This is a genomic window from Streptomyces sp. NPDC051172 (assembly GCF_040682555.1).
Taxonomy (GTDB): Bacteria; Actinomycetota; Actinomycetes; order Streptomycetales; family Streptomycetaceae; genus Streptomyces.
Map to the genome: position 1 here is coordinate 1 of NZ_JBFBBE010000036.1, position 57671 is coordinate 57671.

General features: G+C 71.6%; 48 protein-coding genes and 1 pseudogene (1 of these 49 running past the window's edge). 27 read left to right on the forward strand and 22 right to left on the reverse strand.

The window, feature by feature from the left end:
- The 8 genes from AB0N07_RS22285 to AB0N07_RS22320 form a co-directional block, all read left to right on the forward strand.
- Nucleotides 1-405 (forward strand): alpha-glucosidase C-terminal domain-containing protein (locus tag AB0N07_RS22285; protein ID WP_365837593.1); only part of this gene is annotated, 405 nt, incomplete at its 5' end.
- 25 nt (nucleotides 406-430) lie between these two features.
- A complete protein-coding gene (gene treS / locus AB0N07_RS22290; RefSeq protein WP_365837595.1) occupies nucleotides 431-2155 on the forward strand; it encodes a maltose alpha-D-glucosyltransferase in 1725 nt (574 codons plus the stop codon).
- Between the two features lie 22 nt (nucleotides 2156-2177).
- Nucleotides 2178-3539, forward strand: a complete 1362-nt coding sequence (locus AB0N07_RS22295) for a maltokinase (protein WP_365837597.1) — start codon at nucleotides 2178-2180, stop codon at nucleotides 3537-3539.
- 4 nt (nucleotides 3540-3543) lie between these two features.
- Nucleotides 3544-5754 (forward strand): 1,4-alpha-glucan branching enzyme, encoded by a 2211-nt coding sequence (gene glgB / locus AB0N07_RS22300; RefSeq protein ID WP_365837599.1) that lies wholly within the window; start codon nucleotides 3544-3546, stop codon nucleotides 5752-5754.
- Between the two features lie 64 nt (nucleotides 5755-5818).
- On the forward strand, nucleotides 5819-6907 hold the full coding sequence (locus tag AB0N07_RS22305; RefSeq protein WP_365837601.1) for a glutamate--cysteine ligase: 1089 nt from the start codon (nucleotides 5819-5821) through the stop codon (nucleotides 6905-6907).
- A gap of 124 nt (nucleotides 6908-7031) precedes the next feature.
- Complete coding sequence (locus tag AB0N07_RS22310) at nucleotides 7032-8939, forward strand: AMP-dependent synthetase/ligase (protein ID WP_365837603.1); 1908 nt, start codon at nucleotides 7032-7034, stop codon at nucleotides 8937-8939.
- A gap of 234 nt (nucleotides 8940-9173) precedes the next feature.
- Nucleotides 9174-10547 carry an NAD(P)/FAD-dependent oxidoreductase gene (locus AB0N07_RS22315; RefSeq protein ID WP_365837605.1) on the forward strand — a complete coding sequence of 458 codons (1374 nt, stop codon included), beginning with the start codon at nucleotides 9174-9176 and terminating at the stop codon, nucleotides 10545-10547.
- A gap of 79 nt (nucleotides 10548-10626) precedes the next feature.
- Nucleotides 10627-12870, forward strand: a complete 2244-nt coding sequence (locus AB0N07_RS22320; protein WP_365837607.1) for an FUSC family protein — start codon at nucleotides 10627-10629, stop codon at nucleotides 12868-12870.
- Between the two features lie 11 nt (nucleotides 12871-12881).
- Here the strand turns inward: AB0N07_RS22320 and AB0N07_RS22325 are convergent, their stop codons facing one another.
- From AB0N07_RS22325 to AB0N07_RS22345, 5 genes are all read right to left on the reverse strand, one after another.
- Entirely contained in the window at nucleotides 12882-13313 is a 432-nt protein-coding gene (locus tag AB0N07_RS22325) for a hypothetical protein (RefSeq protein WP_344398150.1), read from the reverse strand.
- A 28-nt stretch (nucleotides 13314-13341) separates the two neighbouring features.
- Nucleotides 13342-14181: a DUF1206 domain-containing protein gene (locus AB0N07_RS22330; RefSeq protein ID WP_365837610.1), complete on the reverse strand. Its 840-nt coding sequence runs from the start codon at nucleotides 14179-14181 to the stop codon at nucleotides 13342-13344.
- A gap of 100 nt (nucleotides 14182-14281) precedes the next feature.
- Nucleotides 14282-14515, reverse strand: a complete 234-nt coding sequence (locus AB0N07_RS22335) for a DUF5133 domain-containing protein (protein ID WP_365837612.1) — start codon at nucleotides 14513-14515, stop codon at nucleotides 14282-14284.
- Between the two features lie 26 nt (nucleotides 14516-14541).
- A complete protein-coding gene (locus AB0N07_RS22340; RefSeq protein ID WP_365837614.1) occupies nucleotides 14542-15390 on the reverse strand; it encodes a SigB/SigF/SigG family RNA polymerase sigma factor in 849 nt (282 codons plus the stop codon).
- Between the two features lie 177 nt (nucleotides 15391-15567).
- Nucleotides 15568-16011, reverse strand: coding sequence for an ATP-binding protein (locus tag AB0N07_RS22345; protein ID WP_365837616.1), 444 nt, complete (start codon nucleotides 16009-16011; stop codon nucleotides 15568-15570).
- Between the two features lie 259 nt (nucleotides 16012-16270).
- On the opposite strand from AB0N07_RS22345, the gene AB0N07_RS22350 reads away from it, so the two are divergent.
- From AB0N07_RS22350 to AB0N07_RS22360, 3 genes are all read left to right on the forward strand, one after another.
- Nucleotides 16271-16483, forward strand: coding sequence for a hypothetical protein (locus AB0N07_RS22350; RefSeq protein WP_365837618.1), 213 nt, complete (start codon nucleotides 16271-16273; stop codon nucleotides 16481-16483).
- Between the two features lie 87 nt (nucleotides 16484-16570).
- The gene (locus AB0N07_RS22355; protein WP_365837620.1) at nucleotides 16571-18058 is read left to right on the forward strand and encodes an ornithine decarboxylase; all 1488 of its coding nucleotides are present in this window, start codon (nucleotides 16571-16573) and stop codon (nucleotides 18056-18058) included.
- Between the two features lie 268 nt (nucleotides 18059-18326).
- Nucleotides 18327-18782 (forward strand): cyclic nucleotide-binding domain-containing protein, encoded by a 456-nt coding sequence (locus AB0N07_RS22360; protein WP_365837622.1) that lies wholly within the window; start codon nucleotides 18327-18329, stop codon nucleotides 18780-18782.
- Between the two features lie 181 nt (nucleotides 18783-18963).
- Here the strand turns inward: AB0N07_RS22360 and AB0N07_RS22365 are convergent, their stop codons facing one another.
- Together AB0N07_RS22365 and AB0N07_RS22370 are read right to left on the reverse strand one after the other, a co-directional pair.
- Complete coding sequence (locus AB0N07_RS22365; protein ID WP_365837624.1) at nucleotides 18964-20262, reverse strand: MFS transporter; 1299 nt, start codon at nucleotides 20260-20262, stop codon at nucleotides 18964-18966.
- A gap of 108 nt (nucleotides 20263-20370) precedes the next feature.
- Nucleotides 20371-20985: a LysE/ArgO family amino acid transporter gene (locus tag AB0N07_RS22370; RefSeq protein WP_365837626.1), complete on the reverse strand. Its 615-nt coding sequence runs from the start codon at nucleotides 20983-20985 to the stop codon at nucleotides 20371-20373.
- 66 nt (nucleotides 20986-21051) lie between these two features.
- Here AB0N07_RS22370 and AB0N07_RS22375 point away from each other — a divergent pair, with 66 nt between their 5' ends.
- Both AB0N07_RS22375 and AB0N07_RS22380 read left to right on the forward strand, forming a co-directional pair.
- Nucleotides 21052-21978: a LysR family transcriptional regulator ArgP gene (locus tag AB0N07_RS22375; protein WP_365837628.1), complete on the forward strand. Its 927-nt coding sequence runs from the start codon at nucleotides 21052-21054 to the stop codon at nucleotides 21976-21978.
- A gap of 32 nt (nucleotides 21979-22010) precedes the next feature.
- Nucleotides 22011-22496, forward strand: coding sequence for a helix-turn-helix domain-containing protein (locus tag AB0N07_RS22380; RefSeq protein ID WP_365837630.1), 486 nt, complete (start codon nucleotides 22011-22013; stop codon nucleotides 22494-22496).
- Here the strand turns inward: AB0N07_RS22380 and AB0N07_RS22385 are convergent.
- The 3 genes from AB0N07_RS22385 to AB0N07_RS22395 all read right to left on the reverse strand — a co-directional run bounded on the left by AB0N07_RS22385 (nucleotide 22454) and on the right by AB0N07_RS22395 (nucleotide 26375).
- On the reverse strand, nucleotides 22454-24133 hold the full coding sequence (locus tag AB0N07_RS22385) for an MBL fold metallo-hydrolase (protein ID WP_365837632.1): 1680 nt from the start codon (nucleotides 24131-24133) through the stop codon (nucleotides 22454-22456). The two genes, AB0N07_RS22380 and AB0N07_RS22385, sit on opposite strands and share 43 nt — an antisense overlap.
- A gap of 19 nt (nucleotides 24134-24152) precedes the next feature.
- Entirely contained in the window at nucleotides 24153-25568 is a 1416-nt protein-coding gene (locus AB0N07_RS22390) for a DHA2 family efflux MFS transporter permease subunit (protein WP_365837634.1), read from the reverse strand.
- A gap of 99 nt (nucleotides 25569-25667) precedes the next feature.
- The gene (locus AB0N07_RS22395) at nucleotides 25668-26375 is read right to left on the reverse strand and encodes a TetR/AcrR family transcriptional regulator (RefSeq protein WP_365837636.1); all 708 of its coding nucleotides are present in this window, start codon (nucleotides 26373-26375) and stop codon (nucleotides 25668-25670) included.
- Nucleotides 26376-26485: 110 nt separating this feature from the next.
- On the opposite strand from AB0N07_RS22395, the gene AB0N07_RS22400 reads away from it, so the two are divergent.
- The gene (locus AB0N07_RS22400) at nucleotides 26486-27700 is read left to right on the forward strand and encodes a saccharopine dehydrogenase C-terminal domain-containing protein (protein WP_365837638.1); all 1215 of its coding nucleotides are present in this window, start codon (nucleotides 26486-26488) and stop codon (nucleotides 27698-27700) included.
- Between the two features lie 110 nt (nucleotides 27701-27810).
- Nucleotides 27811-28068, forward strand: a complete 258-nt coding sequence (locus tag AB0N07_RS22405) for a WhiB family transcriptional regulator (protein ID WP_266964416.1) — start codon at nucleotides 27811-27813, stop codon at nucleotides 28066-28068.
- Nucleotides 28069-28084: 16 nt separating this feature from the next.
- On the opposite strand, the gene AB0N07_RS22410 is transcribed toward AB0N07_RS22405, so the two are convergent.
- From AB0N07_RS22410 to AB0N07_RS22425, 4 genes are read right to left on the reverse strand one after another with little or no spacing between them, the layout of a single operon-like run.
- A complete protein-coding gene (locus tag AB0N07_RS22410) occupies nucleotides 28085-29911 on the reverse strand; it encodes a HAMP domain-containing sensor histidine kinase (RefSeq protein ID WP_365837640.1) in 1827 nt (608 codons plus the stop codon).
- Complete coding sequence (locus AB0N07_RS22415; RefSeq protein ID WP_365837642.1) at nucleotides 29908-30606, reverse strand: response regulator transcription factor; 699 nt, start codon at nucleotides 30604-30606, stop codon at nucleotides 29908-29910. The genes AB0N07_RS22410 and AB0N07_RS22415 overlap by 4 nt, the downstream gene beginning before the upstream one ends.
- Nucleotides 30607-30625: 19 nt before the next feature.
- Complete coding sequence (locus tag AB0N07_RS22420) at nucleotides 30626-31390, reverse strand: L,D-transpeptidase family protein (protein WP_365837644.1); 765 nt, start codon at nucleotides 31388-31390, stop codon at nucleotides 30626-30628.
- 41 nt (nucleotides 31391-31431) lie between these two features.
- The gene (locus AB0N07_RS22425) at nucleotides 31432-32856 is read right to left on the reverse strand and encodes a M1 family metallopeptidase (protein ID WP_365837646.1); all 1425 of its coding nucleotides are present in this window, start codon (nucleotides 32854-32856) and stop codon (nucleotides 31432-31434) included.
- A 150-nt stretch (nucleotides 32857-33006) separates the two neighbouring features.
- Here AB0N07_RS22425 and AB0N07_RS22430 point away from each other — a divergent pair, with 150 nt between their 5' ends.
- A complete protein-coding gene (locus tag AB0N07_RS22430; RefSeq protein WP_365837648.1) occupies nucleotides 33007-33366 on the forward strand; it encodes a DUF488 family protein in 360 nt (119 codons plus the stop codon).
- Here the strand turns inward: AB0N07_RS22430 and AB0N07_RS22435 are convergent.
- The 5 genes from AB0N07_RS22435 to AB0N07_RS22455 form a co-directional block, all read right to left on the reverse strand.
- Nucleotides 33321-35174 carry a GMC family oxidoreductase gene (locus AB0N07_RS22435; RefSeq protein ID WP_365837650.1) on the reverse strand — a complete coding sequence of 618 codons (1854 nt, stop codon included), beginning with the start codon at nucleotides 35172-35174 and terminating at the stop codon, nucleotides 33321-33323. The genes AB0N07_RS22430 and AB0N07_RS22435 overlap by 46 nt on opposite strands.
- Entirely contained in the window at nucleotides 35171-36553 is a 1383-nt protein-coding gene (locus AB0N07_RS22440; protein WP_365837652.1) for a hypothetical protein, read from the reverse strand. The genes AB0N07_RS22435 and AB0N07_RS22440 overlap by 4 nt, the downstream gene beginning before the upstream one ends.
- Nucleotides 36550-37236, reverse strand: a complete 687-nt coding sequence (locus tag AB0N07_RS22445) for a GntR family transcriptional regulator (protein WP_365837654.1) — start codon at nucleotides 37234-37236, stop codon at nucleotides 36550-36552. The genes AB0N07_RS22440 and AB0N07_RS22445 overlap by 4 nt, the downstream gene beginning before the upstream one ends.
- Nucleotides 37237-37417: 181 nt before the next feature.
- On the reverse strand, nucleotides 37418-39088 hold the full coding sequence (locus tag AB0N07_RS22450) for an FAD-binding dehydrogenase (RefSeq protein ID WP_365837656.1): 1671 nt from the start codon (nucleotides 39086-39088) through the stop codon (nucleotides 37418-37420).
- Between the two features lie 56 nt (nucleotides 39089-39144).
- Nucleotides 39145-39771, reverse strand: a complete 627-nt coding sequence (locus tag AB0N07_RS22455) for a TetR/AcrR family transcriptional regulator (RefSeq protein WP_365837658.1) — start codon at nucleotides 39769-39771, stop codon at nucleotides 39145-39147.
- A gap of 127 nt (nucleotides 39772-39898) precedes the next feature.
- On the opposite strand from AB0N07_RS22455, the gene AB0N07_RS22460 reads away from it, so the two are divergent.
- The 3 genes from AB0N07_RS22460 to AB0N07_RS22470 all read left to right on the forward strand — a co-directional run bounded on the left by AB0N07_RS22460 (nucleotide 39899) and on the right by AB0N07_RS22470 (nucleotide 42729).
- Nucleotides 39899-40519: an alpha-ketoglutarate-dependent dioxygenase AlkB gene (locus AB0N07_RS22460; protein WP_365837738.1), complete on the forward strand. Its 621-nt coding sequence runs from the start codon at nucleotides 39899-39901 to the stop codon at nucleotides 40517-40519.
- Between the two features lie 186 nt (nucleotides 40520-40705).
- Nucleotides 40706-41452, forward strand: coding sequence for an MBL fold metallo-hydrolase (locus AB0N07_RS22465; RefSeq protein ID WP_365837660.1), 747 nt, complete (start codon nucleotides 40706-40708; stop codon nucleotides 41450-41452).
- A 41-nt stretch (nucleotides 41453-41493) separates the two neighbouring features.
- On the forward strand, nucleotides 41494-42729 hold the full coding sequence (locus AB0N07_RS22470; RefSeq protein WP_365837662.1) for a DUF4032 domain-containing protein: 1236 nt from the start codon (nucleotides 41494-41496) through the stop codon (nucleotides 42727-42729).
- 1 nt (nucleotide 42730) lies between these two features.
- Here the strand turns inward: AB0N07_RS22470 and AB0N07_RS22475 are convergent, their stop codons facing one another.
- Complete coding sequence (locus tag AB0N07_RS22475; RefSeq protein WP_365837664.1) at nucleotides 42731-43603, reverse strand: universal stress protein; 873 nt, start codon at nucleotides 43601-43603, stop codon at nucleotides 42731-42733.
- A gap of 67 nt (nucleotides 43604-43670) precedes the next feature.
- Between AB0N07_RS22475 and AB0N07_RS22480 the strand changes: the two genes are divergently transcribed.
- The 5 genes and pseudogenes from AB0N07_RS22480 (at nucleotide 43671) to AB0N07_RS22500 (ending at nucleotide 50718) form a co-directional block, all read left to right on the forward strand.
- On the forward strand, nucleotides 43671-44018 hold the full coding sequence (locus AB0N07_RS22480) for a VOC family protein (RefSeq protein WP_365837666.1): 348 nt from the start codon (nucleotides 43671-43673) through the stop codon (nucleotides 44016-44018).
- 103 nt (nucleotides 44019-44121) lie between these two features.
- A pseudogene (locus tag AB0N07_RS22485) lies at nucleotides 44122-45797 on the forward strand (FAD-dependent oxidoreductase).
- Entirely contained in the window at nucleotides 45794-47251 is a 1458-nt protein-coding gene (locus AB0N07_RS22490) for an ATP-binding protein (RefSeq protein WP_365837668.1), read from the forward strand. Before AB0N07_RS22485 ends, AB0N07_RS22490 begins: the two are co-directional and overlap by 4 nt.
- Nucleotides 47248-47598 (forward strand): UBP-type zinc finger domain-containing protein, encoded by a 351-nt coding sequence (locus AB0N07_RS22495; RefSeq protein WP_365837670.1) that lies wholly within the window; start codon nucleotides 47248-47250, stop codon nucleotides 47596-47598. Before AB0N07_RS22490 ends, AB0N07_RS22495 begins: the two co-directional genes overlap by 4 nt.
- Nucleotides 47599-47733: 135 nt before the next feature.
- Nucleotides 47734-50718 carry an AAA family ATPase gene (locus tag AB0N07_RS22500; protein ID WP_365837672.1) on the forward strand — a complete coding sequence of 995 codons (2985 nt, stop codon included), beginning with the start codon at nucleotides 47734-47736 and terminating at the stop codon, nucleotides 50716-50718.
- Between the two features lie 2 nt (nucleotides 50719-50720).
- On the opposite strand, the gene AB0N07_RS22505 is transcribed toward AB0N07_RS22500, so the two are convergent.
- Entirely contained in the window at nucleotides 50721-51968 is a 1248-nt protein-coding gene (locus tag AB0N07_RS22505) for an SGNH/GDSL hydrolase family protein (RefSeq protein WP_365837674.1), read from the reverse strand.
- 268 nt (nucleotides 51969-52236) lie between these two features.
- Entirely contained in the window at nucleotides 52237-54042 is a 1806-nt protein-coding gene (locus AB0N07_RS22510; RefSeq protein ID WP_365837676.1) for a M4 family metallopeptidase, read from the reverse strand.
- Nucleotides 54043-54289: 247 nt separating this feature from the next.
- On the opposite strand from AB0N07_RS22510, the gene AB0N07_RS22515 reads away from it, so the two are divergent.
- From AB0N07_RS22515 to AB0N07_RS22525, 3 genes are all read left to right on the forward strand, one after another.
- Entirely contained in the window at nucleotides 54290-55498 is a 1209-nt protein-coding gene (locus tag AB0N07_RS22515; protein WP_365837678.1) for a serine hydrolase domain-containing protein, read from the forward strand.
- An 82-nt stretch (nucleotides 55499-55580) separates the two neighbouring features.
- A complete protein-coding gene (locus AB0N07_RS22520; RefSeq protein ID WP_365837680.1) occupies nucleotides 55581-57017 on the forward strand; it encodes a CAP domain-containing protein in 1437 nt (478 codons plus the stop codon).
- Between the two features lie 64 nt (nucleotides 57018-57081).
- Nucleotides 57082-57671: the 5' portion of an AIM24 family protein gene (locus tag AB0N07_RS22525; protein ID WP_365837683.1), read on the forward strand. Its footprint extends 88 nt past the window's final position; only the first 590 of its 678 coding nucleotides appear in the window; the start codon lies at nucleotides 57082-57084; its stop codon lies off the right edge, out of view.

A 57671-nucleotide genomic window follows, 5' to 3' on the forward strand; every position in this document is an offset into this window, starting at 1 on the left:
GAGAAGTACCAGCTGCGCCCGCGCGACTGGCAGACCGCCGAACGCGAAGGCCGCACCATCACCCCCCTCATCACCCGCCTCAACGCCATCCGACGGCGTCATCCGGCCCTTCAGCGCCTCAGGAACCTACGCTTCCACCACACCGACAACGACATGGTCATCGCGTACAGCAAGACCACGGGCCGGGACACGGTCCTCGTCGTCGTCAACCTCGACCCGCACCACACCCAGGAGGCCACGGTCTCGTTGGACATGCCGCAACTCGGTCTGGAGTGGCACGCATTCATGTCCGCGCACGACGAACTGACGGGTGAGACCTATCACTGGGGCAGAACCAACTATGTGCGCCTGGATCCCGGGCGGGCCCCGGCACACGTGCTCCACGTCCAGCAGTCGTCCGCGTAGCCACCGATCGGAGATTCAGAGCGCCATGACTGTCAACCAGCCCGTCCCGGACACCTTCGAGGACACTCCCGCCAAGGACCGGGACCCGGAGTGGTTCAAGCGTGCCGTCTTCTACGAGGTCCTCGTCCGTTCCTTCCAGGACAGCAACGGCGACGGCATCGGCGACCTCAAGGGCATCACCGCCAAGCTCGACTACCTGCAGTGGCTGGGCGTCGACTGCCTGTGGCTGCCGCCCTTCTTCAAGTCACCACTGCGCGACGGCGGCTACGACGTCTCCGACTACACCTCGGTCCTGCCCGAATTCGGTGACCTCGCCGACTTCGTCGAGTTCGTCGACGCCGCCCACCAGCGCGGCATGCGCGTGATCATCGACTTCGTCATGAACCACACCAGCGACCAGCACCCGTGGTTCCAGGAGTCGAGAAAAGACCCGGACGGCCCCTACGGCGACTATTACATGTGGGCCGACGACGACAAGCAGTATGCCGACGCGCGGATCATCTTCGTCGACACCGAGGTCTCCAACTGGACCTTCGACCCGGTCCGCGGGCAGTACTTCTTCCACCGCTTCTTCTCCCACCAGCCGGACCTCAACTACGAGAACCCGGCGGTGCAGGAGGAGATCCTGGCCGCCCTGCGCTTCTGGCTGGATCTGGGCATCGACGGCTTCCGCCTCGACGCCGTGCCCTATCTGTACGCGGCTGAGGGCACCAACTGCGAGAACCTGCCCGCCACCCACGCGTTCCTGAGGCGCGTCCGCCGCGAGATCGACGCGATGTATCCGGACACCGTGCTGCTGGCGGAGGCCAACCAGTGGCCGGAGGACGTCGTCGACTACTTCGGCGATTTCCAGAGCGGCGGCGACGAATGCCACATGGCATTCCACTTCCCCGTCATGCCCCGCATCTTCATGGCGGTACGACGGGAATCCCGCTACCCCGTCTCGGAAATCCTCGCCAAGACCCCCGCCATCCCCGCGGGCTGCCAGTGGGGCATCTTCCTGCGCAACCACGACGAGCTGACCCTGGAAATGGTCACCGACGAGGAACGCGACTACATGTGGGCGGAGTACGCGAAAGACCCGCGTATGCGCGCCAACATCGGCATCCGCCGCAGGCTCGCCCCGCTCCTCGACAACGACGAGAACCAGATCGAGCTGTTCACCGCCCTGCTCCTGTCGCTTCCCGGCTCGCCGATCCTCTACTACGGCGACGAGATCGGCATGGGCGACAACATCTGGCTCGGCGACCGGGACGCCGTACGCACCCCGATGCAGTGGACACCCGACCGGAATTCGGGCTTCTCGTCCTGCGATCCGGGTCGGCTGTTCCTGCCGACGATCATGGACCCCGTCTACGGCTACCAGGTCACCAACGTCGAGGCGTCGATGTCCGACCCGTCCTCGCTGCTGCACTGGACCCGCCGGATGATCGAGATCCGCAAGCAGAACCCGGCCTTCGGCCTCGGGTCCTACACCGAACTCCAGTCCTCCAACCCGGCGGTACTGGCCTTCCTGCGGGAGTACGGCGACGACCTGGTGCTGTGCGTGAACAACTTCTCCCGGTTCGCGCAGCCCACCGAGCTCGACCTGCGGGCCTACGACGGACGCCATCCCGTGGAGCTCATCGGCGGGGTGCGCTTCCCGGCCATCGGTGAGCTGCCGTACCTGCTGACCCTCGCCGGCCACGGCTTCTACTGGTTCCGGCTCACCCGAGTCGCATCCCGCATCGGCCGCCGCCCTCGAGCGTGAGGCGAGGAAAGGACGCGTCACCATGGCGAAGACCGCATCGCTCCGCCTCAGACCCAGCCCCGCCGCCGGGCCCATGGCCTCGCTCGCCGGGCTGCTGCGCGAGTGGCTGCCGCGGCAGCGCTGGTTCGCGGGCAAGGACCGCCCCGTCACGGACCTCGGGCTGCTGTCCATGACGGAGCTGTTCCCCGGCTGTCTGCACCTGCTGGTGCAGACCGGTCAGAGCGGCGTACCCGCGCCCAGCGGCGCCACGCCGGCCGGTGACTGCTACCAGTTGCTGCTCGGCGTGCGCCGGCACGTGTCGCCAAGGCTCGGACGGGCCCTGATCGGCAGGGCGGAGGAGGGCCCGCTGGCCGGTCTGACGGTGTACGACGCGCTGCAGGATCCCCGTTCGGCGCAGTTGCTCCTGGAGCGGCTGCGCCAGCCCGGTGCGGCGGGCCCACTGCGCTTCGAGGCCGATCCGTCCGTGCATGTGCCCGCCGGGCTGGTGCCGCGGGTGCTGGAGACCGAGCAGTCCAACTCCTCCCTGGTGTACGGCGACGAGTTCATCCTGAAGGTGTTCCGGCGCGTGCAGCCCGGCATCAACCCCGACCTGGAGGTGCCGAGCGCGCTGGCCGGGCAGGGCTGCGGCCGGGTGCCGGCGCCGGTGGCATGGTTCCGTACGACGCATCCGCAGCATGCGACGCTCGGTGTGCTGCAGCCGTTCCTGCCCGATGCCTCCGACGGCTGGGCGCTCGCCCTGCAGGCGCTCGCCGCCGGCGACGACTTCACCGTGCAGGCCCGCGAGCTGGGCCGGGCCACCGCCGAGGTGCATCTCGCGCTGGCGGCCGCCTTCCCGGCCGGGGCACACGACGAGAGCGTGCGGACGGCCGCGGCCATGACCGAGCGCCTGGACGCCGCGGCCCACTGCGTGCCGGCGCTGCGCCCGTATGTGCCCCGGCTGCGCACCGCCTTCGGCGCGCTCGTCGCCTGCGATCCGGGGCCGCCCGCCCAGCGCATCCACGGCGACCTGCACCTGGGTCAGGTGCTGCGGGCCGGCCGGGACTGGTTCGTCATCGACTTCGAGGGCGAGCCGTCCCGCCCGCTCGCCGAGCGGCGCAGCACCCAGTCCCCGGTGCGGGACATCGCGGGCATGCTGCGCTCCTTCGACTACGCCGCCCGCCAGCGCCGCCCGTGGCGCCCGGAGTGGGCGCGCCGCTGCCGCGAGGCCTACTGCGCGGGCTATGCCGAGCGGGCCGGCTGGGACCCGCGCAAGAAGCACGGACTGCTGCGTGCCTATGAGACCGATCGAGCCGTGTACGAGGTCCTGTACGAAGCCCGGCACCGGCCGGACTGGCTCCCCGTACCGATGGCGGCGATCGAGCGTCTCGCCGTAAGAGGAGGCTGAACCCGTGGCCCTGCGTGACACCTCACTGCCCGAGCCGTCCGGACCGCTCACCGCCGGATGCGCGAGTGCGCCTGCCCTGGATCCCGGCGAACGTGAACGTCTGCTCACCGGCCGGCACCACGACCCGCACGCGCTGCTGGGCGCCCACCCGGTCCCGGGCGGCATCGTCTTCCGGGCGCTGCGGCCCTACGCCCGCGCGGTGAGCGTCGTCGTCGACGGGATGCGGCGCCCGCTGGCCTCGGAGGGCGACGGCCTGTTCTCCGGAGTGCTGCCACTCGACGCGATCCCCGAGTACACGCTGCTGGTGCGGTACGCGGACGGTGAGCACGAGACGGCCGACCCGTACCGTTTCCTGCCCGCCCTCGGTGAGCTCGACCTTCATCTGATCCGCGAGGGCCGGCACGAGCAGCTGTGGAAGGCGCTCGGCGCCGAGCCCATGGAGCACGAGGGCGTGACGGGCACCCGGTTCACCGTGTGGGCGCCGAACGCCCAGGGGGTGCGGGTCGCCGGGGACTTCACCTGCTGGGACGGGACAGCGCTGCCGATGCGGTCCCTGGGCGCTTCGGGGGTGTGGGAGCTGTTCGTGCCCGGTATCGGGGAGGGCGCGCTGTACAAGTTCGAGATCACTTCCCGCTACGGCGGCCGTTTCCTCAAGGCCGACCCCATGGCGCGGTACGCGCAGGTCCCGCCGGACACGGCGTCGGTCGTGCACGCCTCGCACTACGAGTGGGGCGACGACGAATGGATGGCGCATCGCGGCGACCTCCCGGTGCACGAGGCACCCTTCTCGGTCTACGAGATCCATCTCCCGTCCTGGCGGCACGGGCTGACATACCGTCAACTCGCCGAGCAGCTGCCGGCCTACGTGAGCGGTATGGGATTCACCCATGTCGAGTTCATGCCAGTCGCCCAGCACCCCTTCGCCGGTTCCTGGGGCTACCAGGTCACCGGCTTCTATGCGCCGATGTCGCGGCTGGGTACGCCTGACGACTTCAAGTACCTGATCGACGCCCTGCACCGGGCCGGCATCGGTGTGATCATGGACTGGGTGCCCGCCCACTTCCCCAAGGACGACTGGGCGCTGGCGCGCTTCGACGGGGACCCGCTGTACGAACCGGGGGACTCGCGGCGGGCCGAGCACCCGGACTGGGGGACCTACGAGTTCGACTTCGGTCGCATTGAGGTGCGCAACTTCCTTGTGGCGAACGCTGTTTACTGGTGCGAAGAGTTCCATATCGACGGTCTGCGGGTGGATGCCGTGGCCTCCATGCTCTACCTGGACTACTCGCGCGACTCGGGCCAGTGGACGCCGAACGTGCACGGAGGGCGCGAGGACCTGGACGCGGTGGCCTTCCTGCAGGAGATGAACGCGACCGTGTACCGGCGGGCGCCCGGCGTGGTGACCATCGCGGAGGAGTCCACGGCGTGGGACGGGGTCACCCGCCCCACCGACAGCGGCGGGCTGGGCTTCGGCCTGAAGTGGAACATGGGCTGGATGCACGACTCCCTCGGCTACATGGAGCACGAGCCGGTGCACCGCAAGTACCACCACAACGAGATGACCTTCTCCATGGTGTATGCCTACAGCGAGAACTACGTCCTGCCCATCTCGCACGACGAAGTGGTGCACGGCAAGCAGGCGCTGGTGTCGAAGATGCCCGGCGACTGGTGGCAGCGACGCGCCAACCACCGGGCGTACCTCGGATTCATGTGGGCCCACCCCGGCAAGCAGCTCCTGTTCATGGGGCAGGAGTTCGCCCAGGGCTCCGAATGGTCCCAGGAGCACGGGCCGGACTGGTGGCTGGTCGACCCCGGTTACGGCGCCGAGCCCGACCATCGCGGGGTCCGAGACCTGGTGCGCGACCTCAACGCCGTATACCGCCGCACCCCTGCGCTGTGGCAGCAGGACACCCGGCCCTGCGGCTTCCAGTGGGTGATGGGGGACGCCGCCGAGGACAACGTCTTCGCGTTCCTGCGGTTCGCCACCGACGGCAGCCCGCTGCTCGCGGTCTCCAACTTCTCCCCCGTCGTGCGTCACGACTACCGCCTCTGGGCGCCCGACGAGATGCCCGCCTGGCGGGAGATCCTCAACACCGACGCCGTGCGCTACGGCGGCAGCGACGTCACCAACCCCGACGACGTCAAGGTGGAGGAGGGAAGGATCACGCTCACCCTGCCGCCGCTCGCCACCATCTGGCTGACTCCGTTGCTGTGACCGGCCGGGCGGGGTACCCGGTGCTCGTCGTAGCCGCAGCCCGGCCACAGAAAGGCGTCCTCACGTGCGCACCGTCGGAGTGGAGGAAGAACTCCTCCTCGTGGCCCCGGAGACGGGCGAGCCCAAGGCGTTGTCCGCCGCGGTGCTCGCCCGTGCGGCGCGGGACGGCACGTGCGAGGGCGTGTTCGAGAAAGAGCTGTACAACCAGATGCTGGAGTTCAACACGCATCCCCAGGCCGACATGGCGGACCTGAACGCGGAGATCGTGCGCTGTCGCCGGGAGGCCGCCCGGCACGCCGGGGAGATCGGTTGCACGGTGGCCGCGCTCGCCACCTCACCCCTGCCCGTCAGCCCCACCGTCACCAGGGGAAGCCGCTACCAGTGGATGGAGGAGCAGTACGGCATCGCCGTACAGCAGCAGCTCGTGCTCGGCTGTCACGTCCATGTGTCGGTCGACTCCGACGAGGAGGGCGTCGCGGTCATCGACCGCATCCGGCCCTGGCTGTCGGTGATCTCCGCGCTCAGCGCCAACTCCCCGTTCTGGCAGGGCAGGGACACCCTCTACAACAGCTATCGCAGCCGGGTGTGGCAGCGCTGGCCGTCGGCCGGACCCACCGAGGTCTTCGGCTCGGCCGAGCGCTACCACGGCCGGGTGGCGGACATGGTCGGCAGCGGGGTGATCCTCGACGAGGGGATGATCTACTTCGACGCGCGCCTGTCCCGGCAGTACCCGACCGTCGAGGTCCGGGTCGCGGACGTCTGCCTGCACGCCGGTACGGCGGCCCTCGTCGCCGCGCTGACCCGGGGGCTCGTGGAGACAGCCGCGCGGGAGTGGTGGGACGGCCACCCGCCCCTCGACCACAGTGTCAGCCTGCTGCGGCTGGCCGCCTGGCAGGCGGCCCGCTCCGGTCTCGCCGACGAGCTCCTGCACCCCGTGACCATGCGGCGGCAGTCCGCCGAGAGCGTGGTGCGGGCGCTGCTGGAACACATCGGCGGCGCACTCGCCGACAGTGGCGACCTGGAGCGTGCCCAGGAGACCTGCGTCCGGCTGCTCGAAGGAGGCACCGGCGCACAGGTTCAGCGTGAACTCCTGGCGCGCAACGGCAATCTGCGGGAGGTCGTCACGGGCTGCGTGCGCCACACCCAGGCCTGATCATCACGGATCCGCAACTTCGCAGGTTCCGGTCACCATCCGCACCCACCTGGGCTAGATTCGAGCACCGTCGACAACGGAACTCGTCGGCATGGTCACCCTCCGTACAGCTCAGGAGCAGCGCATGCGCGACTTCGCCCTCGCTCCCCCCACCGTCTCGCCCCTGACCGGCGGACTGGCCGACACCGTCTTCGACATGGCAGCCCTCAATCCCACCCTGCCGATGCTGGCGCGCCGCCCCACCCCGTCCTCCACCACCTGGGAGGAGCTGACCGCCGTGGAGGTGCGGGACGAGGTGGTCGATCTGGCCAAGGGGCTGGTCGCGTCCGGCATTTCGCCGGGCCACCGCGTCGCGATCATGGCGCGCACCCGGTACGAGTGGACCGTGCTCAGCCACGCCCTGTGGGCGGTCGGCGCCGAAGTCGTACCGCTCTATCCGACCTCCTCCCGCGATCAGGTGGAGTGGGTCCTGCGGGATGCGGGCTGCGTGGCCGTGGTGGTGGAGGACGAGCAGGCGGTGATGACGGTCGGCTCCGTGTGCGGGTCGCTGCCGCTGCTGCGCCACGTCTGGCAGTTGGACGCGGGGGCGCTGGGCGACCTGCGGGAGCGAGGCAGGTTCATCCCGCTGGCCACGGTCGACTCGCTGCGCCGCATCGTGCTGCCGGACTCCACGGCGGCCATCAGCTACACCTCCGGCACCACGGGCCGGGCACTGGGCTGTGCGCTCAGCCACCGCAACCTGGCGAGCACCTGCGACACACTGCTGACGGGCTGGGGCCACACCGTGATCCCGCCGGGCGAGCTGCAGGCCTCTGTGCTCGCCTTCCTGCCCTTCTCGCACGTCTACGGCCTTCTGGTGCAGACCCTGTGCATTCGCGGCGGCATGGTGATGGCACACGAGCCCGACATGAGCGAGGAAGCGCTCTCGGCGTCCCTGCTGTCCTTCCGGCCCACCTATCTGTGCGCGGTTCCCTCGCTCCTGGAGAAGATCTACAAGAACTTCCTGCGCGTCGCCCAGGAGGCGGGCCGCGGGGCGCTGTTCGAACGGGCGGCGGACACGGCACGCGACTTCGCCGCGGCGCTGGAGCGGCAACGGCTGGGCGGCGGTTCCGGGCCCGGTTTCGATCTGCGGCTGCAACACGCCCTGTTCGAGCGGACGGTGTACCGCAAGCTGCGCGCCGCGATCGGCGGCCGGGTGATGCGGGCATCGTCCGGCGGCTCGTCCCTCAGCCGTGAACTGACCCTCTTCTACGAGGGCATCGGCATCTATGTGAACGACGGGTACGGCCTGACGGAGGCCGCCGGCGGCGTCACCGCACAGCCGCTGGGCCGGGAGATGTCGGGAACCGTCGGGCAGGCGCTGCCGGGCAACGAGATCGCCGTGGCCGAGGACGGCGAGATCCTGGTCCGCGGCCCCTCGGTGTTCCAGGGCTACATCAACGCCGAGGCGGCGACGCGGGCCGTCCTGCGCGGCGGCTGGCTGGCCACCGGCGACCTCGGACGGATCGACGCCCAGGGCTATCTGACGATCACCGGCCGCAAGAAGGACATCATCGTCACCAGCAGCGGCAAGAACGTCGCCCCGGCCGCCCTGGAACAGCGGTTGAGGATGCATCCGCTGATCCACCAGGCGGTCGTCGTCGGCGACAACCGGCCCTGTGTGGGGGCGCTGATCACCCTGGATCCGAAGTTCCTGGCGTACTGGCGCGGTTCCCTGTCCTTGCAGAGCGACATGCCGAGCCGGGAGGCCCGCGAGGAGAATGCGCTGCGCGAGGAGATCGGGCGGGCCGTGGCCGCGGCCAACAGCGCCGTCTCGCGCTCGGAGTCGATCCGGGTCTTCCGGGTGCTGCCGGAGCAGTTCGACATGTCCAACGGGCTCATGACGCCGTCCATGAAGCTGCGCCGGGACGCCATCGTGCGGCACTACGCATTCGAGATCGACGCGATGTACCAGGCACGCACCCGAGCTCCCCGGCAGACCGTGCCGGACGAGCTGTCGAGCTGGGACGAGGCCGACAACGTGTTCCGCTGACCACCGGCTGAGCACAATCCCGCCATTTCCTGCGCAGTACGTGATCCAAAAGGTTCACTCCCGACCGGTGCGTTTCGGCACGCAGACGGGCATGGTGGTGCTCGACGCGTTCGTCTGCCTGCCGCACCCAGCTGGCGGAACGGCTGAGGCCACGGTGGGATCGATGTGGTGCAAGCAGCGATCCAGGGCATGCGAAGGGCGTTGGATGCAGACCGCCTGGAGCCGCAGAGAGGGATGAACACCGTGACACGACCCAGGATCCTGGTGGTTGGCGCAGGTTTCGCCGGCGTGGAGTGCGTACGCCGGCTGGAGCGGAAACTCGCGCCCGACGAAGCGGACGTCACCCTGGTGACGCCGTTCGCCTACCAGCTCTATCTGCCGCTGCTGCCCCAGGTCGCCTCCGGCGTGCTGACGCCCCAGTCGATCGCGGTCTCGCTGCGGCGCAGCAAGAAGTACCGCACCCGGATCATTCCGGGCGGGGCCATCGGCGTCGACCTGAAGGCCAAGGTCTGCGTCGTCCGCACGATCACCGACCAGATCGTCAACGAGCCGTACGACTACATCGTGCTGGCCCCCGGCAGTATCACCCGCACCTTCGACATCCCCGGGCTCACCGATCACGCGTACGGCATGAAGACGCTGGCCGAGGCCGCCTACATCCGCGACCACGTCATCTCCCAGCTCGACCTGGCCGACGCCAGCGACGACCCGGCGGAGCGCGCCTCGCGCCTGCAGTTCGTGGTGGTCGGCGGCGGATACGCCGGCACCGAGACCGCCGCCTGTCTGCAGAAGCTCACGCACGCCGCGGTCAAGCGCTACCCGCGCATCGACCCGGCGCTGATCAAGTGGCATCTCATCGACATCGCCCCGAAGCTGATGCCGGAGCTGGGCGACAAGCTCGGCCGCAGTGCGCAGGAGATCCTCAAGCGGCGCGGCATCGACGTCTCGCTGGGCGTCTCCATCGAGAAGGCGGGCCCCGAGGAGGTCACCTTCACCGACGGCCGGGTGATCCCCACCCGCACCCTGATCTGGACCGCCGGCGTCGTCGCGAGTCCCCTCATCGCCACACTCGGCGCGGAGACCGTGCGGGGCCGGCTCGCGGTCAACGCCGAGATGCAACTGCCGAGCCACGACGGCGTGTTCGCACTCGGCGACGCCGCAGCGGTGCCCGACAGGGCCAAGGACGACGAGGCGGCGGTCTGCCCGCCCACCGCGCAGCACGCGATGCGGCAGGGCAAGACGGTCGCCGACAACGTCATCGCGACCCTGCGCAACCAGCCCCTGACGCCGTACGTCCACAAGGACCTCGGTCTGGTCGTGGACCTCGGCGGCAGGGACGCCGTCTCCAAGCCGCTCGGCATCGAACTGCGCGGCCTGCCCGCCCAGGTCGCGGCCCGCGGCTACCACTGGGCGGCACTGCGCACCAACGTCGCCAAGGTCCGCGTCGCCACGAACTGGACGCTCAACGCGATCGCCGGCGACGACTTCGTCCGCACCGGCTTCCAGGCCCGCAAGCCGGCCAAACTGCACGACTTCGAGTACACCAACGCCTATCTGACGCCGGACGAGGTGCGGGCGCAGGTCGAGGGAACGGACCGCAGGGAGTGAGACGGGTGGCGCCGCTCCGGTCGCGCCGTGTCATGCTGAGATCCGGATCATGACGTGAAGCGGGAGTGAGTACGGCGGCGTGAGGGCAGCGGAAGGGTCGGTCCGGGCACGGCTGCGCGATCTCGTCGCGGCCTCGGATCCCGGGCTGCTGCGTCTGGCCGCCGGCCTGAGAACGGTCGGCGCCATCGCCCTCACGCTGGCCGTCCTCTCCGTGCTCGGCGCCGACGTGCGCCATCTGGTGGCGGGCGCCATCGCGGCGATGGTCTCCACCTTCGCCATCCGGGAGAAGCAGCGCGGCCCGCAGGCCGTCACGCTCGCGCTGGGCCTTGTGGTGGCGCTGGCCTCCGTGTCGCTGGGTGCGGTGCTGCACTCCCGGGTGGTGGGCGGCGACCTCTTCTTCGTGGCGCTCATCTTCTGCGCCGTCTACGCCCGCCGCTTCGGCGACCGCGGCACCACGCTCGGCCTGATCGGCTTCCAGGTCTACTTCATGTCCCTGTTCGTCGGGGCCACCGTGCCGGCGCTGCCGCAGCTGTGGGGCGTCGTGGCCGTCGCCGTCGCTTCCAGCGCCGTGGTGCGCTTCGCGCTCGTACCCGAGACGCCCGCGGGCATCCTGCAGCGACTGCGGGAGGCCTTCCGCGCCCGGCTGGCGCAACTGGTGACCGCACAGCTCGCTCTCCTCGACGCCGGGCCGGACGAGATCGACAAGGCGCTTCAGGACGTGCGCGACGGCACCGCCCGCCTCAACGAGACGGCCATGATGATCCAGGGGCGGCTGGAGGAGGGCACCGCCGACGAGGCCGTGGCCAGGCTCGTGCAGCGCCGCATCGCAGACGCCGAGATCGCCGCCGAACGCCTCGGGCTGCTGCTGCTGACCGCCCGTAGCGCCGAGCGGGCGGACACACTGACCCTGCACCTGCCGGGCGCGCCCGTCCCGCCGGGCGGCCGGCTGCCCGTACAGGACGAGTCGACCGCGACCCTGCGCCGCGACCTGGAGGCGCTGCGCCTGCTGGTCCTGCGGCCCGTCTCCGAGGACCTGGGAACCGGTCTGACCCGACTGCGCAACCGGCTTCTCGGCTACCGCGACGAGGAGAACCTGCCGAAGGCCTCCCCCGCCGTCCAGGACGTGTTCCGCGGTGTCGGAGAGGCCGCCCGCGCGGTGCTCGGGCTGCGGATCGCGCTCGGCGACCCGCAGGACGACTCGGACGACACCCCGTCGACGGCCCGCTCACGCGAGGAACTGGACGCCGAGGACGCCGCGATAGACGCGGGCGAGGAAGCCGCCGAGGAGACGCCGACGGGGCTCCAGCGGCCCACCACGCGCGCTGCCGTGCAGGTCGCGGTGGGCTCGGCGCTGGCTATCGTCGGCGGCGAGTTCCTCTCCAGCCAGCGCTGGTACTGGGCGGTGCTGACCTGCTGGATCGCGTTCATCAACACCGCCTCGACCGGAGAGATCCTGGTCAAGGGCTACCGGCGGCTGCTGGGCACGGTGCTCGGAGTGGTGGCCGGTCTGCTGCTCGCGGGGCTGGTCGGGCACCACACATGGACGGCGTTCGCGCTGGTGCTGCTGTGCGTGTTCGCCATGTTCTACACGGCGCCGCTGTCCTACACGCTGATGTCCTTCTTCGTCACCGCGGCGCTGGGCGTGCTGTACACGCTGCTGCACACCTACAGCCTGTCCGTGCTGGTGCTGCGGGTGGAGGAGACGGCGCTGGGGGCGGCCTGCGGGATCATCGCGGCGGCGTTCGTCCTGCCGGTGCACACCGACCGCCGTACCAACGACCTGCTGGTCACCACCCTGGACCGGCTCGCCGACGTCACCGAGGCCGCCGTCGACCAGCTCAGCGGTGGGGAACCGGCCGAGCTCCTCGACAAGGCGCGCGACCTCGACCAGGCGCTGGCCGACCTGCGCACCGCCACCCAGCCGCTCACCCACCCGGTCACTCCGCTGCGGGCCCGGCGCAACACCGCCCGCTTTGTCGTCGCGCTGCTGGAGACCTGCGCGTACCACGCGCGTTCACTGGCCGCGATGGCCGAGCTGCTGCCGACGCATCCCTCCATCGCGGCGGATCCGCGGCTGCGGCGGGCCGGCAAGCGCATCCTCGGCAACATCGGGACGATCGCCGCGCGTGTCGCCGACGAGCGGGCCGCCGTGGAGGTCGAGACGGGGGCGAGCATCGCCTCCCTGCTGGAGTCCGACCTGCCCGGCGGCTCCCGCTACGGCCGCATCACCGACCGGGTGCTGCGGCATCTTCAGCGCCTGGACGAGGCGGTGGTCGGCCTGGCCCGGCCGCTGAAGGTGCCGGTGGCGACGCCGAAGCGGTGAGCGCCCCGCCCTCAGAAATCGGTGGGCAGACCGCTCACCTCGGCGATGCCGCGCAGCTCCTCGTCCTGGCGGTGCCGTTCCCGGATGTAGTCGGCGATCTCACCCAGCCGCACCGGGTCCGAGGCGGTGTCCGCATCGGTGATCACTCTGATCGGGCCGGTCCCTTCGAGGTCGATCTCGACGACCTCGTTGTCGAGCCGGCCGGTCACGGCGGCGGCGATGACCAGGGCGGCCTCGTCACGGACCTCCTGGGACAGCCCCTCCCCGTGGTCCTCGCCGAGCGCGAAGTCCACGGAGGGCATGCGCTGTTCCTCGATCGCCCGCAGGACCGGTTCGACCACGCCCAGCAGCTGCCGGAAGTCCTCCGTGTCCATCCGGGTGCGCAGGAGGCCGAGGTAGAGATCGACGGGCCGGTGCTCCGGTGGAAACTCGGATTCACTCATCCAATCCGTGTTCCCCGTGTGGCGCGAGTCAGACCCTGCGCCAGCGAGCCAGCCCGAACGAGAACAACCCGAACAGGGCGAGACCGGCCGCGACGCACGCGAGCAACGACGGACCCATCGGCGTGCGGGCGAACGAGCGCAGGGTGTCGTCGAGCCCCTTGGCCCGCTGCGGGTCGTAGTCGACCGCGGCGCGCACGGCGAAGGTTCCCGCGGCGGCGAACACCAGGCCGCGCGCCGCGCCGCCGGCCACGCCGGTGATGTCCACCAGCCGACGGGCCCAGGGGGTCATCTCACCGAGCTTGAGCTGCTTGCGGTAGTCGCGCCGTACCGCTTGCACGGCGATCCACACGCCCGCCACGACGATGCCGACCCCGGCCGCACCCACGAGCCACTGCCCGGCGGGCAGGTCGAGGACTCTGGCCGTGACGTCGCGGGACTGCGCGTCACTGGATCGGCTGCCACCGCCGCGGGGGCCCGCCGCGAACGTCAGCACCGAGTAGGCGACCATCGAGTAGAACACGCAGCGGACGACCGCGAGCAGCCGCTTTCGTGGCGCACGGCCGTCCCGGCCGACCGAGCCGAAGACGGCCTCCGACAGCCGCCACACCGCCATGCCGACCAGCCCGAGACCGAGCGCCCACAGCAGCACGGTGCCGAACGGCTGCCCGGCCAGCGTGGCGAGGGCGCCCCCGCGGTCCGCCTGCCGGCTGCCGTCGCCGAAGGCGATCTGCAGCGCCAGGACGCCGACCAGCAGATAGATGACTCCGCGGGCGGCGAGCCCCGCCCGGGCGGCGCCCTCGGTCACCGAGCCGCGCGCCGCCCGCTCGGCCCCGAGCCTGCCCGTCCGCGCCATGGCACCGGAGTTCACGGGCACCTCCCGGGCTCCGCAGGGCAGGTGTGCTTCCCGATGACCGGGCCGCGCTCCGCCCGGCCGGCGACCTGGACGTCGACGTTTCCCATGCCTGGTGTCACCGGACCCCGATCTCCGGCGCCTGCGATCTCGGCCGGGCTGTGGCCCCGAGCAGCCGGTGGGCCGCTTCCAGGGCCCGCCCCACGTTGCGTGTGCCGGTCGACACGCACAGGGTGTAGGCCAGGTCCTCGACCCGCGGGCTCGCCCCGCCGCCGCGCTCGGCCTCCTCGGCCAGCGCCGTCTCGTACTCCTCGACAAGCCTGCGCAGGACGGCAGGATGAGGGATCAGCATCGGTCCTCCTGCTCGCTGCGTGCCGCTCAAGCCGCGGCCGCCCGTCCACTGCTGCCCGCCTGACCCAGTGCCTCGGCCCGCACCCGGGCGCAGCTGCGGCTGATGAGGCGGGAGACATGCATCTGGGAGATGCCGAACCGGTCGGCGATCCTGCTCTGTGTCATGTCCTCGAAGTAGCGCAGGTAGAGGATGGCGCGGTCGCGTTCGGGCAGGCGCCGCAGGCCTTCCTTGGCGGCTTCGCGGTCGATGACGACGTCGTACGCGGAGTCCGCAGCGCCGAGGGTGTCGGCGAGGCTGTAGCCGTCCTCGTCGCCGGAGAGTTCGGCGTCCAGCGACAGGGTGCTGAAGCTGTCGAGGGCTTCCAGGCCGGAGTTGACCTCGTCCTCGGTGAGCCCGGTGTGGGCGGCGATGTCGGCGGTGGAGGGTTCGGGGCTGCCCGGGGTCTGGGTCAGCTCGCGGCGCGCCACCCGTACCTTGTTGCGCAGTTCCTGGATGCGGCGGGGCACCCTGAGGGCCCACATCCGGTCCCGGAAGTGCCGCTTGACCTCGCCGGTGATGGTGGGCACGGCGTAGCTCTCGAAGGCTCCCCGCTCGGGGGCGAACCGGTCGATCGCCTTGACCAGGCCGAGTGCCGCGACCTGACGGAGGTCCTCGATGGACTCGCCGCGGTCGCGGAAGCGCCCGGCGATCCGGTGGGCCATGGGCAGCCAGGCCGTGACGAGTTCGTCGCGGACCGCCTCCCGCTCCGGGCCGTCCTCCAGGGTGGCCAGGCGGGCGAAGAGGTCCGCCGTGTCGGGGGCGTCGTCGTGCCGCCGGGTGGGGGCGGTCGTCCGGGCCTGCGTGCCGGAAGTGCTGGTCGACATGTCGATAAGCATGCGGATCCGCTCCTGAACGAGGGGTTTCAGGGACTACCGCGGGGAGGCCGCCGCCCGGACCGACTGGAGGGCCCGGGGCAGCCATGCCGCTCCCGCTGGCGCGCCTCCGGTCCGAAGCACGAACATCCGTATGCCCGGCGATCGCGGGGACAAACGCCGCCCCGTCGTGAACGGCGTTCAGCGGAAGGCGACGACGGCCGTGATGCACTTCCCGCCGGCGGGAAGTTCCGAAACGCGCACGTCACGGGCCAGCCGGCACACGATGGGCCAGCCGTGGCCGCCGACGCGGTGCCGGCGCCGCGGATCCGAGGGCGGCCTGGTGACGGGCAGCCGGTCGCTGCGGTCGCTCACCGAGACGCGCACGCCCGTTCCGAGGACGTCGACGCGGAAGTCCGTGACGCCGCCGCCGTGCAGGATGGCATTGGTCGTCAGCTCGGTGGCGACGAGCAGGGCGTCCCCCAGAGCCTCCTCGTCGCAGTAGGTGTGACCGGCCCTGCAGCGTTCGGTGACTGCCTGCTCGACCGCCCTGCGCGCTTCGGCGGGCTTGCACGAACGCGGCGGCCCGGTCCGCTGCGCGCCCAGTCGCCCGAGGGCGGATTCGGTCCCGTGCTCCTCGCACATCGCCTGGCTCCCTGATCGGTGAAGAACCGGCCTCCTTGTACGGGGGAAGAGAAGCCGGACCCTGCCTCACCCGCGGCCGCCGCAGTCCGGGCCGGCACCAAACACCTCTCGGACACGGCTGTTCCCCCGCCCGTCCGCAGCGATTCGGCTTCCGCTGCGCGAGCACCGCAGGTCTCTTTGTTCGGCTCACCTGAGCGGCCCCCGCCAAACCTCCGGGTGGAAAGTACGTGCCCCGGCCATTGGGGGGTACGCGGATGTCATGACCGATGTCGTGGACTCAGACGAACTGCTGCGGCGCATCCAGCGTGCGCGGGCCTGCGCACAGCAGGAGAAGCACCGGTGGCGGGCGCGGGACGAGGGCCTGCGGGCGGACGAGCCGGAGGCGGCGCGCGAAGCCGCCGTACGGACGCTGGCCTACGAAGCCGTCCTCAGGGTGCTGGACGAGATCCTGACCCCGGGCAAAACCGCCTGACAGGGCCTGCGGACCGGGCGGGCTTTTGCTTGGAAGGCTCGCTGTGCGCCCGATTGGCGGTGCCCGATGGCGGGAACCCGGGTGCGCATGACAGCCGATCACAGCCGAGCGCCCATTCTGGAAGCACTGGCCGAGTACCACCGGCGCGGGCGGTTGGGGTTCACGCCTCCGGGCCACAAGCAGGCTCGCGGCGCCGATCCCGCCGTGCGGGAGGTGCTGGGTGATGCGGTGTTCCTCGGTGACGTGCTGGCATCGGGCGGGCTGGACGACCGGCTCACCCGGGGGCGGGTGCTGGTCCGTGCCGAGGAGCTGATGGCCGATGCCGTGCACGCCGAGCACACCTTCTTCACCACGTGCGGCAGCTCGCTGTCCGTCAAGGCGGCGATGCTGGCGGTCGCGGGACCGCACGAGAAGCTGCTGGTCGGCCGGGACGCCCACAAGTCCGTCGTGTCGGGGTTGATCCTGTCGAGCATCGAGCCCGTCTGGGTCGAGCCGCGCTGGGACGCGCAGCGCCACCTGGCGCATCCGCCGTCCCCGGACGACTTCGAAGCAGCCTTCGAGGCCCATCCCGACGCGAGGGGTGCTCTGGTCACCAGCCCGACGCCGTACGGCAGCTGCGCAGATCTGCAGGCGATCGCGGAGGTCTGCCACCGGCGCCCCGTGCCCCTCGTCGTGGACGAGGCCTGGGGCGCCCATCTGCCGTTCCATCCCGACCTGCCGACGTGGGCGATGGACGCGGGCGCGGACATCTGTGTGACGAGCATCCACAAGATGGGCAGCGGCCTGGAGCAGGGCTCGGTCTTCCACCTCCGCGGCGATCTCGTCCCGCCGGAGCTGCTGAAGATGCGGGCCGACCTGCTGGGCAGCACCAGCCCCTCGGTGCTGATCTACGCCGGACTCGACGGCTGGCGCCGCCAGATGGCCCTGCACGGCGGGGAGTTGATGGGCGGCGCGCTGGACCTCGCGGCCGAGGTCCGTGCCGCCGTCGAGGAGATCGACGGGATGCACGTCAACGACCGGGCGGACTTCTGCGGTCCGGGCCTGGCCGACGACCTCGATCCGCTGCCGGTGATCATCGACATCGGCGGGCTGGAGATCACGGGGTTCAGGGCCGCGGACTGGCTGCGGGAGCAGCGGGCCCTGGACGCCCATCTGGTGGACCACCGCCGGATCGGCGCGCAGATCACCCATGGTGACGACCGGCAGACGACAGGCGAGCTGCTCGCCGCGCTCAAGGATCTGGCCCGCGCCGCGCCGGGACTCGGGCCGGGACCGCGGGTGGACGTGCCGTCGCCGTCCGAGCTGCGCCTGACCCAGGCCGTGCTGCCCCGGGACGCCTTCTTCGGCCCCACGGAGAACGTGCCCACCGAGGCTGCCGCAGGCCGGGTGGCAGCGGAGATGATCACGCCGTACCCGCCCGGGATCCCGGCGCTGCTGCCCGGCGAGCGGCTCACCGAACCCGTTCTGCGGTATCTGCGCACCGGTCTGGAGGCGGGGATGTACCTGCCGGACCCCAGCGATCCGAAGCTCGAGACGATCAGGGTCGTGGCGGCCGGCGCAGAGCCCAAGGAGTGAAACCGGTCACGTGACCCGGTTCCGGGTGAGCAAAACAGCGGCAGATGGTTTACGGTTCATTCATACGTGGTGCCGGAGTCGACCGTACCGTCCTCCGACGCCACCGCTTACGGCCCTGGCTGGCCTCCCCCGTCCAGCCAGGGCTTTTTCATGTCTTGGCGGTTCTCGGCAGGAACTGCTGTCCGCCGAGGTGCTCGGGGCGCCGGCAGCGGCTGAAATGAGCGTAGGGAAAGCACCGGAACCGATCCCCGGCGAGGAGCCCCGCGTCATGACCAAAGCGATTAAACTTCTGACCGCCCTTCCCCCTCCCCAGCGGCAGAGCCTGATGACGCTCGCGCAGGAGGTCTCCTTCCCGGAGGACACCCGGATCTTCGAGGCGGGCGGCAAAGCCGACCGCTTCTGGGTCATCCGCTCGGGCGCCGTCTCGCTCGACCAGCGGGTCAACTCGCTGCACCGGGTGACCGTGGCGAGCCTCGGCTCGGGCGATCTCCTCGGCTGGTCCTGGCTGTTCCCGCCGCACGAGTGGGACTTCGGCGCGGAGGCCTTCAGCCCTGTCCGCGCCTACGAGTTCGACGCAGCGGCGGTGCTGCGGCTGTGCGAGCAGGACACCCGGCTCGGGCTCGCGCTGGTGCGCAGCGTCGCGGAGATCCTCGCGCACCGGCTGGAGATGACCCGGGGCAAGCTCATGGAACAGCACGCGGGCCGCGGACGCAGCGCGCTCTAGGCTCTGCCGTTCGACCCGCGACGCCGAGCTGATCCGAACCACCGGGCCCAGCCCCTTCCGGCAGGTCAGGTCGGCTGTCGGAACGGCATCTTGCAGTCGCGCCGAGCGAGGTCGCGGCTCCCACTCGAACGGAGCCGAGGGTGGCGGAGAGGGCCGGACAGGCCCCGGACCGTCCCCGGGGTCAGATGCGGTAGCGTCGCAGGGCCGGGATCGCGGCGGTCAGGGTCAGCATCACCACGACGACGAGGAGGCCGCCGCCCGCCACCGCCGTGCGCGGGCCGAAGGCCGAGCCCGCGGTGCCGTGCAGGACGTCGGCCAGGCGCGGGCCGCCCGCGACGACGACCGTGAAGACACCCTGCATACGGCCGCGCATCTCGTCGGTGGCGGCCGACAGCAGGATCGCCCCGCGAAAGACCATCGAGACCATGTCGGCGACCCCGGCCAGGGCCAGGAAAGCGGTCGCGACCCACAGGTTGCCGCTCAGCCCGAACCCGGTGATCGCCGCGCCCCAGGCGACGACCGCGCCGATCACCATCCAGCCGTGCCGGCGGGCCCTGGAGAACGTGCCCGAGAACAGTCCCCCGAGCACCGCGCCGATGGGGATCGCCGCGAACAGCAGGCCGAGGGCGAGCCCTTCGCCGTAGGAGCCGTAGGTCTGGGCGGCGAGCTGCGGGAACAGGGCGCGGGGCATGCCGAGGACCATCGCGACGATGTCGGCGAGGAAGGACAGCAGCAGCACCTTGTGCCCGGAGATGTAGCGGAAGCCCTCCGCTATCTCCCGTACGCCCGCGCGTCGCTTCTCCGTGCCCGACAGGGGCGGCAGGGAAGGCAGCCTGTAGACCGCCCACACCGTGAGGCAGAGAGCGAGGGCGTCGATCAGGTACAGCTCGGGCAGGCCGATGACCGGGATCAGGGCGCCCGCGAGCAGCGGTCCGACCACCTGCCCGGTCTGCATGACGGTCGAGCCGAGGGCGTTGGCAGCGGGCAGCTGACCCTCGGGTACCAGTCGGGCTATGGAGGCGTTGCGGGCGGGGGCGTTCAGGCCCCAGAACGCCTGTTGCATCGCGAGCAGCACCATCAGCGCGGCCACGGACTCGAGCCCGGCGAAAGCCTGGAGCCAGAACAGCAGCGAGGTGACGGCGATGCCGCTGTTGGTGATCAGGAGCAGCTTGCGGCGGTCCATGCTGTCGGCGACCGCACCGCCCCACAGCGCGAACACGATCAGCGGCAGCAGCCCGGCGAGGCTCGCCGCGCCGACCCACGCGGAGGAGCCGGTGATGTCGTAGATCTGCTTGGGCACGGCGACCGCGGTGAGCTGGCTGCCGACGGCCGTGACGATCGTCGAGGACCACAGCCGGCGGTAGGCCGGAATGCGCAGCGGCCGGGTGTCCATGGCCCACCGGCGCCAGCCGCGCCGAGGCGGGTCGACCGCGACCGGGTCCGGTGACTGCGGTTCGGTACTGCTCTCGCTGGTGTCCACGGGCTTCCTGGTTGCTCGATGCATCTTTCGGGTCCGGGATCACTATCCCAGTACCGTCCAGGAGTTCGGGACGGGCGATCTCAGCTTGTGGACTTCACACCACGGACTTCACGCCCTCGCAACGAGCATGCCGCCCAGCGCGAGCATCGTTGCGGCGACCAGGCCGTCCAGGATCCGCCAGGCCGCGGGCCTGGCCAGGAAGCGGCCGAGCCCGCGGGCGCCGAAGCCGAGCGCGGCGAACCAGCACAGGCTGGCGAGGGTGGCGCCGAGGCCGAACGTCCAGCGCAGGGGGCCGCGTTGGGCGGCGATCGAGCCGAGCAGGAACACGGTGTCGAGGTAGACGTGCGGGTTGAGCCACGTCAGTGCCAGGCAGGTGAGCACGGCCCGCCTGCGCGAGCCCGTCGTCTCCCCCTCGGTCCGCAGGACGCCGCCCGGCTTCAGCACCCGGCGGGCGGCGAAGGCGCCGTAGCAGAGCAGGAAGGCGCCGCCGATCCAGCCGACCGCGGTGAGCGCCTGCGGGTATGCGACCACCACGGCGCCCACGCCGCCGACGCCGAGTGCGATGAGGACGGCGTCGGACAGGGCGCAGATGCCGACGACGGCGAGGACCGCGTCGCGGCGGATCCCCTGGCGCAGGACGAAGGCGTTCTGGGCACCGATGGCGACGATGAGCGAGAGGCCGGTGCCGAAGCCTGCGGCCGCGGCGGTCAGAGCGTTGGTCATGGCATCGAAGCTACGGAGCCGATCACTGCACGTACAGCTAAAGATTCTTACGTATCATTAGCCACTGTGAAGTCCGAACTGACGGAGCTGCCGCTCGACCAGGTGCGCACGCTGCTGGCCGTGGTCGACGAGGGCACGTTCGACGCGGCGGCCGCGGCGCTGCATGTGACGCCCTCGGCGGTCAGTCAGCGGGTCAAGGCGCTGGAGCAGCGCACCGGCCGGGTGCAGCTGATGCGCACCAAGCCGGTGCGGCCGACCGAGTCGGGCGAGGTCGTCGTGCGGTTCGCCCGTCAGCTGGCGCGTCTGGAGCGTGATGCGCGCGCGGAGCTCGGCATGAGCGGGGCCGGGGAGCCGACCCGGGTCTCGATCGCGGTGAACGCCGACTCGCTGGCCACCTGGCTCCTACCGGCGCTGACACGGGTGCGGCACGAAGCCCGGCTCTGTTTCGAGCTGCGTCGCGAGGACGAGACCCGTACGGCGTCGCTGCTGCGGGAAGGGCTGGTGATGGCGGCCGTGACCTCGTCCGCCGAGCCCGTCGCGGGCTGCAGTGTGCGGGCCCTGGGGCGGATGCGTTATGTGCCGGTGGCCAGTCCGGACTTCGCCCGGGAGTATTTCGGCGGGCCGTTGCGGGAGGCGCTGGCGGTGGCGCCGACGGTCACCTTCGACCGCAGCGACGACCTCCAGGACGCCTTCGTGCGCAGGCTGCGGCGCGACAGGGGCGAGGCGAGTCCCGTGCGGCATTTCGTGCCCACCTCGGAGGGGTTCGCCGAGTCCGTCGCGCTGGGCCTGGGCTGGGGTCTGGTGCCCGAGGTGCAGGCCGAGCCGCTGCTGCGGGCCGGGCGTCTGGTGCACCTCGCGCCGGAGCGGGCCCTCGACGTCCCGTTGTACTGGCAGCAGTGGAAGCTGGACTCCCCGGCGCTCGCGGCGGTCGCCTTGGCGGTGACGGAGGCGGCTGCCGGGACGCTGCGCGGCGGGGCCGTCCCGCGCCACTGACTTGCTTGATGCAATCGACGTAGGATGGGGGCGTGCTTCCTCGTACGTACGAAGGTCAGGTCTGCTCGATCGCCCGGTCGCTCGAAGTGATCGGCGAACGCTGGACGTTGCTGATCGTGCGGGACGCGCTGCGCGGCACGCGGAGGTTCGAGGACTTCCGCGGCAGCCTCGGCATCGCGCACAACGTGCTGTCCGACCGGCTGGGCAAGCTCTGCGAGGCCGGGATTCTCGAGCGGCGGCTCTATCAGACCCGGCCGGAGCGGTACGAGTACGTGGTGACCCCGGCGGGCCTGGACCTGTGGCCGGTGATCATGTCCTTGCTGCTGTGGGGGGACGGGCACCGGGCGCCGCAGGGGCCGCCGCTGGTGGTCCTGCACCGCGGCTGCGGCGGCCGGCTGCGGCCCGGGCTCACCTGCACCGCCTGCGGGAAGCCGCTGGGGCCGTACGACTGCGAGATGGAGCCCGGACCCGGGGCTCAGCCGGCAGGGGCCACCGTCAGTCCCGCGAGCCCCGCGTAGTACGCGAACCTGAACGGGCTGAAGAGCTGGTGCCGTTCGACGAGAGCGTGCAGGATCCGTCGGCGCAGCTCGGCGAGCGGCGTGTCGTCCGGGTGGCTCAGCAGGGCGCAGTCGACGATCCTGAGGGCCGCGGCCGGCTCCCCGCGCGTCAGCAGTTGCTCACCCGCCGCGGCGAACGCCTCGGCCCGGCCGCCGGCCAGCAGGTCCAGCGCGGCGGCCCACTGCGCCCGGCCGACGGGGTCCACCCCGTCCCCGTCCGCCTTCCAGTAGCCGGTCCGCTGGTCGTGGACGCGCTGGACGAAGCCCTCGCGCATGATCAGGTACGGGAGGATCGCGGCCGGATGCCCGCGCAGCACCTCGGGAAGGTGGTCGCGGTCCAGCACGTCGGTCAGCGACCGGCCCGCGACGATGTCGTCCGCGACGACGGCGTGCAGCTCCCGCAGGGCGGCGAGCAGGCCGGGCAGCGCCTCGACGGTGAAGTTCTCGGTCAGCGGCGGGTGGCCGTGGATCAGCAGCCGGGGGCGCAGGTCCCGGACCGTCTGCAGGGCGTCGAACAGCCCCTCTGCCGAGCCTTCGGCGAAGAACGGCGCACCGAGGTAGGGCATGCACATGTCGCCGACGAAGACCACGCCTTCGTCCGGAAGTTGGACGAGCAGGCCGTCGCGGGTCTCGCCTCCGGCGACGGGGATGAGCGTGAACCTTCGGCCGCCGACGGTCAGGGTCTCGGGCTGCTGCACGAGCCGGTCCGGGACGACGTGCGGACGGCGCTCCTGGCCGTCCGGCAGCAGCGCCGGGAAGGGCGGCGGACTCACGGCCTGCAGCGCGAGTTCGTCGGAGAAGGCGGCCTGGGCGACGACCTGGGTTCCTGGGCCGGCGAGTGCCTCCAGGCCGCCGATGTGGTCGAAGTGAGCATGGGTGAGGATCACATGGGTGATCGGTGCCCGAGTGACGTCCCGCAGATCGCGCAGGGCCGCGTCCACGTGCCGGGGGTGACTCGCCGCGTCGATCGCCACGATGCCGTCGTCCGTGCGGACGAACGCGAAGTCGGCGAGGTCGTAGCCCTGGGCGACGTGTACGCCCGGGGCCATTTCGACCAGCCGTGGTGCGGTCATGCGCAGGCCGTCCTCGGCGCTGACCTGGTAGTCCGTGACGAGTGACAGGCCGGGGGCGTGTCCGAGCCGCTCGCGCGCCGCCCGGGCTTCCTCCGTACGGCCCTGGCAGGTGTAGGCACGGGCCAGGGCGGCGTGCACGGAGCGCAGGAACCCGGCCGGGAACCGGTCCCGCACGGCGAGCACGAACTCCAGGTCGGCGATCACCGTGTCGGCCCGGCCCGCGCAGTCCGGCAGGCCCGCGAGGGCGGTTCCCCTGAAGTACTGCGGCAGCCCGAGCCCGCGTTCCGCAGCCGCGTCGAGCCGGGCGATCGCCTTCTCGTCCGGTCCGTCGACGCGAGCCTGGAAGACTCCCGCGAGGCTTTCCGACAGCGCCGATTCGGGACGTTCGGCGCTGAGGGCGGTGAAGTAGTCGTGGCCTTCGCGGAATTGGCGGGCCGCGAGCATCTGCTGGGCGAGCACGGCGGTCACCCGGTCGGGGATGCCGGGCCAGCGCACGGCACGGCGCAGGGCGTCGGTGTCCTTCATGGCCTCTCCTTCTGTGACGTCATGGCGCTTCGTTCAGTGGCGCGGTGCGCCGGCGGGCAGCCGTCTCGGGTTGCGGCCGCGGTGCCCGGATGCGGCCCAGGGCGAGCGAGACGACGGCGGCGAGCCAGCCCGCGCCGGTGATCATGAGCCAGGCGTGGCGGAAGCCGCCGAGGGCCTGGGGTCCGGGTGTGCCGAGGAGGGCGACCAGGGCCGCGACCCCCACGACGGCGCCCAGTTGACGCAGGGCGGACGTCATGCCGATGCCGGTGGTCAGGCTCGGCGACGGCAGTTCCAGCACGGCGGCGCCGCCGAGCGCGGGCAGGGACAGCCCGACTCCGACGCCGGTGATGGTCGCCGCCGGGAAGAGGACCGGCCAGTAGTGCGGTTCGGTCGTGGCGGTCAGAGCCAACAGGAGCGGGCCGGTGCCGAAGAGGAGGGTGCCCGGCACGGCGGCGACGCGCGGTCCGTGGCGGTCCGTGAGCCGGCCCGCCAGTGGCGCCATGAGGGCGGCCATCACGGGTCCCGGTGTGACTGCGGCTCCGGCGCGCAGCACCGGCCAGTCCCAGACGGTGGTCAAGAACAGCACATTGCACAGCAGCGAGGCGAAGAACCCGGCGCCGAAGACGAACGTGCCGAGGGTGGCCACGGTGAAGGACCGGAGGCGGAACAGGCCGAGGTCCGCCACCGGTGTGGCGTGGGCGACGGACCGCAGGACGAACAGCGGCAGCAGTACGGCGGCGGTCCCGAAGGCGGCGAGCACTCCGACCGAACTCCAGCCCCAGTCCGCGCCCTTGACGATGCCCAGTGCGAGGCCGCCCACGGCGCCGACCAGCAACAGCGCGCCGAGGACGTCGGGAACGCCCTCCGCCCGCTCGTCGCGGCTCTCGCGCAGCAGCCGTGCGGCTGCCACGAGCGCGGGCAGGCCGATGACGAGGTTGACGAAGAACACCGCACGCCAGCCCTGCCAGTCCACCAGCAGCCCGCCGAGCGAAGGCCCGACACCGGCGGCCACCGCGCCCGCCGCCGTCGACAGGGCGATCGCGGTGCCGCGCCGCTCGGGCGGGAACTCCGGCAGCGTCAGGCTCAGCGAGGTCGGCAGCACGGTCGCGGCGCCCAGCGCCTGCACGACGCGGGCCGCGACGAGGAACGGCACCGAAGTGGCCAGGCCGCTCGCCACGGACCCGGCCAGGAACAGCAGCAGCCCTGCGAGGAAGAGCCGCCGGCGTCCGTACCGGTCGGCCAGGCGGCCTGCTGGTACGAGGGCGGCGGCGAACACGACGCTGTATCCGTTCAGCACCCACGACAGGTCGGCGAGGGAGTCACGCGGGAACTGCCGCCCGAGGTCGGTGAACGCGATGTTCACGATGGTGACGTCCAGCAGGGCCATGAAGACCACGGCCGAGGTGACGACGAGGACCTTCCAGCGACGCTCCATGTTCCGCCTCCGGCACCGATCAGTCGATTGTTTGATGCAATCGACTCGACCGACTATAGAGACGTGACTTGCATCAAGCAATCGAGTGGGCGGATTACGTCAGGAGCCCAGTGCCGCCAGCTGTGCCGCGGCGCTGTCCAGCAGCATCTCCAGTGCCGTCGGATACGCGCTGTCGACCATGCGGGCCGCCAGCAGGGGCGCCGCCTCGGCGATCCGGGGGTGCGTGGTGCGGGGCAGCCGGGCGTACGTCGAGCGCCACATGTCCTCGTCGGCGCGCAGGGCGGCGCTGGGCAGGGTGAGGGAGGCGGCGTCGAGGGCGGCGAAGGCCAGCGTCTGGTCGATGAAGGCTTGGTAGATGCGCACCGTGTCCGGGAGCGGGAATCCGGCGGTGCGCAGGACGTCCAGCACGGCCTCGTCGGCAGCCAGTTCGTTGGCACGGCCGGTGACCCGGCTGGTGGTCAGCACCGCGGCCTGCGGGTGGGCGAGGTAGGCGGCGTGGATGCGCAGGCCGACCGCGCGCAGGTCGGCGCGCCACTCCCCCGTAGGGCGCCAGCCGTCGAGTGCCTGGCCGATGAGCGCGTCGCCGATGGCGAGGGTGAGCTCGTCCATGCCGCGGAAGTAGCGGTAGAGGGTGCTCGGGTCGGCGTCCAGGGCGAGACCCAGACGGCGGGCGGTGAGGCCCGCGCTGCCGTGTTCGCGCAGCATCCGCAGCGCCGTCTCGACGATCAGCCGCTCCGAGAGCACCGTGCCGCTCTTCGTGGGCCGGCGCCTGCGCCGCTTCTCCTCGGACACCACCGGTTTGGGCATCACAACCTCCTGTGGCCCTTATGCCAACGCCATTGACCTTACGTGATCCGGCGGCGTTTCATCTCCCGCGGGGCCCCTCGTCATCAACCCTCCGGACAAGGAGATCTGTCATGCGTGTCCTGCTCGTGGGCGCCGGCGGTGTCGGCACCGCCATCACCCGGATCGCCGCCCGCCGTTCGTTCTTCGAGGCGATGGTGGTGGCCGATTACGACCCGGCGCGGGCCGAGGCAGCGGTTGCGGCCCTGGACGACGGCCGCTTCGGCGCCGAGCGCGTCGATGCGAGCGACGAGTCGGCCGTGGCGGAGCTGCTGCGCCGGCACAGCTGCGACGTCCTCCTCAACGCCACCGACCCGCGCTTCGTGATGCCGCTGTTCCGCGCGGCGCGCTCCGCCGGCGCCACTTACCTCGACATGGCGATGTCCCTGTCGCACCCTCATCCCGAGCGGCCGTACGCGGAGTGCGGGGTCAGGCTCGGCGACGACCAGTTCGCACAGGCCGAGGAGTGGGGGAAGGCAGGCGCGCTGGCCCTCGTCGGCATGGGCGTGGAGCCGGGCCTGTCGGACGTCTTCGCGCGGTACGCCGCCGATGAACTCTTCGACGGGATCGAGGAGATCGGCGTCCGCGACGGAGCGAACCTCACCGTCGACGGCTACGACTTCGCCCCGTCCTTCAGCATCTGGACCACCATCGAGGAGTGCCTCAACCCGCCGGTGGTCTACGAGGCCGGGCGCGGCTGGTTCACCACCGAGCCGTTCAGCGAGCCGGAGGTCTTCGACTTCCCCGAGGGCATCGGTCCCGTGGAGTGCGTGAACGTGGAGCACGAGGAGGTGCTGCTCGTCCCGCGCTGGGTGGACGCGCGCCGGGTCACCTTCAAGTACGGGCTGGGCCGGGAGTTCATCGAGACGCTGAAGACACTGCACCTGCTGGGCCTGGACCGCACCGCGCCGGTGACCGTGCCGGGCTCCGCCGGACCGGTCTCCGTCTCGCCCCGGGACGTCGTCGCCGCGTGTCTGCCGGACCCGGCGACGCTGGGCGAGCGGATGCAGGGCAAGACCTGTGCGGGCACCTGGGTGCGCGGCGTCAAGGACGGTGCGCCGCGCGAGGTGTACCTGTACCACGTGGTCGACAACCAGTGGTCCATGACGGAGTACGGCAGCCAGGCGGTGGTGTGGCAGACCGCCGTCAATCCCGTGGTCGCGCTCGAACTCCTCGCCACCGGCGCCTGGTCCGGCTCGGGTGTGCTCGGCCCGGAGGCGTTTCCGGCCCGTCCGTTCCTGGATCTGCTGACCGCGTACGGCTCCCCGTGGGGCATGCGCGAGCAATGAGCACAGTATCGGCGTGATTTCCGTCGTTTCACTCACGCATCGACAGGTGACTCGAAACCGAGTAAGCCATTCGCGAGGGCACGTACGACTTCGATCGCAGGTGACATTTCATGGATGACTGGCGAGACCAGGCCGCGTGCCGAAACGAGGACCCCGAGCTGTTCTTCCCGATCGGCACCTCAGGCCCCGCGTTGTTGCAGACCGAGAAGGCAAAGGCGGTGTGCGCCCGCTGCCCGGTCCGGGAGCAGTGCCTTGAATGGGCGCTGGGCCACGGGGAGATCCTGGGCGTGTGGGGCGGCACCGGCGAGACGGAACGGCACGCCATGCAGCGCAGGCGGCGTCGGCGGGCGGCCGCCCGCAACGGTTAGAGCCCGTCCGGGCGCCTCAGCTCTTCGGGGCCGGGGCGCCCGGCAGTCGCAGGGTGAACACGGCGCCGGCGCCCGGTTCGCAGGCGGCGAGGGCCGTTCCGCCGTGTGCGGCGACCAGGTGGCGCACGATCGGCAGGCCGAGGCCGCTGCCGCCGGTGCGGCGGCTGCGGGACTTCTCGGCCCGCCAGAACCGGTCGAAGACATGCGGCAGGTCCTCCGGCGCGATGCCCGTGCCGGTGTCGGTGACGGTGAAGACCACCTCGTCGCCGTCACGGCGGGCGGCCAGGGTGACGGTGCCGTCGGCCGGCGTGTGCCGCAGCGCGTTGGAGACGAGGTTGCCCAGCGCCTGCCGCATGCGCACCGGATCCGCGTCGAGCCACGGGTTGCCGTCCTCCTCGGTGCGTACGGTGACGCCGGCCGCGGCGGCGGCGACGCGGTGGGCGGCGGCCACTTGGTCCAGCAGTTCGTCGGCGCGGACCGGTTCGCGGTGCAGGCGCAGCGTGCCCGCGTCGGCGGCCGCGAGGTCCTGGAGGTCGTCGATGATGCGCTGCAGCACCAGCGCCTCCTCGTGCAGTGAGCCGAGCAGCGCGGGATCCGCGTCGACGACGCCGTCGCGGGTGACCTCCAGCCAGCCGCGGATGTTGGTGAGCGGGCTGCGCAGTTCGTGCGCGATGTCGCTGACCATGGCCTTGCGCTGGGCCTCCAGGCGTGCGCGCCGCTCGGTGAGGTCGTTGAACGCCTCCGCGAGGATGCCGGTCTCGTCCCGCGTGGTCACCGGCACCCGCACATGCCTGTCCGGCGGCTGCTGCGCCGCCTCGGTCAGCGCCCGCAGGGGCCGTACCAGCCGTGTGGCGACGACGGCCGTGACGGCGAGGGTGACGGCCAGGACGAGACCGGCGGCCCCGACGATCTTGGCCTTGTTGGCCGGGGACATGTCGAACCGGGGCGGGGTGGTCTCGTCGCCGCCGAGGTACAGCTCGGCCACGGGGGCGACATACGGGTCGAGTTGGGCGCGCAGGGCGTCGTCGGTGCAGGTCTGCGCCGTCTTCATGGCCTTCGGGTCGCCCGCTTTGGCGAACTTGGCGATGGCGTACCGGCTGACGGGAGCCTTGCCGCTGGGGTTGAGCATCAGGTAGAGCGGGGTGCCGGGGTCCAGGCCGTGCTGCTGGAGGCAGGTGCGGGCGCCGTCGGTCAGGGCGCCGAGTGCCTTCTCCTCCGTGGCGGTGGGGTTGAGCAGTCCGTAGTAGCCGCACTGCTCGGCCACGTAGCCGGAGACCTCGCTGCCATCGGAGTTCACGATCACGGGGCGGCCGCTCGGGCTCTGCTCCACCTTGGCCGCGACGCCGAAACGGTGATAACACGTCTGCATTTTGCCCGCCACCGCGTCCAGCCTGGCGCGCCCCTTCGCCGTGAGCCGGTACGGTCCCACGGCTCGGGGGTCGATCCCGCTCAGCTGTGCGCCGGTCTCGGTGTAGGTGTCGGTGTGCAGGGGGTCGACGGTGGCGGCGGCGCCGAGGGGCAGGGGGGTGCCCTTGCGCGCCGAGTCGGCGATGAGGGTGCGGTCGGCGGTGGTCAGGGCGATGCGCCGGCCCATGGTGGCAGCCAGGGAGCGGACGGTGGCCCCGACGCCCTTCCAGTCGGGGTGCGTTGCCGCATAGCCGCTGAGCTCCGCGAGGATCCGCATGTCGTCGGCGAGGTCCTGGCCCTGTTCCTCACGCAGGGCGCGGGTGGTGGTCTCCACCGCCAGCCAGGCCGTCGCCGCCACCGAGCACACGGCGATCAGTACCGACGCGATCAGCAGCCGCACCAGCAGCCGCTTGCGCAGCGGTATGCGGCGCTTCACGGACGGCCGCCGCTGAGCTTGTAGCCGACCCCGAACACGGTGAGCAGCCGCACCGGCCGGCGCGGGTCGGCCTCGATCTTCCTGCGCAGGTTCATGATGTGGACGTCCACGGCCCGCTCGGTGGAGGCCCGGTCGAAACCGCGGGTGCACTGCAGCAACTGTCGCCGGGTGAAGACCCGTTCGGGCTCCGCCGCCATGGCCAGCAGGATCTGGAACTCGGCCGGTGTGCACTCCACGGGTACGTCGTCGCAGCGCACCTCGTGCCGTTCCGGATCGACGGCGAGCCCGGCCGCCCGTACGACGGGATCCTCCCGCGCGCCGGCCGTCCGGCCGCTGCGCCGCAGCACGGTACGGATGCGGGCCATCAGCTCGCGCGGGCTGTACGGCTTGGTCATGTAGTCGTCGGCGCCCAGTTCCAGGCCGAGCAGGACGTCGTCCTCCTCGGACCGTGCGGTCAGCATCAACACCGGTATGTCCTCCTCACCCCCGCGCAGCACCCGGCACACCCCGAAGCCGTCGACCACGGGCAGCATCAGGTCGAGGACGACGAGGTCGGGTCTGAGCCGGCGGGCGGCGTCCAGGGCGGCCGCGCCGTCATGGACCACCGTGGCCGAGTGGCCCTCCGCCAGCAGGGAGCGGCGTATGAGTTCGGCCTGCATCTCGTCGTCCTCGGCGACCAGCACATGTGCGCACACGCGGCGGATCCTAGGCGCTTCAGCGGGCGAGGGACTTCGCGTCGCCCATGACGACGACGGGGTGAAGGGCGGGATCGAGCATGCGCAGCAGTTCCTTCATGTGCGGCTCCGAGACGCTGATGCAGCCGTGGGTGGGGCCGCCGTGGTCGATGTGGAACCATATGCCGCCGCCGCGGCCCGAGCCGAGGGGACGGGTCCAGTCGAGGGGCGAAGTTCCGGGCCTGCGGTTGTAGTTGATGGCGATCACGTAGTCGAAGGAGCCCGCGAGGGGCTCCCCTTCGAAGCCCGTGCCGGGTGAGGTGAATGCGCCGGAGTGGTGGTACGGCAGCCGGGTGCCGGGATCGCCCAGGAGCCCGCCCGCGTCGGTGAGGCCGTACACGCCGACGGGCGAGCGCAGGTCGCCACCCGTGTGGTGGTCGGACCAGCCCTTGAGCGCGTTGTGCGCGGGCCAGTCCGCGCCCGCCCGCCAGCCGGCCGGGGTGCGTTCGTACACCACGACCGTGGACAGCGGGGAGTTCCTGCCGCGTCCGGTGACGACGACTGCCTGGCGGGCCTCGGCGGGGATCGCAGCCAGTGTCGCCGGCCCCAGGCCGGGCAGGTGCAGCGGGGCGGCCTGGACGGACATCTCGGGCGAGGGCAGGGCGAGGGCGGCAACGTCCGGTGCGCCCGTCGTGGCCGAGGGGGCGCCGGACGGATGGCCCGGCGACGCCACCGCCCCGCCGCCACATCCCGTGAGGAACAGGGACGCGGCGAGCAGGGCGGCACGGGATCTATTCATGATCACGGGTCGACTGTGACCGACACATGTGAGGAACTCGTCAGGTTCTAGGCCTGGTTCGGCTTCCCGGGACTGTACAGCCACGTGGTGAACAGGTGGTTGAGGTCCTTGCCCGACTTCCGCTCCGCGAGGCGGATGAACTGCGCGGTCGTCCCGTGCCCGTCGCGGTGTTCGGCCGCCCAGGCCCGAAGGATGCCGAAGAAGGTGCGGTCACCGACGGCGGTGCGCAGTTCGTGCAGGGCCATGGCGCCGCGCGCGTAGACGGGCGTGTCGAAGATGTTCTTGCCGCTGCCGGGGTCGCCGGGCGGGAACGCCCACAGATGGTCGCTCGCCGGGTGGTGGTAGAGGCCGTCGAAGGTCTTCTGGGCGCTGTCGCCGCCGTGCTGCTCGCTGTACAGCCACTCGGCGTAGGTCGCGAAGCCTTCGTTGAGCCAGATGTCCTTCCAGGAGGTCAGCGACACGGAGTCGCCGAACCACTGGTGGGCGCTCTCGTGGACGAGGGTGCTCAGGCGCGGCGCCGAGTCGTACAGCGGGCGCGACTGGGTCTCCAGCGCGTACCCGACGTTCGGCGCGTGGTCCACGATCGACCCGGCGTTGCGGAACGGGTACGGCCCGAAGAGCTTGCTCTCCCACTCCAGGACGGACGGCAGTTTCTTCAGGACGGGTGCCGCCCGGGACGCCTCGCGCGGGTCGACGGCGTTGTAGACGCGGATGCCGTCGCGGGTGGTGTACTGCTCGACCTTGAACTTCCCGACCGTCGCGGTGGCGAGGTAGGCGGCCATGGGTTCGACCTGGCGCCAGTGGAAGGTGGTGTGCCCGTGCGCGGTCCGCTGCCCGGCCAGGACACCGTTGGCGACGGCGGTGCGGCCTTCCGGGACGGTGACGGTGATGTCGTACGAGGACTTGTCCTTGGGGTGGCTGTTCGCCGGGAACCAGGTCATGGCGCCCTGCGGCTCCCCGGCGACGAAGGCACCGTCGTCGGTCTGTATCCACCCGTCGGCCGAGCCGTCCGGGTCGGTCACCTGCTTCGGGATGCCGCTGTAGGTGACGCCGACGCGGAACTCCTCGCCCTTGCGCAGGGGGCGGGGCGGGGTGACGACGAGTTCCTGGCCGTCGCGGCGGTACTCCGCCCGGTCGTGGTCGACGGTCAGGCCGGTGACCTTCAGCCCCTTGAAGTCGAGGTCGAAACGGGTCAGGTCCTGGGTGGCGCGGGCGGTGAGGACGGCGGCACCGTCGAGGTGACGGCTCGTCGGGTCGTAACGCAGGGTCAGGTCGTAGTGGTCGACGTGGTAGCCGCCGTTGCCGGCGAGCGGGAAGTACGGGTCGCCGGCACCCGAGGCGCCGCCGGTGCCGGCAGTCGCGGGCCCGGCGGCGGCGAGCAGTGCCGCGAGGGCGACCGGAACGGTCGCGGTCAGGGCCTCCCGGCGAAGGACGGTGGTGGGTCTGACGGCGTGTCCGCTGGACTGCCTCACATGCGCTCCCGGGGGTGGCCGATGATCATATGAACCCAGGTTATGGGCAGCACTCCACGGTTTCCTCCTCGATTGGCTCAAGTGATACGGCGTCACCCGGCGCCTGCGCACTACGCTCGACGTCACCCGCCACCCCAGAAAGGCCTGATCGTGAGCGTTCGTGTGCGTCGCGTCTACGAAGCGCCCGAGCCGGGCGACGGTGTACGCATCCTGGTCGACCGGCTGTGGCCGCGCGGCCTGTCCAAGGACGCCGCGCATGTGGACGAGTGGCCCAAGGCCCTCGCCCCGTCGACCGAACTGCGCCGCTGGTACCACGCGGGTGAGGGGTCGTACGAGGAGTTCGCCGAACGTTACGAGGCGGAGCTGGACGCCCCGGAGGCGGCCGAAGTACTCGGCCACGTGCGGGAGTTGGCGGGCAAGGGGTCCGTGACCTTGCTGACCGCGTCCAAGGAGCCCGGGCAGAGTCATGCCGAGGTGCTGCTCCGGCTGCTGGGCTCGCGTTCGAGGTAGGTCTCGGTGACGGCCAGGGCGGCCGCCATGATGCTCAGTTGCGGGTTCACCTCCGGGCAGCCCGGCAGCACGGACGCATCGGTGACCAGGACTCCGTCGACGCCCCGCAGCCGGCCCTCGGCATCGGCCGGCGCCCGCTCGGGGTCGCCGCCCGCGGCGACCGTCCCGGCCGGGTGGAAGGCCGACAGGTGCAGATCACGCGCGGTGATCCCGGCGAGCAGCACGTCGAGTTCCGGGAGGGTGCGGGCACGCGGCGCCCGTGGGATGCCGGTGAGCACCTCCACGGCCCCGGCGGCGAAGAGGATGCGGCCCATGGCGCGTACGGCCGTCCTCAGCCGGGCACCGTCGCGGGGGTCCAGACGGTAGCGGACGAGGGTGCGGCCCCGGCCGAGAACCCGGCCCGAGGGCCGGTCGGCGATCATGGCGCCGAGGACCGCCAGCCGGTCGGCCCCCTCCAGTTCACGGAGCAGGGAACGCCCGAGGCCGGGGAGGACGAAGCTGCTCATGCCGGGCGGGCTCGCGGTCGCCTCGATCAGGATCCCGCGGTCGTGCAACTCCTCGACGCCGGTGCTCTGCAGGACGCCTTCCCAGGAGGTGACCGGTTCCGTGAAGCGGCCGGCGACGCTGGTGGCCGGGTGCACGCTGAGGTTGCGGCCCAGCCGGGGACCGCCCAGGCCGCTGCGGCGCAGCAGCGGCGGGGTCTGCAGGGCGCCCGCGGCCGTGACCACGAGGGGGCTGAGGATCTCCAGTTCGCTGCCGTCCGCCCGGCGGGCCAGGATGCCGGCCGCCTGCGGGGGGCCCGGGCGGTCGCGGTCGAGCAGGATCCGCAACACCCGTGCACCGGTGACGATGCGCGCACCGTGGGCACACGCGTCGGGCAGGACGGACAGTTGCACGCTCTGCTTGGCACCGGTGGGACAGCCCACCACGCACTGGCAGGAGCCCTTGCAGCCCGGTGCGTTGCGACGCAGCGGACCGGCCCGCCAGCCGAGTCGCCCGGCTCCGGCCAGGGCGAGCAGGCCGTTGGCGCCGAGGACGTCGAGGGGCTGGGTGGCGACGTGCAGGGTCCGTTCGATCTCGTCCAGCCGAGCGGGAAAGCCCTCGGCGAGGCGGAAGCCGTGGCGGCTGCTCCAGCGGTCGAGGACATGCTCCGGAGTGCGGTAGCAGGTGCCGGAGTTGACGACGGTGGTGCCGCCGACGGCCCGTCCGACCGGCAGCAGGAGCGGCGGATCACCCAGCGCCGCGGTCGCTCCACCGTCCCGGTACAGATCGGTGAAACGGTCCAGCGGTGCGCGGCGGCCGAAGGAGGCCGTGGTGTGGTGCTCGCCCTCCTCCAGTACGACGACGGTGAGCCCGGCGCGCGCGAGAGTGCGGGCGGCGACGGCTCCTCCGGCGCCCGATCCCACGACGACGGCGTCCGCGGTGGCCCGCGCGGGCCACTCCCCGGCCGGGATGCAGTCCAGGGGCGGATCCTCGGGTGCAAACGGTGCCGGCGGGGCGGGCGTTCGCTCGGTGGCCGCGGCGAGCAGCACGGGGACCTTGAGAAGATCCAGCGCCGGTAGGAGTCCGGGGCGCGTGGCAAGGGAGCCGAGCACCGTCTCGCGCTCGTCGGGAGTGAGGGCGGCCAGGCGGCGCCCGCTGTGCAGGACGGCGTACGCGTCCACGGCGAGCGCGGCGGACTGCACTGCGGCCCGTACGGGCCCGGGCAGCGCGGCCAGGAACGTGTCGAGCCTGCCGGGCACGCGCGCGAGCCACTCCTCGTCCCCGGTGTCGGCGAGCAGGGCGGCGACCAGCCCCCGCCCGGTCACCGGTCCCCCACCTCGGCGTGTGCGGTGCCTCGCAGCGTCCACGAGGCTTCGGTGCGCCAGTGGCCCCACCAGCGCTCCAGCAGGATCTTCGCATCTGCGCTCTCGCTGTTGCGGCACACCGCCGGGGCGCCGTCCGGGTCGCGGTAGTCCAGGACGAGGGTGCGCTCGGCCGGCTGGGTGACCTCGACGCGGATGCGGCGCAGCAGGGTACGGCCGGTCACCGTCCACTCGGGCAGTCCGATGCGGGCACGGAACCGTCCGATGCCGAACAGGCCCGCCGCAGAGCGCTCCGCCCGGCGCGGCCAGGTGCGGTCGCGGTGCCTCAGCCGCAGGAAGACGAGCGGCGGCAGCCGCCGCAGCACGGGCCGCGTGGACACCGCGGCGATCACCTCGAGCACGTCGCCGTCGCCGAGTTCCGCGTGGAGCCAGGCCCAGCGGCGCGCGTTGCCGTGGCCGTGGATACGGGCGGAGGCGCCGGGGGCGCCGCGCAGGGTCAGTGTCTGCTTTCCGTCGCTGAAGGTTCCGTCGTACGTGGCCCGGGCCGCCGGGAGCATGTGGGCGGCGGGGAGCAGGGGGCGCCGCCAGGACCAGCGGGGGAAGGTGAACAGGGGTGCCGCCAGGGGTCGTTCGGCAAGATCCCAGTGGAAGTCGCCGACGCCTCCGGTCAGTCGCCCCGGGGCAACAAAGACGCCGGGGGCTGTGAATCCGTACGTGGGGCTGTTCCAGGAGGCGGGCCCGAAGCGGACGTGGCGGACCTCTCCGTCGGGTGGGAAGGCGGCGGCCCAGCCGTGGGCGTGCGGCGCGGATCCGTCGGCGGGCGAGACCAGTTCGTGGTGGAGCCAGATGCCGGTGCCGGTGGTGGGGTCGGTCAGGGTGGTGTACCAGACCTCGGTGCGGCCGGGACTGCCGTCCCAGCGCGGTGCGAGGTACTGGGCCGGGTCCTCCTGCCGGGGAAAGCGGAAGCTCAGAAGGAAGGGTGCCAGGCCGGTGGTGACGGGGAAACGGAGGGTGCCCCGGCCCACTCGCGCGCTGTCCTCGTACAGCGTGAACGGCAGCACGGTCATCGACCTCACCGGATGACTCGGGGTCACGGACTTCCAGCCGTCCAGGGTCAGGAGACGGCCGTCGGCGGTGAACGTCAGCCGGTAGCGGATGCGGCGGCGGGCGAGCGGCGAGATCTCCAACTCGCCTGAGGCGTCCGGGTCGTCGGCCAGTCCGCTGATGCGCATACGGCCGCCGAGCCGGGCCCGGGTGGTGCGGTGCGGGCGCAGGACCTCGTCGGCCTCGGCCCGCAGGTCGAGGCGGATACGACGAACCGGGTCCCGGCCGTCGAGTTGGACCGTGCCGAGCATGGTCTCCGTGAACGAGGTGCCCCTCACGCCAGTCCCTCCAGCATGATCTGCTCGGTGTCGCGCAGATAGGCGTCGGCGGCCGCGTGGGCCTGGCGGCTGTCGCCGGATGTCACCGCCTCCACCACGGGGGCGAGGCGCCGGTGGGCGGGTCCGGCGTCGGTGAACGGCCCGCGCAGGGCGGCGCGGACGGGGAGGTAGGCGTTGAAGAGGGTGTTGGTGAGCAGGACGTAGACCCGGTTGCCGGTTGCGCGGGCGAGGGCGCGGTGTACCTCGACGTCGGCCAGTTGCACGGCGTCCGCGCTGTCCGCGTCCCGTACGGCTTCCAGGAGGCGGCGCAGTTCGGCGTGGTGGGCACGGGTGGCCCGGGCCGCCGCCCGCTCGGCGATCAACGCGCCCACGGACCGTCGTACTTCGAAGATCTCGCGGACCCATTTCGCGTCGTGCCGCACAAGCATCGGCAGGAGGTCCGCGCCGCCCAGCCGGGCGTAGTCGCGGACCTTGGTGCCGACGCCGTGCCGGGTCTCCAGCAGGCCTGCCTGGACGAGGCGGCCGAAGGCGTGTTTGAGGGTGGTGCGGGTGACGCCGTATCCGTCGGCCAGTTGACGCTCCGGGGGCAGATAACTGCCCGCCGGGTGGCGTCCGGCCAGGATGTCCTCGCGCAGCCGGGCCTCGAGGACGTCCACGATCGTCTCGCGGGGCAGTGCCTCCACGGATGTCTCCTCGCACGGAAGAAGTGGATGAGTGGCTCAGCCACTGAAGCACCGGAGGCGTCCGAGGGTCAATGCCCCTGCGTCGGCCGGTCGTTGACGGAAATGCCGCAGGGGCGGCCGGTTCGTACTCCGGCCGCCCCGGCCTCCCGTCCGTCGGTCAGACGGTCAGGCGGTCCGTCGGTTAGGCGGTCTGCTTCGCCGCCGCCCGGCCGGCTGCCCGCCCGGAGAAGAGGCAGCCGCCGAGGAAGGTGCCCTCCAGGGCGTTGTAGCCGTGCACGCCTCCGCCGCCGAAGCCTGCCACCTCCCCGGCCGCGTAGAGACCGTCGATCGGGTTGCCGTCGGCGCCCAGGGCGCGGGAGTCGAGGTCGGTCTGGATGCCGCCGAGGGTCTTGCGGGTGAGGACGTGGAGTTTGACGCCGATGAGCGGGCCGGCCGCCGGGTCGAGGATGCGGTGCGGGGTGGCGACGCGGCCGAGGCGGTCGCCGATGTAGCGCCGGGCGTTGCGGATGCCCTGGATCTGGGAGTCCTTGCTGTAGGGGTTGCCGACCTGTAGGTCGCGTGCCTCGATCTGGCGGCGCAGGACGTCCGCGTCGAGCAGCGGCTTGTCCGTCAACTCGTTCATCTTGGTGACGAGTTGCTCCAGGGTGGGTGCGGTCACGAAGTCGGCGCCCTTGCGCAGGAAGGCGTCGACCGGGGCCGGGGCGCCCTTGCCCAGGCGGTTCTTCAGGACCGCACCCTTGTCCTTGGCGGTGATGTCCGGGTTCTGCTCGGAGCCCGACAGCGCGAACTCCTTCTCGATGATCTTCTGGGTGAGGACGAACCAGGAGTGGTCGTAGTCCGCGATGTCCGGGGTGGTGCGCAGGTGCTTGAGGGTGCCGAGGGTGTCGTAGCCCGGCAGGCAGGGGTCGGGCAGCCGGCGGCCGAGGGCGTCGAACCAGAGGGAGGACGGGCCGGGCAGGATGCGGATGCCGTGGCCGGGCCAGATCGGGTCCCAGTTCTGCAGACCCTCGGTGTAGTGCCACATGCGGTCGCGGTTGACCAGGCGGACGCCGGCCTCGGCGCTGATGTCGAGCATGCGGCCGTCGACGTACGCGGGGACACCGGTGACCATCTCGGCGGGCGGGGTGCCGAGGCGCTCGGGCCAGTAGCGGCGGACGATGTCGTGGTTGGCGCCGATGCCGCCGGTGGTGACGACGACGGCCTGGGCGGTGAGCTCGAAGTCGCCGATGCGGTCGCGGGTGGAGGCAACGCCCCGGGGCGAGCGGTCTTCGGCGAGTACCGTGCCGCGCACTCCGCGCGCGGCACCCTCCACGATCACCAGCTCGTCGACCTGGTGGCGGTGGTAGAAGGTCAGCAGTCCGTCGCGGGCGGCCTGCTTGGCGTGGTCGACGAACGGCTCCACCACGCCGGTGCCGGTGCCCCACGTGACATGGAAGCGGGGGACGGAGTTGCCGTGTCCGTCGGCCCGCAGGTCGCCGCGTTCGGCCCAGCCGACCGTCGGCAGCAGCTTGATGCCGTGCCCGTCCAGCCAGGACCGCTTCTCGCCCGCCGCCCACTCGACGTAGGCGCGGGCCCAGCGCACCGCCCAGGAGTCCTCGTCGTCGACCCGGTCGAACCCGGCGCTGCCCTGCCAGTCGTTCCAGGCCAGGTCGAAGGAGTCCTTGATGCCCAGACGCCGCTGCTCCGGGGAGTCGACGAGGAACAGCCCGCCGAAGGACCAGAACGCCTGGCCGCCCAGGTTGGCGGCGTTCTCCTGGTCGACCAGCGCGACCCTGCGGCCCCGGCTGGTGAGCTCGTGCGCGGCGACCAGGCCCGCGAGGCCCGCTCCGACGACGATGACGTCCGCATCCATGGCGAGGGTTCCTTTGCTCGTTGGGTGGTCTGATTGAGGGGGCTCGTTCGGAGCTCTCATCGGGAGGTGCTGCTGCCGTCGGTGAGCAGCGCGGTGAGCAGTTGCTTGAGCCAGCCGCGGGCGCCGTCGACGTCCTTGTCCAGCAGCAGTTGGGTGGTGACGCCGTCGTACGCGGCGACCACGGCGTGTGCCGCGCCGTCGATGTCGCCGAGCACGGCGGGCAGTCGGGCGAGGCCCTGCGCGCGGGCGAGCCGGTCGGCGACCGCCTGCCGCAGCCTCGACCGGTGTTCCAGCAGGGTCTCGGCGACCTGTGGATCGCGGGCGGCGTGCACCAGGAAGTCCGTCTTCACCAGCAGCCAGTCCAGGTCGAGGAGCAGCACTTCGGTGACGCGGTCGACGGCGGCGGGCACGTCCAGGTCCGGTCCGTCCAGGGCGAGGGCACCGGAGACCTGGTCCGCGATGAGGTCGGCGCGCTGCCGGTAGAGGGCGAAGAACAGCTCGTCCAGGCTGTCGAAATTGGAGTAGAAGGCGCCCCTGCTGTACCCGGCGGCCTCACAGACCTCCTCGATGGAGACCCGCCCGAAGCCCTTGGCGGCGAACACGGCGAAGGCGGCCTCGAGGAGGTTGGCGCGGGTGCGGACCCGGCGCCTGGTCACGCGTGGGGCCGCTTCCTCCGTCGTCATCTTCGACCTCCGTTCGATACAGGAATGTATCCGATACATCGATGTATCGGAAAGAGGGTCGCCGCCATTCCGGCCTGACATGATAGGAACAGATTTTCGAATACAGGAGTACGCTGAATCTGTGGACATGCACCTCCAGGGCTCGCTCTTCGACCAGACCGACGAGCTGCGTCTCGGCTCCCTCGACGCGATCCGGCGGACGTACCTCGGCCTCGGCGCCTGGATCGACGTCCTGCCCGGGTGGCTCGGCGGCTCGGACGTCCTGTTCGAACAGCTGGCCGCAGAGGTGCCCTGGCGTGCGGAGCGCCGCAAGATGTACGACCAGGTCGTGGACGTACCCCGGCTGCTCGCGTTCTACGGTGCGGGCGACGCACTCCCGCACCCGGTGCTGGACGAGGCTCGCGAGGTCCTGTCCGCGCACTATGCCGACGAGTTGGGCGAGCCGTTCACCACGGCCGGGCTCTGCTACTACCGCGACGGCCGGGACAGTGTCGCCTGGCACGGCGACCGGATCGGGCGCGGCGCCCGCGAGGACACCATGATCGCCATCCTCTCCGTGGGCACGCCCCGCGATCTGCTGCTGCGCCCGATGGGGGGCGGCGAGAGCGTGCGGCGCCCGCTGGGGCACGGCGATCTCATCGTGATGGGCGGCTCCTGCCAGCGGTCCTGGGAGCACTCCGTCCCGAAGACCACCCGCGCTGCGGGACCGCGCATCAGCATCCAGTTCCGCCCGCACGGCGTGCAGTGAGGCGGAGAGGCGGCCGCTTCGGCTGCACGCAGGGGGCTGCCTCCGGCGGACGGTGCCGGAGGCAGCCCTTCCCGTGCCCCTCTCACACAGATGACCCGCAGATTGGCGCGGACCTGCCGCTTCCGGTACGGGCCGGGTCTGCTTTGCTTGTGCCGTCGGGCAGGGACCTCACCACGCGGGGCAATCATGCAGGCAGACGTGCGGCAAGTCGCCGACGGCATTCACCTGGTACACGGCAGCAACACCAACTGGGTGATCCTCACCGAGGGCGACGAGATCACGCTGGTGGACACCGGCTACCTCGGAGACCGGGAGCAGCTGCTCGCCTCGCTGGAGGCGGTGGGCGGCGCACCGGAGGCCGTCGCGGCGGTACTGATCACCCACGCGCACAACGACCATCTGGGCTCCGCCGAGTATCTGCGCTGCACCTACGGCACGCCCGTGTATCTCCACGAGGCCGAAGTGCCGCACGCACGCCGGGAGTTCCTGCAGCAGGTGACCGTCGGGCAGGTCGTGAAGAACAGCTGGCGGCCAGGGGTCCTGCCCTGGTCGGTGCACACCCTGCGCGCCGGCGGCATGGCCCATGTGCCGGTCGCCGCACCCGAGCCCTTCCCGGCGGCGCGCCCGCTGGACCTGCCGGGCCGCCCCGTGCCGGTGCACACGCCCGGCCACACCGACGGCCACGCGGCCTTCCACCTGCCGGACACCGGGGTGCTGATCTCGGGTGACGCCCTGGCCACCGGCCACGCCACCTCGCGGATCCAGGGGCCGCAGCTGCTTCCCGACATGTTCCACCACGAGCGGGCCCGTGCCGTGGCCTCGCTGGACATCCTGGCCGCACTGGACGGCGAGCTGCTGCTGCCGGGGCACGGCCCGGTGCACCGCGGTCCAGTACGTGAAGCGGCACTTCAGGCCAAGGAACGTGCCCTCTAAGGTGAGGTGACGATCACCCGCGAGGCAAGGACACGCACGCCATGGCACTGCAGATCAGCGCGACGAACCCGGAGCACCCCGCGCTCCTGCTGGCCCTGCCCTGGCACCTGCCCCTGGAGGAGTGGCCCGACGAATACCTCGTCCCGCTGCCGCGCGGCATATCCCGCCACGTCGTGCGCTACGCCCGCGCCGGCGACGAGGTGATCGCCGTCAAGGAACTCGCCGAACGGCCCGCCCTGCGCGAGTACGAGCTGCTGCGCGACCTGGACCGGCTCGGCATCCCCGCGGTGGACCCGCTGGCCGTGGTCACCGGACGCACCGGCCAGGACGGCGACCCGCTGGAACCGGTGCTGATCACCCGGCATCTGCGCGGCTCACAGCCGTACCGCTCGATGTTCGAGACGACGATGCGCCCGGCCACCATGCACCGCCTCATGGACGCCCTGGCCGTGCTGCTGGTGCGCCTGCACCTCGCCGGCTTCGCGTGGGGCGACTGCTCGCTGTCCAACACTCTCTTCCGGCGTGACGCGGGCGCCTACGCCGCCTACCTCGTGGACGCCGAGACCGGTGATCTGCATCCCCAGCTCAGCGGCGGGCAGCGCGAGTACGACCTGGATCTCGCCCGCGTGAACATCAGCGGCGAGCTGCTCGACCTGGAGGCCTCGGGGGCGCTGCACCCGTCCGTCGACCCGGTCGAGTTCGGCATGGAGATCTGCGCCCGCTACGGGGACCTGTGGCAGGAGCTCACCCGCACGTCCGTGTACCCGGCGGGCAAGTACCACTACATCGAGCGCCGCATCCGCCGCCTCAACGAACTCGGTTTCGACGTGGCCGAGATGCAGATCCAGCACTCCTCGAACGGGGACACCGTCACCTTCGTCCCCAAGGTCGTCGACGCCGGCCACCACCAGCGCCAACTGCTGCGTCTGACCGGCCTGGACGCGGAGGAGAACCAGGCGCGGCGGCTGCTGAACGACCTGGAGAGCTGGATGGCCACCCAGGACGACTACGCACCCGGCGACCCCCTCGCGGCCCGCCCCGAGGTGCTGGCCCACCGGTGGGTACGGGACGTCTTCCGGCCCACCGTGCGCGCCGTACCCCTCGAACTGCGCGGTGCGATGGACCCGGCGGAGATCTACCACGAACTGCTCGAGCACCGCTGGTACCTGTCCGAGCACGCGCAGCACGACATCGGGCTGGACACGGCGGTCGAGGACTACATCGAGAACGTGCTGCCCAAGGCGCGCGAGACCCTGGAGCCGGTCACCCCGGAGTGACTCAGGCGTGCGGGACCACGGCCACCGGGCAGTCGGCGTGGTGCAGGACGCCGTGCGCAACCGAGCCGATGCGCGCGCCGACGGCCGTGCGGTGCGCGCGCCGGCCGACGACCATCAGCTGGGCCCGCCCGGCCACCGACAGCAGCACCTGGCCCGCACTGCCGATCTCCAGGTGCTCGATCACGTGCACGTCGGGGAAGCGCTCCCGCCAGGGCTGCAGTGCGGCGGCCAGTGCCTTCGCCTCGAACGGTTCCAGGCCCCCTGCCTCGTCCAGGAGGTGCATCGAGCCCGGGCTGTACGCGAACACCGGCGGCAGCGTCCAGGCCCGCACCGCCCGCACGGTGGCGCCGCGGGCGGCCGCCGTCTCGAAGGCGAACCGCAGGGTGTCGGCGCTGTCGTCCGGCTGGCCCTGCTGACCGACGACCACCTCCCGTCCGCCGGCCTCGGCCGCCGGCTGGTCGCCCGCGCGCACGAGCACCACCGGCCGGGTCGCCTCGGCGATCACCTGCTGGCCCACGGAGCCGAGCAGGAAGCCGACGACGGGACCGTGCCCGCGTGAGCCGAGCACCAGCATCTCGGCCTCGGCGGCCGCGTCGAGCAGCGTGTCGACCGTCTCCCCCGCCACGACGTCCGTGGCGACGTCGAGGTCCGGATGGCGCGCGGTGACACTCCGCACGGCCTCGGCCAGCGCGTCCCGCACCCAGCCGGCCTGTGTGCCCGGGTCCGCCGCGTCGATCGCCTCGTGCGGCTGGAAGCGCCAGGCCTGCACCACGCGCAGCGCCAGCCCCCGGCGAACCGCCTCCCGGGCCGCCCAGTGCAGCGCCGCGATGCTCTCCTCGGTTCCGTCGACGCCTGCGGTGATCGGGCGGGTCATGCGGCGGCCTCCCAGTCTCGTGATCAGGTCACTCGGACCCAGTCTTCACTACGCTCCTGCCACGGCCATGGAATGGGAGCAAGTGAACGTCGACGCGGCCGACGCCGTCGCGCTGGGGCGGTGGTGGGCCGAGGCGTTCGGCTGGGTCGTGGTCAACGACGCAGCCGACGAGTTCGAGATCCGGCCCGACAAGGACCGTCTGCCGGGACTGATCTTCGCCCCGGTGCCGGAGGGCAAGACCGTCAAGAACCGCCTGCACCTGGACTTCCGTCCCGACGACCAGGACGCCGAGGTGGCCCGGCTGCTGGCGTCGGGCGCGCGGCGCGTGGACGTCGGACAGGGTGAACAGCCATGGGTGGTACTGGCCGACCCCGAGGGCAACGAGTTCTGCGTGCTCGGCTCACGAGCCGCCTGACTCGTCCCGGAGCGAACCGGGACGATCGAACATACGATGGACGGAGCCGGCGCGGTGACGAGGTCCCCGCGCCGAGCATCCGGCCACTCGGGGTGGGAGACGTATGGCACAGGCGTCCGACGCAGCGCGGACCGTCATCATGACCGTGGACGACGATCCGGGAGTCTCCCGGGCCGTCGCCCGTGATCTGCGGCGACGCTACGGCGAGTCGTACCGGATCGTGCGCGCGGAGTCCGGCGAGTCCGCGCTGGACGCGCTGCGGGAGCTGAAGCTGCGCGGCGACCTGGTGGCCGTGATCCTGGCGGACTACCGCATGCCCCAGATGAACGGCATCGAGTTCCTGGAGCAGGCCCTGGATGTGTATCCGGGTGCCCGGCGGGTGCTGCTGACCGCGTACGCGGACACCGGCGCGGCCATCGACGCGATCAACGTCGTCGACCTGGACCACTATCTGCTCAAGCCCTGGGACCCGCCCGAGGAGAAGCTCTACCCCGTCCTGGACGACCTGCTGGAGGCCTGGCGCTGCAGCGACTTCCGGCCGGTGCCCAGCACCAAGGTGGTCGGGCACCGCTGGTCGGCGCGTTCCTCGGACGTACGGGAGTTCCTGGCCCGCAACCAGGTGCCCTACCGCTGGTACTCGGCGGACGAACCCGAGGGCAGGCGGCTGCTGGCGGCGGCCGGGCAGGACGGGCAGCGGCTGCCGCTCGTGATCACCCGGACGGGACGCCCCTGGTCGAGCCGGAGGCGCCCGAGCTGGCCGCGCGCGTGGGGCTGGCGACCACGCCGGCGGCGGACTTCTACGACCTCGTCGTCATCGGCGGCGGGCCCGCCGGGCTCGGGGCCGCGGTGTACGGGGCCTCGGAGGGGCTGCGGACGGTGCTCGTGGAGCGGTCGGCGACCGGCGGGCAGGCAGGGCAGAGCTCGCGGATCGAGAACTACCTGGGCTTCCCGGACGGCGTGTCGGGGGCGCAGCTGACCGACCGGGCGCGGCGGCAGGCGGCGAAGTTCGGCGCCGAGATCCTCACCGCACGCCAGGTGACGGGACTCGAGGTCAACGGGGCCGCACGGACCGTGCGGTTCTCCGACGGTTCGGCGGTCGCCGCGCACAGCGTGATCCTGGCGACCGGCGTGTCGTACCGGCAGCTCGACGCGCCGGGCTGCAACGACCTGACCGGCTGCGGGGTGTTCTACGGCTCGGCGCTGACCGAGGCGGCCTCCTGCCAGGGCCACGACGTGTACATCGTCGGCGGCGCCAACTCGGCCGGGCAGGCGGCCATGTACCTGTCCCGGGGCGCCAAGTCGGTGACGCTCCTGGTGCGCGGGCCGGACCTGTCCGCGTCGATGTCGTACTACCTGATCCAGCAGATCAACGAGGCGCCCAACATCTCGGTGCGCGCCCGCACGGTCGTCGAATCCGCGCACGGCTCCGGCCGGCTGGAGCAGCTCACCCTGCGCGACACGGAGACCGGCGAGACCGAACTCGTCGACGCGCAGTGGATGTTCGTGTTCATCGGCGCGGCCCCGCTCACCGACTGGCTCGACGGCACGGTGCTGCGTGACGAGCACGGGTTCATCCTGGCCGGGCCCGACCTCACCGCGGACGGGCGGCCGCCGGCGGACTGGGAGCTGGACCGGCCGCCGTACCACCTGGAGACCAACATTCCCGGCGTGTTCGTGGCGGGCGACGCCCGCGCCGAGTCCGCGAAACGGGTCGCGTCCGCCGTCGGAGAGGGAGCCATGGCCGTGATGCTCGTCCACCGGTATCTGGAGCAGTCGTGAGCGGGCAGGTCATGCCCTGCAGCCCGCAGGAAATCGGTTCGCTGTTCCTGTTCGAGAAGCTCACCCCGGAGCAACTCGGACGGCTGTGCAGCAAGGGGCGGGTGGAGCGGTTCGAGGCGGGCCCCGTGTACACCGAGGGCGAGCCCGCCACCTGCTTCTTCGTGATGATCGAGGGTACGGTCGTGCTGTCCCGCAGGGTCGGCGGTGACGACGTCGAGGTGACGCGCACCTCGCAGCCAGGCGTGTACTCGGGGGCCATGCAGGCCTATCTCGGGGACCGGGTCCGGCAGCTGTACAACAACTCCATGCGCGTGACGGAGCAGACGCGGTTCTTCGTGCTGCCCGCGGACACGTTCGCGGCCGTCATGCAGGAGTGGTTCCCGATGGCGGTACATCTGCTGGAAGGGCTGTTCTTCGGTTCGAAGAGCACACAGCAAGCCATCGGGCAGCGGGAACGGCTGCTGGCACTGGGCTCGTTGTCGGCCGGGCTCACCCATGAGCTCAACAACCCGGCGGCGGCGGCGGTGCGGGCCACCGCGACGCTGCGCGAGCGGGTCGCGAAGATGCGGCACAAGCTGGGCGTCATCTCCGCGGGCCCGTATCCGCGCGAGGCCCTGGCGAACCTCATCGAGGTCCAGGAACGCACCGCCGAACTCGTCGCCAAGGCACCGACGTTGAGCCCGCTGGAGGCCGCGGACCGGGAGGACGCCCTCACCGACTGGCTCGACGACCACGGCATCCCGGACGGCTGGCGGCTCGCGCCCACGTTCGTGCAGGCCGGTCTGGACATCGACTGGCTGGACCAGGTGGCGGCGGAGGTGGATCCGGAGATCCTGCCCGGGGCGATCGGCTGGCTCAACTACACGGTCGAGACCGAGCTGTTGATGGACGAGATCGAGGACTCCACGACGCGTATCTCGCACCTGGTCGACGCGGCCAAGCAGTACTCGCAGCTCGACCGGGCCCCGTACCAGAACGCCGACGTCCACGAACTCCTCGACAGCACACTGCTGATGCTCTCGGGCAAGATCGGCTCGCGGATCGAGGTCGTCAAGGACTACGACCGCACCCTGCCGAAGGTCCCGGCCTACCCGGCGGAGCTGAACCAGGTGTGGACCAACCTGATCGACAACGCGGTCCACGCCATCAACAGCACCGGCGGAGCAGGCACCTTGACGGTGCGGACAGCTCTCGATCACGACCGGCTGCTGGTCGAGTTCCGCGACACCGGGCCCGGCGTGCCGCAGGAGATCCGCGGCCGCATCTTCGACCCGTTCTTCACCACCAAGCCGGTGGGCGAGGGCACCGGGCTGGGTCTGGACATCTCCTGGCGGATCGTCGTCAACAAGCACCACGGCACGCTCCAGGTGGAGTCCGAACCCGGGGACACCCGCTTCCAGGTCCTGCTGCCCCTGACCGCCGCGGACGACTACACACCTGAGGAGCCCGCATGACCAGTGTCAACGGAATCGACCCCGGCGTCCCTCCGAGCGGCAGCGGGTGCGTCGAGTGCGACGCGGCCGGCGGCTGGTGGTTCCATCTGCGGCGCTGCGCACAGTGCGGGCACATCGGCTGTTGCGACGACTCACCCGCCAAGCACGCGAGCGCCCACTACCGGGAAACCGGTCACCCGGTGATCCGCAGTTTCGAGCCGGGTGAGAGCTGGTTCTGGAACTTCGACACCAACGAGCTGTACGAGTCAGGACCCGACCTCGCTCCCCCGGTGAGCCATCCCGCGGACCAGCCGGCGCCGGGCCCTGCGGGGCGGGTGCCGGCGAACTGGGCGCAGACGCTGCGCTAGGCGCTCCGCTGAATGAACCGCGCTCTTCCGTCGGGCGTCCGCAGCCGCGTCGTGGCTGGTCGCGCCCGTGCGGCGGAGCCGCACATCGATGCAGCCCCGGGCCACGGTGTCAGTGGCCCGTGCCAGGATGGATCCGTGTCGCAGACCATGTTCACCAGGCCGCTGATCGGCCGGGACGAGGAGATCGCCCGGCTCACCGGAATGCTCGAGCGTGCCCGGGGCGGGGAGGCCCGGGCCGTGCTGCTCGCCGGGGACGCCGGAGTGGGCAAGACCCGGGTGCTGGACGAGGTCGCGGGGCGGGCCGCCCGGGCCGGGATGACGGTCCTCACCGGCCACTGCGTCGACCTCGGTGACGTCGGACTGCCGTATCTGCCGTTCACCGAGATCCTGGGCGCGCTGGCGGCCGACGAGCGGTTCGCGGACGCGCTGGCCCGGCATCCGGTGGTGGCCCGGCTGCGGGGTGCGGGCCCGGACGCGGTGCGGGACGAAGGGGGCCTGCCCACGCGTTCGGACAGTGGCGGAGGGCGGCTGCGGCTGTTCGAGGGCATGGCGGGGCTGCTGGCCGAACTGTCGGAGATCGCTCCGCTGCTGCTGGTCCTGGAGGACCTGCACTGGGCCGACCAGTCCTCCCGGGACCTGCTGCGCTTCCTGCTCAGCCGCGGCATCCTGCAGCGGCCGGCCGGCGGCGCGCCCACGCACCGGCTGGCGGTGTTCGCCTCCTACCGGGCGGACGATCTGCACCGCCGCCACCCCCTGCGCCCGCTCCTGGCCGAGCTGGTACGGCTGCCCGCCGTGGAGCGGCTGGAGCTGCGCCCCATGGCGGATGCCGAGGTGACCCGGCTGGTGCGCGTGCTGCAGGAGCGCCCGCTGCCGGAGGCCACGGTCCGCGGGATCGTCGAGCGCGCCGAGGGCAACGCCTTCTACGCGGAGGAGCTGCTCGCGGCCACGGACACGGAGGCGGGCGGCGTGCCCAGCGGCCTGGCCGACGTCCTCCTCATCCGCATCGAGCAGCTGTCCGACACCGCCCAGCAGGTGCTGCGCACCGCCGCCGTCGCCGGGCGGCGCGTGGAGCACGACCTGTTGCGCGAGGCGGTCGGGCTGCCCGAGGACGAGCTGGAGGCGGCGCTGCGCGAGGCCATCGGCCGCCAGCTCCTGGTTCCCGGTGACGCCGACACCTACGCCTTCCGGCACGCCCTGGCCCGGGAGGCGGTCTACGCGGATCTGCTGCCCGGCGAACGGGCCCGGCTGCACGGCGCGTTCGCCCGGCTGCTCGCCGGACGCGGGCACCCTGCGGAGAGCGCCGCCGAGCGGGCCCACCACTACCGTGAAAGTCATGACCTGGCCGAGGCGCTCGCCGCCTCCCTGGAGGCGGCCGAGCACGCCGACCGGGTGGGTGCACCCGCCGAGGAGCTGCGGCACCTGGAGACCGCCCTCGACCTGTGGGCGTCGGTCGACCCGGCGGCCCGGCCCGCGGGCGACGGCATCGACCGGGTGGCGCTCACACTGCGCGCCTCGGCGGCGGCCGCGCACGCCGGTGAGTCGCACCGGGCGGTGTCCCTCAACCGGGCCGCGCTCGCCGGCATCGGCCAGGACACGGACTTCGAACTCGCCGCCCGGGTCCGGTACACGCTGGCCGGCAATCTGATGAGCGTCGACAGTCTGACGGCCGCGTTCGCCTACAGCAGCGAGGCGCTCGCCATGATCCCCGCCGAGCCGCCGACCCGGACCTGGGTGTGGGCGGCGGCCACGCATGTCATGGCGGCCCGCCACATCGGGGACGACGAGACGGCGCTGCGGGTCGCCCGCCAGGCCCTGGGCGTGGCCGAGCAGCTGCGGGTCGCGGACGCGCAGGCCGACCTGCTCATCTCGCTGGCGATCCTGGAGGGCGGCGGCCGGCGCACCGTCGAGGGCCTTGAGCGGCTGACGGAGGCCCGGGAGCTGGCCCGGCGGGCGGGGAACGCGCCGGTGGAGATGCGCGCCCTGTTCAACCTGGCCGTCGGCTGCTTCGAGGCGGGTGACCTCGAGGGCTGTCTGCCGTGGGTGACCGAGGGTCTGGAGCGCGCCCGGCGGGCCGGTCTGCTGTCGTCGCCGTATCCGCTGGAGATGCGTTATCTCCATCTGCTGACGCTGTACACGCTGGGCCGCTGGGACGAGTGCGTGCGGGCCGCGGCGGCGGATGCGGCCGTGCTGCCCTCGGCAGGCGGCTATGCGATGGGGCCCGCGCTGTATGTGGCTTTGGCCCGCGGGGACATGGGCGCCGTCGAGCGGGCGCGGGTGCTGCTGGAGGGGCCCTTCGACTGGATGGCCACGCTGGTTGCGGGCATCGCGCTGACCGAGGCGGCCGTGCTGCGCGGCGAGCCGGAGACGGCGGTGGAGCGGACCCGGGCGACGGTCGCGGCGCTGACCGACGAGGCGGGCCACCTCCCCTACGCCTCGGTGCGGTTCGCGGCGCTCGCCCTGACGGCGGTCGCCGACGCGGCCATGGAACTGCGCTCGTCCGGCGGCGAGTGGCACCGCTGGAAGGACACCGCGGACGAACTGGTCGAGCTCGCCCGGCAGACGGCCCTGCACGGCGAGGACGGCACCCCGCAGGGGCCCGAGGGGATGGCCTGGCTGGCCCGCGCCGAGGCGGAGTGGCTGCGGGCGGTGTCCGGGCCTGACGCGGCGGCCTGGGAGAAGGCGGTGACCGCGTTCGGCTTCGGAGACGTGTACGAGCGGGTCCGCTGCCAAGTGCGGTTCGCCGAGGCCCTGTTGGCGGCCGAGCGGCGCGAGGAGGCGGACGTGCAGGTCCGCGAGGCGCGAGGGGTGGCCGAGCGGCTCGGCGCGGCGCCCCTGCTGGAGCGTATCGACGGTCTGATACGCCGCGGCCGCCTGGCCACCGCCCCGTCGGACGGGGAGCGCCCCTCGCCGCTGACCGCCCGCGAGCAGGACGTGCTGCGGCTGCTCGCCCGCGGCCGCAGCAACCGGCAGATCGGCGAAGAGCTGTTCATCACCGGCAAGACGGCCAGCGTCCACGTCTCCAACATCCTGGCCAAGCTGGGTGCTTCGAGCCGTACGGAGGCGGTGGCGATCGCCTACCGGCAGGGGCTGATCGCACCGGAGCCGACGGCATCGGGCTGACCTCAGCCGCCGGGGTGCCGGGCGGCGCAGTCGAGGCTCCTCAGGTCGACGGCGTCGGCCAGGGCCCGCATGCCCTTGTCGTTGGGGTGCAGATGGTCGCCACCGTCGAGGACGGGACGGACGTGCTCGGGGTCGTAGGGGCTGCGCAGGACACGATCGAAGTCGATGACGGCGTCGAACTCGCCGCTGCCGCGGATGAATCGGTTCACTTCCCCTCGTACCTTCTCGCCGGCCGGATCCCATTCCGGCCAGCCCTTGTACGGGGCGACGGTCGAGGCGACGACGCACTTGCCGGCCGCGTGCACCCGCTCGACGATCGCGCGGTAGCCAGCGATCAGGTCCTGGGCGGTTACTCCGGTATGGGCCTTGATGTCGTTGACGCCTTCGAAGAGGAAGACGGTGCGGACACCCGGCTGGGAGAGGACATCGCGCTGCAGACGCTTCAGGGCGCTCTGGCCGCCGCCGTCCGCGAGGACCTGGTTGCCGGAGATCCCTTCGTCGGCCACGCCTTTGACGTGGCTGGCGGAGGACCGCAGCCGGCGGGCGAGGTAGTCGGGCCAGCGGCGGTCGAGGTCGGCAGTGGACTGCCGGCCGTCGGTGATGGAGTCGCCGAGCGCCACGACCGCTGCGGTGCCGGCGGGCGGGCGTACGGAGACGGCGTCCAGGTAGAACCAGGAGCCTGTCGTCTGCGTCCAGTGGGCGGCGCCGGCCTCCGCGGTGTGGTCGCCCTCGCTCGTGTAGGACGTCTGCAGGGCCAGCCGGTGACCGGTCGCGGGTCCGGCCGCGTCCGGTGAGTGGATGCTGACGACGAGGTCGGTCGCGGCGGGCAGTCGGCCGGGCAACGGGTCGCTGAGGGCGGTGGCGCCGGCGGGGACGGTGACGGAACGGGCGCCGTCGAAGGTCAGCCGGTGATTGCTGTCGGGGACCAGTCGGGCGCCCTGCTGCCGCAGACCGGCGTAGACACTGTCGAAGGTCACCGGGCGGTCGCCGAAGGCGTTGGAGAGCCGGATCCGCAGATCGCTTCCGGCCGTGCTGGTGTGGACGACGAGCCGGTAGCCGCGGTCTGCGACCGCGTCGTCCATGCGCTCGGCGCTCGCACCCCAGGTGACGACGTCACGGCGGTCCGCGGGTGCTCCCACCACCGTGAACGGGGCCTGATCGTCGGTTGCGTGCACCGGGGTGGCCTGGACGGCACCGGCCAGCAGCAGGAGGGCGCCGAGTCGGCCGGCCCGGGCGAAGCGGGTGTTCACCGGGCGATGTCCTTCCAAGTGACGGAGCCACTCGCCGAGGTTTCCGGGGGACATCGACTCCTCCAGTCAGACGGGCTGCTTCGGGCTCACCTGCGGGGGATACAGCTGTGGGCGGAGGTCGGCAACGGTAGCCGCGTACGCATTGTCGCACTTGAGTTCGGCCACCGCAGTGCAGTGCTGACCGGGCCCCTCAGAAGGGGGTGGATGTGCCGGATCCGGGCGCCCCACCTGACCGGGGCGCCCGGACCGCGCTGTCACCGTTGTGCGGTCAGCGGTGTGCGGCGGGGGTGTTGGCCGAGGTGACGTTCACGGCGGCCCAGGCCTGGTCCACCGTGTTGTACTCCGCGCTGTTGGCACCGTAGAGGTCCTTGGCCGCCTTCAGCGTCGCGTTGCGCGCGTCGTGGAAGTCGGTCGTGGAGACCATGTAGCGGGTCAGGGCGCGGTAGAAGATGGCCGTGGCCTTGGTGCGGCCGATACCCTTGACGGTCGAGCCGTCATACGTCGGCGAGTCGTACTGGACGCCGCCGATCGTCTTCCGGCCGCTGCCCTCGGCGAGCAGGTAGTACGCATGCGAGGAGACGCCCGAGCCGGCGTGCACCTCGGCGTCGTACGCCTCGGGCGCCCAGTAGTCGATGGTGCCCTCGAGCCGGTCGAGCGAGGGGTGGTCGAGGCGGCGCAGGAACTTCTGGGCCAGGCCCATCTTCTCGCCGATGAGGTAGTCCGGCTTGTCCGACGCGTTGTTCGCGAAGAACTCGACGTTGGAGCCGAAGATGTCGGCGAGGGACTCGTTCAGCGCGCCCGGCTCGCCGTACTGGTTGCCCTCCGCGTCGACGCGGGTGGGCTCCAGCTTGGCGGTGGCGTCCACGACGCCGTGGGTCAGCTCGTGACCGGTGACGTCCAGGGCGACCAGCGGCTTCTTGAACGTGTCGCCGTCGCCGTCGCCGTAGAGCATGCAGTCACAGGTCGAGTCCCAGAACGCGTTGCCCACCTTGTTGCCGAAGTGGACCATGGCGTGGGCGCCCTTGCCGTTGTTCTCGATGCCCTTGCGACCGAAGGTCTTCTTGTAGAAGTCCAGGGTCTTGGTGATGCCGTACTGGGCGTCGGCGGCGGCGCTGTTGCGGCTGGTGACCTTGCCGTTGCCGAAGATGTCGCTGGTGGTGGTGATCTTCTGGCCGCGGGCGAAGTTCTCCAGTTCCTGGCCCTTGGCGTCCCGGGTCTCGGTGCCCCAGCGGGTCGGGTCCTTGAGGAGGTAGGTGGTGCGGGCCGTGCGGGTGGTGGTCAGCGGGACCGTGCCGACGAAGAGGGATTTGCCGGTGCCTTGGGCCGTCGACGGATAGCGGGTGGCAGCGGCCGCGGAAGAGGCCGGCGCGGCCGCGAGTCCGGCCGTCTGGGCACCGGCGCCCGTGGCAGGGTCGAGCTTCTCGCCGCGCCCGCGCAGGGTGTCGAGCAGCGCGGGCGAGAGGAACTCGTCGCTGTCGGGCGTGTTGCTGCGCACCTTGCCGGTCATGGCGTCGATGACGACCGTCCGGGAGCCGGCACTCTCGGCGATGCCGCTGTCGCTGACCTGCACCTGGTAGGCGAGGGCGGATGCGCCGTCACGGGCGTCCACGACGAGCTCGGCGGTGCCGGCGTCGCCCTTGGCGGCCGTGGCCGCCTTCTGCTGCGCCTCGGCGGCCGAGAGCCTGGCGGCGGTGGCGGCGGCGGGCTTGACGGTGTGTCCGGCGGCGCGGGTGACACCCGCGTACGTCAGCTGCCTGGTGAGGTGGACGACGAGGTCGCCGCCGAGCACCTGCATGCCCTGGTGCGCCCGGGCGAACCGGACGTGCCGGGCACCCTCCGGGTCGATCATGACGTCCTCGGCCTGCAGTTCGTCGCCCTGGGAGACGCCGGTCGCCGAGGAGTGGGCGAAGGCGGCGGCGCGGGCGGCGGCCACCACGGACGCGGCAGAGGTGCCGGCGGTGGCAGTGGTGTGACCCGTCCCCGTGGTGGTGCCGAAGGCGGTGCCGGCCAGACCCGTGGCGGCCGTCGTCACAGCGACGGCAACCGCCACGCTGCGTATGTGCGGTCTACGCACTGATGAGGGTTCCTTCCTTGCAAGGCGGCCGGGATCACCAACCGCCTTGACGCACGGCGCCGTTGAGCGCCATGGGGGCTGGTCGGGCCCCGGCAAGAAACCCTTTCGGACGAGTCATGTCCATGTAAAGACTAAAATATCGCTTTCCGTGCGATACATGGCAATACTTTGCAAATCCACATCGCTCAGTGATCAGTGGGTGACCAACTGTGCGTCGACTGTGGAGATGTGACGACACGGAAGAAAGTTGCCTCGCGTGAATGTGACTCATCTCGCATCCAAGGGCACGGTCCTGGGAACGGTCGTGCTCTCCCTGCTCGCGGTCCCCTCATATGCCACCTCCACCGCGCCGCTGCCCAAGCCCGACCTGATCGGTCTTCAAAGCCACCTCGTCACCGCGCTGAGACAGGGCGCACCGGGCGCGATCGCCCGGCTCGACGACCACGGCAGGGTCGAAGGGGCCGCCATGGGCGTCGCCGACCGCAGGAGCAGGCGGACGATCAGCCCCGCCGACCGGTTCCGCATCGGCAGTGTCACCAAGACCTTCACGGCCGTCGTGCTGTTGCAGCTGGCCGACGAGGGCAAGCTGAGGCTCGACGCCCCGGTCGACCGGTATCTGCCGGGGCTGCTGCCGGACCGCACGATCACGGTGCGCGAGATTCTGGGCCACCGAAGCGGCCTGTACGACTACACGAACACGATGTTCGCGAAGACGGTCCCCGGCTTCCAGGAGGTCCGCAGCAAGGTCTTCACCTACCGCGAGCTCGTCAAGCGCGCGCTGTGGCACCCGCGCACCAGCGCCCCGGGCGCGTTCTCGTACTCCAACACCAACTTCGTCGTCGCCGGCATGCTCATCGAGAGGCTGACCGGTCACTCCGTACGGACGGAGTACGAGAACCGCATCTTCAAGCCGCTGAAACTGCGCGACACCTTCTACGTCCACCCCGGCACGCAGATTCCCGGCCGCCACGCCAGGGGCTATCTCGCCCCGGACCAGAAGGACGCGCCCCTGGTCGACGCGACCGAGCAGACGATGTCCTGGGCGCAGACCGCGGGCGCGATCATCTCCAGCACGCGGGATCTCAACACCTTCCTCTCCGCCCTGCTCGGCGGCCGGCTGACCTCGCCGGCGCAGCTGCGGCAGATGGAGCGCATGGTGCCGGTCAGCAGCACTCAGGGGTACGGGCTGGGGCTGGGGCGCCGCGACCTGTCCTGCGGGGTCTCGGTGTACGGGCACACGGGCGTCGTCCAGGGCTACTACACGTACGCGTTCGCCACGAAGGACGGCCGCCGCAGCTTCACGGCCGTGGCCACCACGTCCAACAACATTGCCGTGCTCAACACGGTGCAGGGCACCATGGAGTCCGCGTTCTGCGGCAAGCAGGCGAAGGTACGGCGCGCCGCACCGCCCGTCGAGCGCTACGAGGACATCGCTCCCGGCATCGCCCGGGACTGAGCCGGCGGGGAACCGGGCCGCCCCGGTGGACGTTGTCCGGTGGAGCCCATCGAGGGGTGAGCGACGACACCGGGGCGGCGGGATGAGCGAGTTGGTGCCCGGGGGCAACACGCCCCTCCCGGACGGTGCCTTGACCGTCCGAGTGCCCGGCCCCTTCGACGTGTCCGCGCTGATCACGGACGACGGGGGCAGGGTCCGCGGCGACGGCGACTTCGTGTTCTACAACCAGCCCTCCGCCCCTGGCGCCCGGCTCCACGGCGACACCCTCACCGTCGACCCGCAGAGGCTGCGCCCGGGAGCCACCAGGGTCACGGTGGTCGTCAGCCCGGCCGAACCCGGCACTCCCCTGATCCGCCTGCCCGCGCCCACCCTCCACGCGGCGGCCCCCGGCGGCCGCCCACTCGCCCGCTTCACCCCGCCGCGCCCGGGCCAGGAGACGGTGCTGCTGCTCGCCGAGATCTACCGGCGCGGCGGCAGCTGGAAACTGCGGGCCCTGGGGCAGGGCTACGCCGACGGGCTCGCCGGGCTTGCGCGGGACTTCGGCGTGGACGTCCTGGACGAACCCCAAGTGCGGCCCAGGTCTGCGACCCGAGAGGCACCCGGGGGCCGTGCCTCGGCCCCGACACCGGCGTCCCCGCCCACCCCGCCGCCATCCCGACCCACTGCCCCGGCAGCACCGCGCGCCGGAACCTGGCCGGAGTCCTCGACACCGCCGCTCCCCCCGGCCCGCTCCCACTCCCCCGACCCGGACGGCTTTCTCGGCCTCGTCAACTCCGCCCGTGCCGCGGCCGGTTCTGAGCCCGTGGCCCTCGATGCCCGTCTGACGTCGGCGGCCCGCGCCCATGCGGCCGCCATGGCCTCGGCAGGCCGCCTCGGCGTGGAAGGCGGAGACGGCCTCTCCCTCTACCAGCGCGTCACGGCCGCCGGGTACACGTATCTCACCGTCGGCGAGCACCTGGTCTCCGGTCCGCGTACGCCCGCCGAGTTCGTCCAGTACTGCCTGAGCGAAGAGCAGCCCGGCCGCACCCTGCGCGACCCCGCCTTTCTGCATGCCGGCCTGGCGTACGTCGGCGACGGCCGGTCGGGAGACGTCTACTGGACCGCGCTGTGGGCCAGACCGCTCACCCCGGGCGACCTCGCGCGGACGGCGGCCGAGGTCGTCGCCCGCACCAACCGGGAGCGCGCCGGCGCCGGTCTGCCGCCCCTGGCCACCGACCCCGTGCTCGCCACCGCGGCGCAGGCACACAGCGCGGACATGGTGGCCCGCGCCTTCTACTCGCACACATCACCAGAGGGAAGTCAGCCCTGGGACCGGGCCGCCGCCGCGGGTGCACGACGGCGCTCGGTCGGCGAGAACATAGCCTGCGGTCAGCGCTCACCCGCCGAGGTCGTCGACGGCTGGATGAACAGCCCCGGCCACCGCGCCAACATCCTCAAACCCGAATTCACCCATATCGGGATCGGCTTGGCGGGCGGCGGCCCGGCGGGCATGTACTGGACCCAGCTGTTCGGCGCCTGACCACCGGGAACCGACCCTTCCCGCGATCTTGGCGGAACGGAATCCTCCGGGACAGGATGCCCGGATGAAGGGTTCCCTCTTTTCCAGCGAGCACATGGTCCAGCCGGCCACCGCGCCCGGCATGACGGTCGAGAACGCCAAGTGCGTCAAGTACGCGGTGAACGGCGAGATGCTCGCCCGTCAGGGCGCGATGGTCGCCTACCGCGGCAACCTCCAGTTCGAGCGCAAGGGCCAGGGCGTGGGCGGCATGCTCAAGCGCGCGGTCACCGGGGAGGGGCTGCCGCTGATGGCGGTGCGCGGGCAGGGCGAGGCCTGGTTCGCGCACGAGGCGCAGAACTGTTTCATCGTCGAGGTCGACCCCGGTGACGAGTTCACCGTCAACGGCCGCAACGTGCTGTGTTTCGACGCCTCGTTGTCGTACCGGATCGCGACGGTGAAGGGCGCGGGCATCGCCGGCGGCGGACTGTTCAACAGTGTCTTCACCGGCCAGGGCCGACTGGGTCTGGTGTGCGAGGGCAATCCGCTGGTCATCCCGGTCTCGCCGCAGTTCCCGGTGTACGTGGACACGGACGCGGTGGTCGGCTGGACGGCCGGTCTGCAGACCTCGCTGCGCCGTTCGCAGTCCATCGGATCGATGCTGCGCGGCGGCAGCGG

Excerpts from the sequence above, each read along its gene's own strand:
- treS (WP_365837595.1), top strand. The coding sequence starts at position 431 with ATGACTGTCAACCAGCCCGTCCCGGACACCTTCGAGGACACTCCCGCC.
- AB0N07_RS22295 (WP_365837597.1), top strand. The coding sequence starts at position 2,178 with ATGGCGAAGACCGCATCGCTCCGCCTCAGACCCAGCCCCGCCGCCGGG.
- AB0N07_RS22310 (WP_365837603.1), top strand. The coding sequence starts at position 7,032 with ATGCGCGACTTCGCCCTCGCTCCCCCCACCGTCTCGCCCCTGACCGGC.
- AB0N07_RS22315 (WP_365837605.1), top strand. The coding sequence starts at position 9,174 with ATGAACACCGTGACACGACCCAGGATCCTGGTGGTTGGCGCAGGTTTC.
- AB0N07_RS22325 (WP_344398150.1), bottom strand. The coding sequence starts at position 13,313 with ATGAGTGAATCCGAGTTTCCACCGGAGCACCGGCCCGTCGATCTCTAC.
- AB0N07_RS22335 (WP_365837612.1), bottom strand. The coding sequence starts at position 14,515 with ATGCTGATCCCTCATCCTGCCGTCCTGCGCAGGCTTGTCGAGGAGTAC.
- AB0N07_RS22340 (WP_365837614.1), bottom strand. The coding sequence starts at position 15,390 with ATGCTTATCGACATGTCGACCAGCACTTCCGGCACGCAGGCCCGGACG.
- AB0N07_RS22345 (WP_365837616.1), bottom strand. The coding sequence starts at position 16,011 with ATGTGCGAGGAGCACGGGACCGAATCCGCCCTCGGGCGACTGGGCGCG.
- AB0N07_RS22350 (WP_365837618.1), top strand. The coding sequence starts at position 16,271 with ATGACCGATGTCGTGGACTCAGACGAACTGCTGCGGCGCATCCAGCGT.
- AB0N07_RS22355 (WP_365837620.1), top strand. The coding sequence starts at position 16,571 with ATGACAGCCGATCACAGCCGAGCGCCCATTCTGGAAGCACTGGCCGAG.
- AB0N07_RS22360 (WP_365837622.1), top strand. The coding sequence starts at position 18,327 with ATGACCAAAGCGATTAAACTTCTGACCGCCCTTCCCCCTCCCCAGCGG.
- AB0N07_RS22370 (WP_365837626.1), bottom strand. The coding sequence starts at position 20,985 with ATGACCAACGCTCTGACCGCCGCGGCCGCAGGCTTCGGCACCGGCCTC.
- AB0N07_RS22385 (WP_365837632.1), bottom strand. The coding sequence starts at position 24,133 with ATGAAGGACACCGACGCCCTGCGCCGTGCCGTGCGCTGGCCCGGCATC.
- AB0N07_RS22390 (WP_365837634.1), bottom strand. The coding sequence starts at position 25,568 with ATGGAGCGTCGCTGGAAGGTCCTCGTCGTCACCTCGGCCGTGGTCTTC.
- AB0N07_RS22395 (WP_365837636.1), bottom strand. The coding sequence starts at position 26,375 with ATGCCCAAACCGGTGGTGTCCGAGGAGAAGCGGCGCAGGCGCCGGCCC.
- AB0N07_RS22400 (WP_365837638.1), top strand. The coding sequence starts at position 26,486 with ATGCGTGTCCTGCTCGTGGGCGCCGGCGGTGTCGGCACCGCCATCACC.
- AB0N07_RS22405 (WP_266964416.1), top strand. The coding sequence starts at position 27,811 with ATGGATGACTGGCGAGACCAGGCCGCGTGCCGAAACGAGGACCCCGAG.
- AB0N07_RS22450 (WP_365837656.1), bottom strand. The coding sequence starts at position 39,088 with ATGGATGCGGACGTCATCGTCGTCGGAGCGGGCCTCGCGGGCCTGGTC.
- AB0N07_RS22455 (WP_365837658.1), bottom strand. The coding sequence starts at position 39,771 with ATGACGACGGAGGAAGCGGCCCCACGCGTGACCAGGCGCCGGGTCCGC.
- AB0N07_RS22460 (WP_365837738.1), top strand. The coding sequence starts at position 39,899 with ATGCACCTCCAGGGCTCGCTCTTCGACCAGACCGACGAGCTGCGTCTC.
- AB0N07_RS22465 (WP_365837660.1), top strand. The coding sequence starts at position 40,706 with ATGCAGGCAGACGTGCGGCAAGTCGCCGACGGCATTCACCTGGTACAC.
- AB0N07_RS22470 (WP_365837662.1), top strand. The coding sequence starts at position 41,494 with ATGGCACTGCAGATCAGCGCGACGAACCCGGAGCACCCCGCGCTCCTG.
- AB0N07_RS22475 (WP_365837664.1), bottom strand. The coding sequence starts at position 43,603 with ATGACCCGCCCGATCACCGCAGGCGTCGACGGAACCGAGGAGAGCATC.
- AB0N07_RS22480 (WP_365837666.1), top strand. The coding sequence starts at position 43,671 with ATGGAATGGGAGCAAGTGAACGTCGACGCGGCCGACGCCGTCGCGCTG.
- AB0N07_RS22495 (WP_365837670.1), top strand. The coding sequence starts at position 47,248 with ATGACCAGTGTCAACGGAATCGACCCCGGCGTCCCTCCGAGCGGCAGC.
- AB0N07_RS22520 (WP_365837680.1), top strand. The coding sequence starts at position 55,581 with ATGAGCGAGTTGGTGCCCGGGGGCAACACGCCCCTCCCGGACGGTGCC.